The 57671-nt window shown below is 55.9% G+C and carries 52 protein-coding genes, 1 tRNA gene and 1 riboswitch (2 of these 54 cut by a window edge); of the genes, 15 read left to right on the plus strand and 38 right to left on the minus strand.

The window, feature by feature from the left end:
• Both ABJN86_RS05555 and ABJN86_RS05560 read right to left on the minus strand, forming a co-directional pair.
• A protein-coding gene (locus ABJN86_RS05555) for a CRTAC1 family protein (protein WP_348365489.1) crosses the window boundary here: on the minus strand, window positions 1-396 show its start. 1020 nt of this gene lie to the left of the window's left edge; the window shows 396 of its 1416 coding nt (coding positions 1-396); the start codon lies at window positions 394-396; its stop codon lies off the left edge, out of view.
• A 65-nt stretch (window positions 397-461) separates the two neighbouring features.
• A complete protein-coding gene (locus tag ABJN86_RS05560) occupies window positions 462-1733 on the minus strand; it encodes an ROK family protein (RefSeq protein WP_348365354.1) in 1272 nt (423 codons plus the stop codon).
• A 202-nt stretch (window positions 1734-1935) separates the two neighbouring features.
• Here ABJN86_RS05560 and xylF point away from each other — a divergent pair, with 202 nt between their 5' ends.
• The 5 genes from xylF to xylA all read left to right on the plus strand — a co-directional run bounded on the left by xylF (window position 1936) and on the right by xylA (window position 7897).
• Window positions 1936-2964, plus strand: a complete 1029-nt coding sequence (gene xylF, locus ABJN86_RS05565; RefSeq protein WP_348365355.1) for a D-xylose ABC transporter substrate-binding protein — start codon at window positions 1936-1938, stop codon at window positions 2962-2964.
• Between the two features lie 158 nt (window positions 2965-3122).
• Complete coding sequence (locus ABJN86_RS05570) at window positions 3123-4412, plus strand: sugar ABC transporter permease (RefSeq protein WP_348365357.1); 1290 nt, start codon at window positions 3123-3125, stop codon at window positions 4410-4412.
• Window positions 4409-5158 carry an ATP-binding cassette domain-containing protein gene (locus ABJN86_RS05575; protein ID WP_348365360.1) on the plus strand — a complete coding sequence of 250 codons (750 nt, stop codon included), beginning with the start codon at window positions 4409-4411 and terminating at the stop codon, window positions 5156-5158. Before ABJN86_RS05570 ends, ABJN86_RS05575 begins: the two co-directional genes overlap by 4 nt.
• Entirely contained in the window at window positions 5155-6594 is a 1440-nt protein-coding gene (gene xylB, locus ABJN86_RS05580; RefSeq protein ID WP_348365361.1) for a xylulokinase, read from the plus strand. The genes ABJN86_RS05575 and xylB overlap by 4 nt, the downstream gene beginning before the upstream one ends.
• A gap of 1 nt (window position 6595) precedes the next feature.
• Complete coding sequence (gene xylA / locus ABJN86_RS05585) at window positions 6596-7897, plus strand: xylose isomerase (protein ID WP_348365364.1); 1302 nt, start codon at window positions 6596-6598, stop codon at window positions 7895-7897.
• A 63-nt stretch (window positions 7898-7960) separates the two neighbouring features.
• On the opposite strand, the gene ABJN86_RS05590 is transcribed toward xylA, so the two are convergent.
• Window positions 7961-8344, minus strand: coding sequence for a nuclear transport factor 2 family protein (locus tag ABJN86_RS05590; RefSeq protein ID WP_348365366.1), 384 nt, complete (start codon window positions 8342-8344; stop codon window positions 7961-7963).
• A 98-nt stretch (window positions 8345-8442) separates the two neighbouring features.
• Between ABJN86_RS05590 and ftrA the strand changes: the two genes are divergently transcribed.
• Complete coding sequence (ftrA, locus tag ABJN86_RS05595) at window positions 8443-9420, plus strand: transcriptional regulator FtrA (protein ID WP_348365369.1); 978 nt, start codon at window positions 8443-8445, stop codon at window positions 9418-9420.
• A gap of 160 nt (window positions 9421-9580) precedes the next feature.
• Here ftrA and ABJN86_RS05600 read toward each other — a convergent pair whose 3' ends face one another.
• The 3 genes from ABJN86_RS05600 to ABJN86_RS05610 form a co-directional block, all read right to left on the minus strand.
• Window positions 9581-10252, minus strand: a complete 672-nt coding sequence (locus ABJN86_RS05600; protein ID WP_348365371.1) for an HAD family phosphatase — start codon at window positions 10250-10252, stop codon at window positions 9581-9583.
• A gap of 211 nt (window positions 10253-10463) precedes the next feature.
• Window positions 10464-10539, minus strand: a tRNA-Ala gene (locus tag ABJN86_RS05605).
• An 84-nt stretch (window positions 10540-10623) separates the two neighbouring features.
• Entirely contained in the window at window positions 10624-10959 is a 336-nt protein-coding gene (locus tag ABJN86_RS05610) for a TIGR02300 family protein (protein ID WP_348365373.1), read from the minus strand.
• Window positions 10960-11136: 177 nt separating this feature from the next.
• Between ABJN86_RS05610 and ABJN86_RS05615 the strand changes: the two genes are divergently transcribed.
• A complete protein-coding gene (locus tag ABJN86_RS05615; RefSeq protein WP_348365375.1) occupies window positions 11137-11823 on the plus strand; it encodes a SprT family zinc-dependent metalloprotease in 687 nt (228 codons plus the stop codon).
• A gap of 319 nt (window positions 11824-12142) precedes the next feature.
• Here ABJN86_RS05615 and ABJN86_RS05620 read toward each other — a convergent pair whose 3' ends face one another.
• The 3 genes from ABJN86_RS05620 to ABJN86_RS05630 are packed head-to-tail and all read right to left on the minus strand — an operon-like array spanning window position 12143 to window position 17034.
• Entirely contained in the window at window positions 12143-14281 is a 2139-nt protein-coding gene (locus ABJN86_RS05620; RefSeq protein WP_348365377.1) for a hypothetical protein, read from the minus strand.
• A gap of 1 nt (window position 14282) precedes the next feature.
• Window positions 14283-15377, minus strand: a complete 1095-nt coding sequence (locus ABJN86_RS05625) for a phosphatase PAP2 family protein (RefSeq protein ID WP_348365380.1) — start codon at window positions 15375-15377, stop codon at window positions 14283-14285.
• A gap of 10 nt (window positions 15378-15387) precedes the next feature.
• Window positions 15388-17034 (minus strand): hypothetical protein, encoded by a 1647-nt coding sequence (locus ABJN86_RS05630; protein WP_348365381.1) that lies wholly within the window; start codon window positions 17032-17034, stop codon window positions 15388-15390.
• Between the two features lie 144 nt (window positions 17035-17178).
• Between ABJN86_RS05630 and ABJN86_RS05635 the strand changes: the two genes are divergently transcribed.
• Window positions 17179-17364, plus strand: a complete 186-nt coding sequence (locus ABJN86_RS05635; protein WP_348365382.1) for a hypothetical protein — start codon at window positions 17179-17181, stop codon at window positions 17362-17364.
• A 27-nt stretch (window positions 17365-17391) separates the two neighbouring features.
• On the opposite strand, the gene ABJN86_RS05640 is transcribed toward ABJN86_RS05635, so the two are convergent.
• Genes ABJN86_RS05640 through ABJN86_RS05650 form a run of 3 tightly spaced genes read right to left on the minus strand, consistent with a single transcriptional unit; the run spans window position 17392 to window position 19230 of the window.
• The gene (locus ABJN86_RS05640; protein WP_348365385.1) at window positions 17392-17724 is read right to left on the minus strand and encodes a carboxymuconolactone decarboxylase family protein; all 333 of its coding nucleotides are present in this window, start codon (window positions 17722-17724) and stop codon (window positions 17392-17394) included.
• A 5-nt stretch (window positions 17725-17729) separates the two neighbouring features.
• Window positions 17730-18488, minus strand: coding sequence for an amino acid ABC transporter permease (locus ABJN86_RS05645; protein ID WP_348365386.1), 759 nt, complete (start codon window positions 18486-18488; stop codon window positions 17730-17732).
• A 1-nt stretch (window position 18489) separates the two neighbouring features.
• Window positions 18490-19230, minus strand: coding sequence for an amino acid ABC transporter ATP-binding protein (locus tag ABJN86_RS05650; RefSeq protein WP_348365388.1), 741 nt, complete (start codon window positions 19228-19230; stop codon window positions 18490-18492).
• A 135-nt stretch (window positions 19231-19365) separates the two neighbouring features.
• Between ABJN86_RS05650 and ABJN86_RS05655 the strand changes: the two genes are divergently transcribed.
• The gene (locus tag ABJN86_RS05655; RefSeq protein ID WP_348365389.1) at window positions 19366-20136 is read left to right on the plus strand and encodes a transporter substrate-binding domain-containing protein; all 771 of its coding nucleotides are present in this window, start codon (window positions 19366-19368) and stop codon (window positions 20134-20136) included.
• Between the two features lie 77 nt (window positions 20137-20213).
• Here ABJN86_RS05655 and gph read toward each other — a convergent pair whose 3' ends face one another.
• The 5 genes from gph to ABJN86_RS05680 form a co-directional block, all read right to left on the minus strand.
• Window positions 20214-20852, minus strand: a complete 639-nt coding sequence (gene gph, locus ABJN86_RS05660) for a phosphoglycolate phosphatase (protein WP_348365390.1) — start codon at window positions 20850-20852, stop codon at window positions 20214-20216.
• Window positions 20849-21880, minus strand: a complete 1032-nt coding sequence (locus ABJN86_RS05665; RefSeq protein WP_348365392.1) for an L-idonate 5-dehydrogenase — start codon at window positions 21878-21880, stop codon at window positions 20849-20851. The genes gph and ABJN86_RS05665 overlap by 4 nt, the downstream gene beginning before the upstream one ends.
• A 66-nt stretch (window positions 21881-21946) precedes the next feature.
• Entirely contained in the window at window positions 21947-23323 is a 1377-nt protein-coding gene (locus tag ABJN86_RS05670; protein ID WP_348365394.1) for a TRAP transporter large permease, read from the minus strand.
• A gap of 3 nt (window positions 23324-23326) precedes the next feature.
• Window positions 23327-24004 carry a TRAP transporter small permease gene (locus ABJN86_RS05675; RefSeq protein WP_348365395.1) on the minus strand — a complete coding sequence of 226 codons (678 nt, stop codon included), beginning with the start codon at window positions 24002-24004 and terminating at the stop codon, window positions 23327-23329.
• A 79-nt stretch (window positions 24005-24083) separates the two neighbouring features.
• Entirely contained in the window at window positions 24084-25085 is a 1002-nt protein-coding gene (locus ABJN86_RS05680; RefSeq protein WP_348365397.1) for a DctP family TRAP transporter solute-binding subunit, read from the minus strand.
• A gap of 245 nt (window positions 25086-25330) precedes the next feature.
• Between ABJN86_RS05680 and ABJN86_RS05685 the strand changes: the two genes are divergently transcribed.
• Both ABJN86_RS05685 and ABJN86_RS05690 read left to right on the plus strand, forming a co-directional pair.
• The gene (locus ABJN86_RS05685) at window positions 25331-27085 is read left to right on the plus strand and encodes an ATP-binding protein (RefSeq protein ID WP_348365398.1); all 1755 of its coding nucleotides are present in this window, start codon (window positions 25331-25333) and stop codon (window positions 27083-27085) included.
• Complete coding sequence (locus ABJN86_RS05690) at window positions 27082-28320, plus strand: response regulator (protein WP_348365400.1); 1239 nt, start codon at window positions 27082-27084, stop codon at window positions 28318-28320. The genes ABJN86_RS05685 and ABJN86_RS05690 overlap by 4 nt, the downstream gene beginning before the upstream one ends.
• A gap of 4 nt (window positions 28321-28324) precedes the next feature.
• Here ABJN86_RS05690 and ABJN86_RS05695 read toward each other — a convergent pair whose 3' ends face one another.
• The 11 genes from ABJN86_RS05695 to iolD form a co-directional block, all read right to left on the minus strand.
• Window positions 28325-28870, minus strand: a complete 546-nt coding sequence (locus ABJN86_RS05695) for an NAD(P)H-dependent oxidoreductase (RefSeq protein WP_348365402.1) — start codon at window positions 28868-28870, stop codon at window positions 28325-28327.
• A gap of 112 nt (window positions 28871-28982) precedes the next feature.
• Complete coding sequence (gene kduD, locus ABJN86_RS05700; RefSeq protein WP_348365404.1) at window positions 28983-29714, minus strand: 2-dehydro-3-deoxy-D-gluconate 5-dehydrogenase KduD; 732 nt, start codon at window positions 29712-29714, stop codon at window positions 28983-28985.
• Between the two features lie 117 nt (window positions 29715-29831).
• The gene (locus ABJN86_RS05705; RefSeq protein WP_348365406.1) at window positions 29832-31877 is read right to left on the minus strand and encodes an NADH:flavin oxidoreductase; all 2046 of its coding nucleotides are present in this window, start codon (window positions 31875-31877) and stop codon (window positions 29832-29834) included.
• 128 nt (window positions 31878-32005) lie between these two features.
• The gene (gcvP, locus tag ABJN86_RS05710; RefSeq protein ID WP_348365408.1) at window positions 32006-34840 is read right to left on the minus strand and encodes an aminomethyl-transferring glycine dehydrogenase; all 2835 of its coding nucleotides are present in this window, start codon (window positions 34838-34840) and stop codon (window positions 32006-32008) included.
• A gap of 13 nt (window positions 34841-34853) precedes the next feature.
• Window positions 34854-35213: a glycine cleavage system protein GcvH gene (gene gcvH / locus ABJN86_RS05715; RefSeq protein WP_348365410.1), complete on the minus strand. Its 360-nt coding sequence runs from the start codon at window positions 35211-35213 to the stop codon at window positions 34854-34856.
• A gap of 17 nt (window positions 35214-35230) precedes the next feature.
• Window positions 35231-36346: a glycine cleavage system aminomethyltransferase GcvT gene (gcvT, locus tag ABJN86_RS05720; RefSeq protein WP_348365412.1), complete on the minus strand. Its 1116-nt coding sequence runs from the start codon at window positions 36344-36346 to the stop codon at window positions 35231-35233.
• Between the two features lie 156 nt (window positions 36347-36502).
• A riboswitch (glycine riboswitch) is annotated at window positions 36503-36589 on the minus strand.
• A 71-nt stretch (window positions 36590-36660) separates the two neighbouring features.
• On the minus strand, window positions 36661-37653 hold the full coding sequence (iolG, locus tag ABJN86_RS05725; RefSeq protein WP_348365413.1) for an inositol 2-dehydrogenase: 993 nt from the start codon (window positions 37651-37653) through the stop codon (window positions 36661-36663).
• 3 nt (window positions 37654-37656) lie between these two features.
• The gene (locus tag ABJN86_RS05730) at window positions 37657-38484 is read right to left on the minus strand and encodes a class II fructose-bisphosphate aldolase (RefSeq protein ID WP_348365415.1); all 828 of its coding nucleotides are present in this window, start codon (window positions 38482-38484) and stop codon (window positions 37657-37659) included.
• Window positions 38481-39323 carry a 5-deoxy-glucuronate isomerase gene (locus tag ABJN86_RS05735; RefSeq protein WP_348365417.1) on the minus strand — a complete coding sequence of 281 codons (843 nt, stop codon included), beginning with the start codon at window positions 39321-39323 and terminating at the stop codon, window positions 38481-38483. The genes ABJN86_RS05730 and ABJN86_RS05735 overlap by 4 nt, the downstream gene beginning before the upstream one ends.
• A 12-nt stretch (window positions 39324-39335) precedes the next feature.
• Window positions 39336-40319, minus strand: a complete 984-nt coding sequence (gene iolC / locus ABJN86_RS05740) for a 5-dehydro-2-deoxygluconokinase (RefSeq protein WP_348365418.1) — start codon at window positions 40317-40319, stop codon at window positions 39336-39338.
• 9 nt (window positions 40320-40328) lie between these two features.
• Window positions 40329-42200, minus strand: coding sequence for a 3D-(3,5/4)-trihydroxycyclohexane-1,2-dione acylhydrolase (decyclizing) (iolD, locus tag ABJN86_RS05745; protein WP_348365419.1), 1872 nt, complete (start codon window positions 42198-42200; stop codon window positions 40329-40331).
• Between the two features lie 120 nt (window positions 42201-42320).
• Here iolD and ABJN86_RS05750 point away from each other — a divergent pair, with 120 nt between their 5' ends.
• From ABJN86_RS05750 to ABJN86_RS05760, 3 genes are read left to right on the plus strand one after another with little or no spacing between them, the layout of a single operon-like run.
• Window positions 42321-43424, plus strand: a complete 1104-nt coding sequence (locus ABJN86_RS05750) for a Gfo/Idh/MocA family oxidoreductase (protein ID WP_348365421.1) — start codon at window positions 42321-42323, stop codon at window positions 43422-43424.
• A 17-nt stretch (window positions 43425-43441) separates the two neighbouring features.
• Window positions 43442-44338 carry a TIM barrel protein gene (locus tag ABJN86_RS05755; RefSeq protein WP_348365422.1) on the plus strand — a complete coding sequence of 299 codons (897 nt, stop codon included), beginning with the start codon at window positions 43442-43444 and terminating at the stop codon, window positions 44336-44338.
• A gap of 2 nt (window positions 44339-44340) precedes the next feature.
• Window positions 44341-45498, plus strand: coding sequence for a Gfo/Idh/MocA family oxidoreductase (locus ABJN86_RS05760; protein WP_348365423.1), 1158 nt, complete (start codon window positions 44341-44343; stop codon window positions 45496-45498).
• Here the strand turns inward: ABJN86_RS05760 and ABJN86_RS05765 are convergent, their stop codons facing one another.
• From ABJN86_RS05765 to ABJN86_RS05805, 9 genes are all read right to left on the minus strand, one after another.
• The gene (locus ABJN86_RS05765; protein ID WP_348365425.1) at window positions 45499-46500 is read right to left on the minus strand and encodes a LacI family DNA-binding transcriptional regulator; all 1002 of its coding nucleotides are present in this window, start codon (window positions 46498-46500) and stop codon (window positions 45499-45501) included.
• A 227-nt stretch (window positions 46501-46727) separates the two neighbouring features.
• The gene (locus ABJN86_RS05770; RefSeq protein WP_348365426.1) at window positions 46728-47501 is read right to left on the minus strand and encodes an ATP-binding cassette domain-containing protein; all 774 of its coding nucleotides are present in this window, start codon (window positions 47499-47501) and stop codon (window positions 46728-46730) included.
• A gap of 14 nt (window positions 47502-47515) precedes the next feature.
• Complete coding sequence (locus tag ABJN86_RS05775; RefSeq protein WP_348365428.1) at window positions 47516-48589, minus strand: ABC transporter permease; 1074 nt, start codon at window positions 48587-48589, stop codon at window positions 47516-47518.
• 83 nt (window positions 48590-48672) lie between these two features.
• Window positions 48673-49611, minus strand: a complete 939-nt coding sequence (locus ABJN86_RS05780) for a substrate-binding domain-containing protein (RefSeq protein WP_348365429.1) — start codon at window positions 49609-49611, stop codon at window positions 48673-48675.
• Window positions 49612-49696: 85 nt separating this feature from the next.
• The gene (locus ABJN86_RS05785) at window positions 49697-50491 is read right to left on the minus strand and encodes a TIM barrel protein (protein WP_348365431.1); all 795 of its coding nucleotides are present in this window, start codon (window positions 50489-50491) and stop codon (window positions 49697-49699) included.
• Window positions 50492-50771: 280 nt separating this feature from the next.
• Window positions 50772-51824: a glycosyltransferase family 4 protein gene (locus ABJN86_RS05790; RefSeq protein WP_348365433.1), complete on the minus strand. Its 1053-nt coding sequence runs from the start codon at window positions 51822-51824 to the stop codon at window positions 50772-50774.
• A gap of 2 nt (window positions 51825-51826) precedes the next feature.
• Window positions 51827-52828 (minus strand): glycosyltransferase family A protein, encoded by a 1002-nt coding sequence (locus ABJN86_RS05795; RefSeq protein WP_348365435.1) that lies wholly within the window; start codon window positions 52826-52828, stop codon window positions 51827-51829.
• Between the two features lie 24 nt (window positions 52829-52852).
• Window positions 52853-53773, minus strand: coding sequence for a glycosyltransferase family 2 protein (locus ABJN86_RS05800; RefSeq protein WP_348365437.1), 921 nt, complete (start codon window positions 53771-53773; stop codon window positions 52853-52855).
• 1 nt (window position 53774) lies between these two features.
• Window positions 53775-55007 carry an oligosaccharide flippase family protein gene (locus tag ABJN86_RS05805; RefSeq protein ID WP_348365439.1) on the minus strand — a complete coding sequence of 411 codons (1233 nt, stop codon included), beginning with the start codon at window positions 55005-55007 and terminating at the stop codon, window positions 53775-53777.
• A 202-nt stretch (window positions 55008-55209) separates the two neighbouring features.
• Here ABJN86_RS05805 and ABJN86_RS05810 point away from each other — a divergent pair, with 202 nt between their 5' ends.
• Window positions 55210-56439, plus strand: a complete 1230-nt coding sequence (locus ABJN86_RS05810; RefSeq protein ID WP_348365441.1) for a polysaccharide biosynthesis/export family protein — start codon at window positions 55210-55212, stop codon at window positions 56437-56439.
• Between the two features lie 3 nt (window positions 56440-56442).
• Here the strand turns inward: ABJN86_RS05810 and ABJN86_RS05815 are convergent, their stop codons facing one another.
• On the minus strand, window positions 56443-57671 hold the 3' end of the coding sequence (locus ABJN86_RS05815) for an ATP-binding protein (protein ID WP_348377740.1). The gene runs 1288 nt beyond the window's last position; only the last 1229 of its 2517 coding nucleotides appear in the window; the start codon falls outside the window, past its right edge; its stop codon occupies window positions 56443-56445.

Below are 57671 nucleotides of genomic sequence, written 5' to 3' on the forward strand. Positions count from 1 at the left end.
CGTGGGGCGTTGATGACCCTCCTCCCACCACGCCGTGAAGGCCGTGGACCAGCGATCATTTTCGGGCAGTCCAAAGGCGCTTGTCTTGTCATCAAATTTGCAGCCGCCCCCCCCCTTAAGGATACGATTGTCTCCGACACGCAGCACGAATAAATCCAAATGCCCATCGCCGTCCAAATCAATAGGGTAAGCACCTGTCGCACCTTCAATTTGAGGCACATCAACAGGTGAGAATTCAAAACCCCCGTCGTTGCGAAGCATACTGGACGGGTTCGCGCCACCTGCCGCGAAGATATCCGGCAAGTCGTCGCCATTGCAGTCAAACACCGCGACCCCGCCACCGACGAAGTGTTCCCACCCGCCGGAATAGACGTGTTTGGGCAATCGGTCAGACATATCGACAAAGCGCGGCTCCGCAATCACAGGCTGCCCCAACGCCGCGATTATGAAGGCAACAATTCTCACAGGTTTTGGGCTTCCAACCCGCCGACCATCACATCCGTTAATGCTGACAAGGCAGGGGCTGTTGCCCCACGCGCCCAGACGAAATCATCCCATGGGTGGATCGCAACTTTGCAAGGCTGACGCCCGTCAGAAAGGGTCAAGTTATGCATTTCGGCGAAGATTTCAGAGGCGTGGAGATAGTCATTTTGCATCCTGTCACCAGACAAGATTATCAACGGTGGGTCGAACAGCTGGATGACATTTGACAATCCAACAGACAAGAACCGCCCTGCCCGTTTGAATATCGACAACGCGGCTGAATTTCCCGCCTTCGCTTCACTGAACAACAACTCCAGCAACTCCTCAGGAGTTTTCGGCTCATTTCCAATGTGGTCCAGCGCAATAGCGGCTTCGCGGGTCAGCGCATAATCCGCAATGTAGGCCTCTAAACATCCGCGCTGACCGCACCCGCACAACGCGCCATCTAACTGCACCTTTGTGTGGCCGAGTTCCAACCCCATACCATGGGTCCCGCGATATAGGCTGTTGTTTACGACCAACCCCATGCCGACGCCATTCTCGATGGTAACCACGGCAAAATCTGTCATGTCGCGCCCGACGCCAAACCACAGCTCTGCCAAGGTCAACATATTGGTGTCATTATCGAGGAACAGCGGCATATCAAGCCGCTGCGCGAATAAGGTTCTTAAGTCTTCGTTTGGATCTTTCAGCAGGGATGACCAGATAATTGTTCCGGTTGTGATGTCCACAATTCCCGGCAACCCAACGCCGACGGCCTTGATGTCTTTGAAGGTTTTGCCACCATTTTTAGTGACCAAACTGATTAAATCCTCGACCTCATCAAGTAATTCAACGCCCGACCCGCGCTTGCCTGTTGAAGGCATTTCGGCCGTCGCAACAACATCACCGGCAAAGTCCGACAGCACCGCCGTATGTTTCTTGAAGGATAGCTTGATGCCGATAACATAGGCCGCGTTCGGCACGATCTCCAGTGCCACGCGAGGCCTGCCGCGACCTATGTCGCGCGCTTGGCCATCGACCTCACGCATCAATCCCGAGGCAATCAGATCGGCGGTCAAGGTTGTGGCGCTTCCGGCACTGATATCGAGCGCGCGCGCCAAATCAGCCCGTGCTGTTCGACCTAACGCACGTACATGCTGGAATATTTGTTGGCGCAACGGCAACTCGCGGCCTCGATCACGATGCAGTAAAGGCCCACATCCCGCAGGGTTTTCAGCTATGATATTATCCGCCTCACTATTATTCATTCAGCAAACTTAATCCTCAAAATATTCCAAACCCACCACGGTTTTTACCGAACTAATCGCAGCTAGGAAGGGCTGAGTAACATATCTGATGCAATTTATGAATTTATTATTTTGCAAACTGAATTAAATAGATGCAATCTACTCAACGAGTCGCACGACTCACCCCTGATCACGTCAGGGAAAGACATTTGGGAGGAATAAGATGAACAAGTATATTATAGCGGCAGCCGTCGCAGCTGCAGGCTTCGGAACAACAGCATTCGCAGATGGCCACGCCGTCACCGTGGGCGTCAGCTGGTCCAATTTCCAAGAAGAGCGCTGGAAAACAGACGAAGCAGCGATCAAGTCGGCATTGGAAGCGGCAGGTGCCACATATGTATCCGCTGATGCGCAATCGTCTTCCGCCAAGCAGCTCTCCGACGTTGAAAGCCTGATTGCACAAGGCGTTGATGCCTTGATCATTCTCGCTCAAGACTCCGCAGCTATCGGCCCTGCAGTTGATGCAGCTGACGCGGAAGGCATTCCAGTTGTCGCCTATGATCGCCTGATCGAGGACAGCCGTGCATTCTATCTGACATTCGACAACGTCGAAGTTGGCCGCATGCAGGCACGCGCGGTATTCGCTGCCCAGCCAACTGGCAACTACGTCATGATCAAAGGCTCTCCAACTGACCCGAACGCTGACTTCCTGCGTGGCGGGCAGCAAGAGATCCTGCAAGCAGCAATCGACAGCGGCGCGATTACTATTGTTGACGAGGCCTATACCGATGGCTGGCTGCCAGCGAATGCTCAGCGCAACATGGAGCAAATCCTGACAGCAAACGACAACAAGGTAGATGCAGTTGTGGCCTCCAACGACGGCACGGCAGGCGGTGTTGTTGCAGCGCTGACCGCCCAAGGCCTGGAAGGCCTGCCAGTGTCCGGCCAAGATGGCGACCACGCCGCATTGAACCGCGTTGCACTGGGCACGCAAACCGTGTCGGTCTGGAAGGATGCACGCGAGCTGGGCAAAGCCGCCGGCACAATCGCAGCAACTCTTGCTGGTGATGCGGCTGCATCCGTGGACGGCGCTGTTGATTGGACATCCCCATCAGGCACTGACATCAAGTCCATCTTCCTAGCACCGGTTCCGGTCACAGCCGAAAATCTGTCGGTCGTAACGGACGCGGGCTGGATCACAGTGGAATCCCTATGTCAGGGTGTCAGCAACGGTCCCGCACCTTGTAACTAAATTGCCGCGGCTTTCCAGCCGTGCGACTTCGGGCCTGCCCTTCTCCAAATGTTGGGCAGGCCCATCTTAGAAATTTCACCACATCCCTACACCATAGCCACCGACAAGCCCGTCGGCGTATGGTGGGATATCGCATACGCTTTCGATGGAGACGGAACATGTCAGAGCAACCCGCGCCACAGCCCAAGCGCAGCTTCTTGCAATCATTGGAGGTCGATACCCGCTTGCTAGGCATGCTTGGCGCCTTCTTGATCGTTTGCATCGTATTTAACGTGCTCACAGAGGGGCGCTTCTTGACGCCGCGTAACATCTTCAACCTGACAATCCAAACTGTATCGGTCGCCATCATGGCCACTGGCATGGTGTTCGTCATCGTTACCCGCCACATCGATCTTTCAGTCGGCGCATTGCTAGCGACCTGCACCGCCGTGATGGGGATGACACAAACCCAATGGCTCCCACAAATCATGGGCCTTGAGCTGGGACATCCACTGATCCCATGGATCACAATCGCCGTAGGCCTGCTGACAGGAGCTGCAATTGGTGCGGCGCAAGGTTGGCTGATTGGCTATCAAGCGATCCCAGCGTTTATCGTAACCCTCGGCGGCCTGCTTGTGTGGCGCAACGTGGGGTGGTGGTTGACCGATGGGGCCACCATTGGCCCATTGGATCAGACGTTCATTCTATTTGGCGGCATCAGCGGAACGCTTGGCGCAACTTGGAGTTGGATTGTTGGCATCATCGGCGCGGCCGTGTCATTGGCCGCCATCTGGTCAGCACGCCGCACGAAGATGGGGCACGGCTTCCCTGTCAAACCTATGTGGGCAGAGGTCTCGATCATGGCGGTCATCGCTGGCGCCATCTTGGGCTTTGTCGCCATTCTGAATGCATACTCGGTCCCAGAGCGTGTCATAGCACGCGACCCAAGCCTTTATGGATGTGATACTGCCGAGAGCTGCGTCGCGGCTTACGGCCTTCCCTACTCCGTTCTGGTTTTGATCACAGTTGCAATCGTCATGACCGTGATCGCGCTACGCACACGTTTGGGCCGCTACATCTTCGCAACCGGTGGCAACCCTGACGCGGCAGAGTTATCAGGCATCAACACGCGGCTGCTGACGGTCAAAATCTTCGCGATGGTCGGTGTCCTGTCTGCACTGGCGGGTATCGTCGCTTCCGCGCGCTTAGGCTACCATACAAACGATATCGGAACATTGGACGAGCTGCGCGTTATCGCCGCCGCCGTCATTGGTGGCACAGCATTGTCAGGCGGTGTCGGCACCATCTACGGTGCAATCATCGGGGCGCTTATCATGCAGTCCTTGCAATCAGGCATGGCCATGGTCGGCGTTGACGCCCCCTACCAAAACATCGTGGTGGGCGCGGTCCTTGTTGCTGCCGTTTGGGTCGACATTCAATACCGCAAGCGGATGGGAGCAAAAGCATGACATCTCCATTGGTTGAAATGAAAAACGTCTCCATCGCATTTGGCGGGGTCAGGGCGGTTGATGATGTCAGCATTGATCTACATGCGGGCGAGGTTGTCGGCCTTTTGGGGCACAACGGTGCAGGCAAATCTACACTGATCAAGATGCTGTCGGGGGCCTATAAGATGGACTCCGGTGAGATCTGGATCGAAGGCGAGCAGGCCACGATCAACTCACCCCGCGACAGCCGTGACTACAATATTGAGACGATCTACCAGACCCTGGCGCTCGCCGATAATCTTGATGCGGCGTCCAACCTGTTTTTGGGGCGCGAGCTGACCACCCCCCTCGGCTTCGTTGACGACAGCACGATGGAGGCTGAGACGCGCAAGATCATGGCCCGCCTCAACCCGAACTTTAAGAAATTGAAAGAACCGGTATCCGCCCTGTCGGGAGGCCAACGCCAATCGGTCGCCATTGCCCGTGCGGTCTACTTCAACGCCAAGATCCTGATCATGGATGAACCAACTGCCGCTCTAGGGGTGCATGAAACCGCCATGGTTGCGGAGCTTATCGGCGAGTTGAAGAAGCAAGGGCTTGGCATCTTTCTGATCAGCCACGACACCCGCGAGATGATGGATCTATGCGACCGCGTATCCGTCATGAAGAACGGCCAAATGGTTGGAACCGAGCGCGTTGAGGACGTCACCGAGGATGACATCTTGTCGATGATCATCTTGGGCAAAAACCCGAAAGCCGCCGCGTGACCTACATCGGGCTTGATCTAGGCACGTCATCCTTGAAAGCCATCCTTATCGATGATGATCAGCGGGTTTTGGCAGAGCATTCGGTGGCCCTGTCCGTGTCGCGACCACATGATGGATGGTCCGAGCAAGACCCAAAGGATTGGGCGGATGCGACACAAACCGCCATCCGCGCACTCGGTGTCGCGTCCGACCTATCGGACGTAGCTGGCATAGGCATTTCGGGGCATATGCATGGCGCAACCTTGTTGGATGCCTCCGATACGGTTTTGCGCCCGTGTATCTTATGGAACGACACGCGCTCCGCCATTGAGGCCGCAGAGTTGGACGCCAATCCGCAATTTCGCGACCTCACCGGCAATATCGTCTTCGCGGGTTTCACTGCCCCCAAGGTTGCGTGGGTCCGCAACAATGAGCCCGACCTATTTGACAGGCTTGCGAAGGTTCTGCTGCCCAAAGATTATCTGCGCCTTGCCCTGACTGGCGAGCAGGTGGCCGAGATGTCAGATGCCGCAGGAACAAGTTGGCTGGATGTGCAGAAGCGCGACTGGTCGGATGATCTGCTGGCCGCGACAGGGCTAGATCGCAGCCACATGCCGAACCTTGTTGAAGGCTCGGACATCTCGGGCACCCTGCGCGACACATTGGCTGACGATTGGGGCCTGCCTCACGGCGTGGTCATAGCTGGCGGAGGTGGCGACAACGCCGCCAGCGCGATTGGGGCTGGGGTTGTGGCGAAAGGCGATGCCTTCGTATCGCTTGGAACTTCGGGTGTGCTTTTTGCGGCCTCCGACGCCTATCAACCTGATGCGGCCAGCGCCGTGCACACGTTTTGCCATGCCCTGCCTGACACATGGCACCAAATGGGCGTCATCCTTGCCGCCACCGACGCGCTGCAATGGCTGTCCCGCCTGACGGGCCAAAGTGCGGCTGAACTCACGCAGGACTTAGGTGCATTACAAGCTCCATCACGCACCTTGTTCCTGCCGTATCTGGGAGGCGAGCGCACACCTCACAACAACGCGGATATGCGCGGGCAGTTCCTGCATCTCGACCATGCTACGGATGCAAAGCAAGCTGCGCGATCCGTGTTGGAAGGTGTAGCCTTTGCCTTCGCAGACTGTCAGGTCGCGTTGCGCTCCACCGGCACAACAATTGAATCCGCACTCGCATTGGGCGGCGGGGCAAAATCCGACTATTGGCTTGAAACCATCGCGACCACCTTGGACATTCCATTGATGCTGCCGGCGGCTGGCGACTTTGGCGCAGCCTTGGGTGCTGCCCGCCTTGGCATGATGGCGGCGAGCGGCGCGGGCAGCGAAGTCGCAACCATGCCCAAGATTGAAAAGACCGTGGCCCCCGACCCTTCCCTTACCTCTGCCTTTGCCGAGACCCACGCGCGATACCGCGAAGCCTACTCCGTTCTAAAGGACATCTAACATGACCGATTTCTTCAAAGGCATTCCTGCCATTAAATTTGAAGGCGTAGATAGCGACAATGATTTCGCCTTCCGCCATTACGACGCCAATGAACTGGTCATGGGAAAACCAATGAAGGATCATCTGCGCTTCGCGGCGGCCTATTGGCATTCCTTCGCCTGGCCCGGCGGTGATCCTTTTGGTGGGCAGACGTTTGATCGACCATGGTTTGGCGACACAATGGAGTTGGCCAAACTAAAGGCCGATGTAGCGTTCGAGATGTTTCAAATTTTGAACGTGCCCTACTTTTGTTTTCACGATGCGGATGTGCGCCCCGAGGGGGCAAACTTCGCCGAAAACACACGCAACCTAGAGGAGATCGTCGACTACTTTGGCGAAAAGATGGACGCCACAGGCACCAAGCTTCTTTGGGGAACGGCGAACCTATTTTCGCACAGCCGCTTCATGTCTGGTGCCGCGACGAACCCCGACCCAGACGTGTTCGCATTCTCTGCCGCGACGATCAAAACCTGCTTGGATGCCACCATCAAACTGGGCGGCGAGAATTACGTCCTTTGGGGCGGGCGTGAAGGGTATGAGACCTTGCTAAACACCGACATGGGACGCGAGCGCCAGCAGGCGGGCCGCATGTTGCAAATGGTCGTCGATTACAAACACAAGATGGGCTTCAAAGGCGCGATCTTGATTGAACCCAAACCGCAAGAACCGACCAAGCACCAATACGACTACGACGTGGCCACCGTGTACGGATTCCTTAAGGACTTCGGACTTGAGGGCGAGGTTCAAGTCAATATTGAGCAAGGCCATGCGATCTTGGCGGGCCATTCATTTGAGCACGAACTCGCACTTGCCCGCGAGTTGGGCATCTTCGGCTCCATCGACATGAACCGGAACGACTACCAGTCAGGCTGGGACACAGATCAGTTCCCCAACAATGTGCCTGAAATGACATTGGCCTACTACGAAGTATTGCGCGCAGGTGGGTTCACAACGGGTGGGACAAATTTTGATGCCAAATTACGCCGCCAGTCTTTGGATCCCGAAGACTTAATCCTGGCCCATGTCGGCGGCATGGACGCCTGTGCTGCCGGATTAAAGGCTGCGGCGGCGATGCTAGAGAGCGGCAAGCTGGAGGCGGCCAGAGAGGCCCGTTACGCGGGCTGGGGCACAACTGAGGGTCAAGCACTGCTATCGAGCGATCTTGGAGCCGTGCACGACCGTGTTGTCGCCGAAGGCATCAACCCCAAACCCCGCTCAGGCCGACAAGAACGCCTAGAGAACTTGGTGAACCGGTTTCTTTAAGACTTCGCCATAAGGGGACCACAACAATTCCCCCTTATGGCGATGTTCACCAAGCGGCATAATTTACACGCCTTCTGGGATCGTGCTTTCGAGATGCCAGATCTTCGACACGATCTGCCATCCGTCTGCACCAAGCACGAAACCCAGATGGTCAACGAACACGCTTTGATGGGCGCGAATCCGGATTTTGACCGTCGCACTTATCGGGGACAGAAAGTCGACCATCAGAACTTCGGCCTCGCGGTCCTGTCCCTTGCTTGCAGGCGACACGCGCCCCGCCACATCACGGCTAAAGCTATCAATAGGCTCCACAAAAACTACCCCATTGTCTGCATCAAATAAACTGGATTGCGGGTGGAACACGGCGTTCAGCTTTTCAGTATCGCAATCGTGGATCGCGTCAAAGTAAGTCTCAATTGCGCCCAACAGGTCAGCTTGGATAGTCATCGTTATATCTCCGTTTCAATGTGATGCCCAAGACTTGCCATCTGCTGGGAATTCGCGATACTGGCAAAATTGACAACATGCGGTCGGATTTTGCCAAGATGCCAAAAATAGCCCCCTCTTCCCAGAAGAACCCCTTGGTTTGCGCCATCGCCTATGACGGGTTGTGCACATTTGAGTTCGGAATTGCCGTGGAGCTGTTCGCCTTGCCTCGACCCGAATTTGAGAACTGGTACCGCTTCGCGACTGTGAAGGCCGAAGCTGGTCCAATTCGTGCCGTCGGGGGCATCACCGTAGATGCGCAGGAGAACCTCGACCTGCTACAAGAGGCCAGCCTGATTATCGTCCCAGGTTGGCGCGGCGCTGACACTCCTGTCCCTGATGAGCTGTGCTCGGCCCTGCGAGCCGCTTATGACAACGGCGCGCGGATTGCTTCCATCTGTTCCGGCGTGTTTGTTCTGGCTGCCGCCGGCTTACTGGATGGGAAAAACGCGACAACACATTGGCGCTACACTGAAGCACTTGCGCAGCGGTATCCAGACGTGACCGTAGATCCGGACGTGCTTTTTGTAGAGGGCGAGCGCGTGTACACCTCTGCAGGATCGGCTGCGGGGCTAGACCTTGGGCTGCACATCATCCGGCAAGACTTCGGCGCGCAGGTGGCAGCGACTGTTGCGCGCCGGCTGGTGTTGCCCGCGCAACGAGATGGCGGTCAACGGCAGTTCGTACCACGACCACAACCAAAAGCACGGGTTGGATCGGGACTGGCCGCACTGCAAGACCGCATACGCGCATCAATTGACGAGGACTGGCCGATGGAACGCATGGCAAAAGCCGCCGCCACGAGCGGACGGACATTGGCACGGCGTTTCCACGAGGAAGCCGGAACGACCCCGCTAAACTGGCTCAAGATGGAACGCGTGTCTCGCGCTGCTGAGCTGCTGGAAAACAGCACAATTCCGTTGTCAGATGTCTGGGACGTTTGCGGATTTGGCTCAGCAGAAACGTTCCGCCGCGAGTTTCGAAAAACGATGGGGGTGCCGCCCCTTCGGTACCGCGAACGCTTAGGAGCGGTCTAAACCTAATTGAAGGTGATCAGGAACGCATAATTGTTCCTTCTTGGCAGCATAAACACTCCGTCAAACGCCAATGAAAAAGCCGCCATCCGTCATGTGATGCTCAGCTGGCCACTAAGCGGGCGAAGCTGCCGTTCGCCTTCAATTCATCAATGTCAGTTTCCTAATCCTGATCTACCATTAGCCCAACTTTGCGCGCTCCGGTGATGATGTCACTGGCGATATAGTGCCCGAGCGCCCGCAGCTCGGAATCGGGAGCGACAATATCAGGGACCTGAACTGTAATGAGGCCTGCCGCATGTGCCGCGCGGACGCCGTTTGGTGAATCTTCGAATGCGACGCAGGTTGTAGGATCCTGACCTAAACGTGCAGTCGCGTGCAGGTAAATATCTGGCGCAGGCTTGCTGGCCGCGACCTGATCACCACCAACTATGTCTTGAAAAAGAGCACTGAGGCCTGCCCGTTCGAGATGGAGATGCGCTTTTTCCGTCTGGGTACTGGTGGCTATAATGTAGGGGATATCCCGTTCGCGCAGGTATTCTGCAATCGCGGGCGCACCAGGTTTGACAGGGATGCAATCTGCGAGCCGTAGCGTAATTTCATCGTCCCAGACGGCATTAAATTTTTCAAGTGTGACGCGTCCCGAAAGCCCCTCGGTCAATAGCTGATGTCCAAGCAAAAGGTTCGTACCAACTAGCCGCCGGAATAAGTTGTCGTCCTGCGGTAATCCGATAGCGGCAAGCGCGGCGCGGAAGCTCTCGAAGTACACCCGTTCTGTATCAAGCAGCAGGCCGTCCATGTCGAACACAACGCCTTTGGGAGAGATAAACTGCATGAGGGGTGCTTCCTATTGCTTTGTTGATTGGTAACATCGGTTGTATCGTATCGAAACCGACCTTCATACAGACTGCAACATCCGTCACATCGGGCTCTTTGGACACCTTCGCCGCGTGGTGGATGAAAATCCGCCAATGGGTCAAGCAGGGTGAATGGAAAAGCTATGCTTCCAAAAAGGAACTATTAGGGGGTGCTGATTAGAAGGTGTTTGGTGGAGCCTAGCGGGATCGAACCGCTGACCTCCTGCATGCCATGCAGGCGCTCTCCCAGCTGAGCTAAGGCCCCAAACTGCAACCCGTAGGTTGCGAGGTGGTATCTAGAAGGGCGCGGGGATCAGTTCAAGCGAAAAATCCAACCGCGCCCGACTATTTAGCTTTCGTCGTCGTCAGCGGCCACATCGGCCAACTCATCGAGGCTTACTGTATCGTCATCATCGTCGTCTTCGAGAACGTCGTCGCCAAGATCAGCGTCGTTTTCATCCTCGTCGTCGTCGAGGATCACTTCCTCTGCGTCGTCGACTGCATTGTCTTTGTTCTGCGCATCAGGTTTATCGGCCTGCATGGTGCGGGACTTGTTACCTGTCAGGCTCTCAAGCGAGAATTCGTGATCGCAAGCGGGGCAAGTCAGCGGATCTTTCTGAAGATCGTAGAAACGAGTCTGGCAGTTTGGGCAAACGCGCTTAACGCCCCATTCTTCCTTAGGCATAATCGTCCTCTTTCGTCGGTGCGACTGTTAACGCGCACATGCAGTTGAATATCTGAATTGCAGCCAGTTGCCACATGGGGAAAGGCGTGTCAAAGGCTTTCCCCCCATTGTTACTTTTCAAGGGCCATTGACCGCGCTACCTTTGGTCATAAGCAGCAAATTGCAGGCATTCAAGCGATGGTCGACACGATTCAACTGGGGGAGCCCCCGATTGACGTCTTACTGAAGCACTCCGCGCGCGCGAGACGGCTGTCTCTGCGCGTGTCGGGCATTGATGGGCGTGTGTCACTGACCCTGCCCCGCCGCGCCTCCATGGGTGAGGCGCAGGATTTCTTACGCGCCAAAGAAGACTGGATCCGCAAACATCTTAGCAAACAACCCGATGCCACGCTAATTGCCCCGGGCGCGCAAATTCCAGTTGAAGGGCGCCCACGCTTGATCGCAGAAACACGCACCCGCACCGTCAAACTAATGGACGATCACATATTGATCCCACCGGGCGAAGACAAAGCAGGCGCCAGAGTGCGAGCCTTCTTAAAGACAATGGCTCGTGATCGCTTGGTGCAAGCCAGCGAAAAATACTCGACCAATCTAGGGCGCCCATTTGGAAAGATCAGCATACGCGACACACGCTCGCGTTGGGGGTCGTGCACTTCGGAGGGGAACTTGATGTACTCTTGGCGCCTTATCCTCGCGCCAGCCCATGTGCTGGATTACGTCGCTGCCCACGAAGTGGCGCATTTGGCCGAGATGAACCACAGCGCAGCCTTTTGGAACGAGGTAGCGCAGCTTATGCCGGATTATGAAGCCCCGCGCCGCTGGCTTCGGACACATGGCGGCGGGCTGCATCACTACAAGTTCTAAAAGCGGATCAACTGTACACATACCCATGGCGAAATCATCTTTGCCGCGACCTCAGCAACTCACAAGAAAGCTACTATCCTAGGATGATCAGAAAAGAGCGCTCTGTTCACTATTCGACCGCGTTATCTAGGATCCCGCAGCAGCTGTGACCAAGTTGCGCGTCCTTTATGGGCCTGGCCACAAAATTCACACAGCTCTTTAAGCGTCGCACCGCAAGCAGATCTTCGCTGCGCAGTGCACTGAGGCCCGTCTACCATCCCAGCTCAGTAGATGACATGAAGGTCAAAGGTATCTGCCATTCGCCCCTCTCATCTTACCTTTATCCTCTCCAAGGCCCTCGCGCTTTGTAGTCGCCAATTCGCGCACGAAGCTGCACGTTTTCAACTGGGTTCTTGGAATCATAAACCTGCACCTGCATCCCTGACACCGGATCAAGTCCATTCGCCAACGACCTCACGATATAGCGCGCGACCTGCGGGCTAGCCCCGCTGGTTCCGACAAGAATGGATCGTGCCCCAGAGAGCACGCCACCTGCTACGGTTCCGGGCAATGCGGAACTTCGGTCAGAAACGCCGCTCATGGCGACGTGTTTCCCCCAAGTAGACGGTGCTGCGCCGCTGGTATTCAGCAATCCGCCTGCAGAGGAGTAGTGCGCAGGGTTCCCGTTGCTTTGCACATAGCCCCCAACCCGCGTAACCAATTCGGCATTGGCCACCCCGTTCATACTGCCAAACCCACGAATTTCGCTCAATGGCTGCGCGTATTCCGGCAAAGCAGGTTTGATGCGCGGAACCCTATCGGGATTGACCAAATAGCATTGGCGGCCTCCGGTTCTAAGCTCCGACGGGTCATCGTCACGTTGCGCCCAAATGTTGATGTATTCGCTTGCCCCAAGCCGTGCGGAATTTTGTTTCCGTTTCAAGGTAAGGGTCCAACGCCCTGATGATGCCCATCTTGCTGGCTCACCCTGCGGCATGGTTACCGGTACGCTAGGCGCAAGGGCCACCATCGCGCGCCAACGGGTGCCACGGTTGTAATCCACAGAAAGTTGCCCCACGACCGCACCGCCCGCGTGAATATCCACAAAATTGCGAGGATCTCCACGCGGGAAGCGCGGGTCACCCCGCAAAGCCAGGGAAGGTGTCGCGTCCAAAGAGACGCCACGTGGCGGGGTAATCTCGAAAGTGTAGCCTGATGTGTCCAGCCCCTTAGGGAGCCACATCTCTACATAGCTTGACGTGCGATCATCGGGTTGGACCTGCCAGCCAATGCTTATCTCATTGTCTACGAATGCATCCTCTTGGAAGTTCGCGTGCATCTCGTCTTCGAAGGTGTTTCCACTGGGCATGATCAAATAAGTCGGTGCGAGTTTGCGCCTAGACTTCAGCAGCTCCTGAATGGCGGCGTCCATTTCAGAATCCCCATCATGGCGACCCGCAGACCACCCGTAGGAGAAATTGATTACCAATGGCAACTCGTCCACGCCGTGAGCCTGCGCAATGCGCTTTCCCCGCTCAAAGATGTAGTGAAGAGCCGAGAGCATATACATCTCTTTGCCAAAACCGGAGGTGTCCCAAGAAATGGAATTTGGTAACTGCACTGCGATGATCTCCAGATCATCTTGCGACGGTTGCTCGGTGGCGGTAAAGGGCTGGCTTGCGGCCATCGACATTGTATGTGCCCCATGGGTCGTTTGGCGAAGCAAATAGTTGCCGACTTCCGGCAAATCCGGGTCGATGGCACCGGCAGATGTATACATAGCCCGCTCGTCGCGACCGTATTCGGCACGTAAGGCGTCGATATTGCCGTTGCTCAACTCGCGCCCAAACGGCACCGCAGACGGCCCATCGCTGCGCGCAGCTTGCAACCAGCAATGGCTGACGCGGGTATCCCCTTTCCGGTCGAGATATGCTCGGTTGACGAAAGGGATGCCGTCATCAATCACCGCGATAATGGCTTTGGGTGCATTGGCCTTCTTGATGAAGCCGTCCACAGCCCGCGCCGCATCATAGTCTTGTGACCAAGACTTGGCGTTTATTGGAAAATTGACGCGGTAACGTGGGCGAATCTGCCGCCCTGTGACCTCGTCAATGTCATCAGGCATATCGAACAGAGTGTCCAAACTCTCCAGCAACTGATCAATCCAGTCGCCCATACCCTCGATCTCGGGGTCTTCTGTATCTACCGGATCGTAAAAGCAAAACGGTCGGACAGCTAACCCCTCTGCGTTGTTCCAAAGTGGTGGATAGCGAACGTCGACGCGCTGCACTTGGTCCCCCGGCTCGGAGCGAAACTTGACCTTCTTCACATCCGGCAAAGGCACAGAGCTGTCCATTAGCGCCGCAAAATACCGCGAATTCCAATCCCGAATTCCAGGGAAGCTAAACGGGCGGCCAAGGTCCTTGCCAAAAACCCAACGCTCATACGGCCCTGTGTACTGCCGAACGCGCTGTGCCATATTAAGCTATCACCCCGTTCGTATCACCTGTGTGGGCCTCCTTAAGGGCCTTTTTCCAGAGCCAGTTAAACAGAGGGGAGACCGTGGATTGCACAGGTGCCCCGAACTGCACACCGTAATCAGTTGGCACAGAGTCACCGGCCAAGAGTTTCTCAAAGTCGGTACCAAAGAAATCTGTGTTTTTCGGAGTGTAGGTCGCAGCTTTGGCAGTTTGCGGAGCCCCACAACGCCCAAGGATAGCCCCACCGACGGCTTGCCCCAAAGACGCGCCAGCCCAAGTGTCCATTGGATAATGCACCCCGGCCACAGTGCGGTTCACAGCAATGCGGCTGGCCAGTTGCTTAACCAACTCGCGGCGATCGGGGCTGTCAGCATAGCTTTGCCACGCATCCAACAGGCCCAACATCACCGTGGCGACCCCGTAAGCTTCGGTCGCGTGCGCGGATGGGAAACTGCCATGCCCCGGCGTCGCAATCATGGGCATGATACGCGTATCGACCTGATCGGGCCGCCGAATGGCGAGGGAGTATTTCGCCATCATGGCCAGATGTGAACACATCAACTGGGTAACGGTGATCAGCTCAAGGGTATAACGGTTATGCGCGGGGTGCAGCGCCAGTATCATGGCGAAATACTCGGTTGGGAAGCCAAGTTGGCTCGTGATCTCCGCCGCGCGGTCAGCCCTAAGGTCTGAATAGTCGCGCACAAATTTTGATTGCTCTGACAAAAGCGAAGCGGACGGGCGATGTACCGATAACAGGTTTTGGTTCTCAAAACTCAGCGACACTTCCTCGCCCACGACGGAGGAGCCAACGTCTTTAATGAAATCTGTTAGGTACAGTGAGCCGCGCACCCAATCGGCGGAGCGGTCGAGGTTTGCCGTTGAATTCTCGGGAAGCTGCGTGGGGACCGGTGCGGGTCCATCACCCGTAGCAAATACAATAGCCTCAGCGGTTGTTTGCAAGCCAGCGGTTAGAATTGGATTATTTCCCTGAGCGGCTCCGGCGCCTAGGAAGTCGCCCATGCCACCCATTCCGCCCATGCCGCCCATTCCACCCATGCCGCCCATTCCACCCATTCCACCATTCCTTGCCATGATTACTATCTCACTCCATTGGGATCCCGGAGGCCACAAAAGCCTCCATTGCACGCTTGCCTATCTCCGCAGACGCAGAGGGGTGGGCTTTTGAATAATCTTTCACCCTAAATTCAGGTTGCCGACGCAATAACTTTTTGGCGGCCGCCCTTGCGTCCTCTCCTCGATCAAGAAAATGTAGGGCGATGATCTGCGTTCTGATTGAGGACAAGTGCCGGTCATTCGCAGCCAAAGAACGGTTTATCAACTCCAGCGCCTGTTCATATTCTTCCGCGGCAAGATGCGCGGTGCTCGACAGGCAATCATAGAAATAACCAAACGGATCGATTGGAGACAGGCTACAAGCTCGCTCCGAGGCCTCAATAGCCTCACTGCCCGCGTCCTGAAACGCATGTAGCGCCCCCTTGAGCAGCCAAGACAGGCTTTCATTTGGGTTGATATCTATCGCAGCATCATATCGCTGACTGGCCACATCCATTCTTTGCAAAAGGTTGTTATGGGCAAAGCCGTCAATCACCATGGAGAACGAACTGTCGGGATTGATATCCAAGGCCCGAGACGATGAATCTAGCGCACGTTGAGTGTCACCTTCGCGATCAGTCGTCCAACCGTTGAACACGCTCAGCACATACCACTTTGCCAACCATGCATGAGTTTCAGCCACCATAGGAGCGCGAGACACAGCCTCTTCAAGCAAGGTCCGCGACTTTGCAAAATCTCGGAACTTCGGTCGGTGCATCAATGATACACCCCCAATGATTAAGTGGTGGTCGTCAAGTGCCGGAATTGGTCGGTCACGCATATAGGCAATGGTCTCATCCGCGATGGTGCGTCCAATGGCGCGGACGGTTCCATTCAAGCTTTCGGAGATATTGTCCCAAAAATTGTTCTCAGCAGCCGCTATTTGCCGTGTCCAAAGGATGCTCCCGTCACGTGCATCCACGAAGTCCATATCGACAATGATCCGGCCTCCCATTTCGCGGATTGATCCGGTGACGAAATAGTCCACATCGAGCTCTTTACGAACATCGACTATGTCTGTCGTCCGTTTGGCAAGCGCCCTACTGGAGAGGTGCGAAATTACAGACATCAAGTTGGATCGCGACAGCGACCGGCACACCTCTTCCGCCAACCAGTCACCCAAAACGCGAAGATTATCTCCGCCCATGACCCGTTGAAATGGCAGGGCAGTAATACGTGGAAGCGGGCGTCCAAGTTCTGTGCGTGGGGAGGTTCTGTACAAGGCCGCAATCTGGCTAGCGTCAGCGCGCATGGCCGCAACCCATTCAGCGAACCCTTGATCGCGAATGCCTATCCCCTCCAAAAACGACCCCGCACCGGGCGCCCCCAGAAAGTTGACCAAGGACAGGTCCAGCTCAACATCACTATTGGTGCAGGTAACAAAGCAGTCAAAATCTTCGCCCAAGATACTTCGAAGATCAGACAACGCGCGACGTAAGTTTTGTCGGCCTCCATCATAGCAAGAGGATCCCCACAATGTGCGCTGAAGGTAGGATCTGGTGCGTCGTCCCAGCGGAGCGGTCGCAAGAAGTGCGAACAAAGCTCGATGCTTTGCCCCCTTCACTTCAGCCCCGCCCTTGCCATTCACGCGCACGACACAAGAACCAAACAAAGATATGTCAAGTTTGTTAGTCACGGTAATAAACTGCCTTCCCTAGAAATAAGATTAACAACGTAACGTAACTTGCACCAAGACCTTCACACTTTTTTCACATGTGGCCCTTCGTATGCATTGATACTTTAGTTTTACTTTAAATATTCTTTTCCGGAGCCACACCTGATGCCACTTCAAAAGGGGCCTGAACCAATCACCGACCTGTTAGACTTCTACGACCGCTGGCCAAGGTTACGTGGCTCGATGCAAGCATTAAGTGAGGGCGGACCCCTTAATGAAAAAGAGCGCGAAACGCTCTCTTGGCTTATCCTTCTAGCGGACCGCGTGGGCCCCGCAGATATTGGCGATTAATTTCGTTCTCTGGTCCCTAGCGGGTGTTCACGAGAACTCTTCGTACGCTTTCAGAGCCTTCGCCGAATACGCATACGACGGCCCGCCACCCATGTAAGTGGCCATAGCCAAGGCTTCGACCAGTTCCTCGCGGGTAATACCTAGGCGAATGAGCGATTTCACATGAAACCCAATGCAGCTATCGCACCGCGTCGCGATAGCAATGCCGAGCGCCATAATCTCTTTGGTCTTCTCATCCAACGCACCAGAGGTTTTCGCGATGCCGCCCATAGTATTAAAGGCCCTTGCAAGGTCCGGCATTTCTTTCGACAACACCGTGATATTGTCGACGGTCTCGCCCATAAATTTAGTCCAATCCATCTCGCTCATCCTCTCTCGTCCGATCCCATTTTACGTTCTAACCAACGCACACCAGCGCTAATAATCAATACCAACACCAAGTACTCCACAATCAATAACGAATAAATTTCCAGCGGCCTGTACTCTGTCACAACCAGCTCGTTTGCCCGTCGCGTCAATTCTTGCATGCCGATCACGGAGGCAAAGGCCGACATCTTCACGATGTAGATAAACTGGTTCGCCAGAGGTGGTAAAATACGTCGTATGGCTTGCGGCAAAATCACGTAACGCATGGTTTGAATGTAGTTCAATCCAACCGTTTTGGCCGCCTCTGCCTGGCCCTTCGCGATGCTCTGAATGCCCGCGCGGTAGATCTCGGCCGTGAACGCGCTGTCGGATAACGCCAAGGTTATGATCGCCCCCCAGAACGGGTCGATTTGGATACTTAGCCCCATGGACTTGAAGACAATTGGCAACCCGTAGAACACCCAAAACAGCATGGGCAGCAGAGGAATGGCACGTACGATTTCCACATAGACACGGTTAATGGCGCGGATGCCACGGCGCTCCGACAAGCCCGGCAACGCGATCAACAACCCCAACACTATCGAAATGGATGCCGCAATTACCGACAGCAATATCGTGGCCCCCATCCCGTTCACCAAGAACTTGATGTTGATCCAGCCGGAAGCCGTCATCGGGTTGATGACGTACCACCCCCAGATGTCAGACGAGCCGCACCCCGACAAAAATAGAAGCCCACATAGGGAAAGAAAAACCCGCATATCAGTGCTGCAATATCTGTTGAAGGAACGCCTGTGTGCGTTCGGATTTTGGCGCGCTAAAGAAGTCGTCCGCGGTACCGGTTTCTACGATCTCGCCGGCGTCCATAAACACCATTTGGTCCGCTACCTTGCGTGCAAACCCCATCTCATGGGTCACCACGACCATGGTCATGCCTTCCTCAGCTAACTCCACAATAACCTCGAGCACTTCCGCGATCATCTCTGGGTCCAGCGCCGATGTCGGCTCATCGAACAGCATCACTTTCGGCTCCATGCACAGGCTGCGCGCGATGGCGACCCGTTGCTGTTGCCCTCCTGACAGCTGACTGGGGCGTTTATGGGCTTGCTCCGGAATACGGACCCGCTCCAAGTACTCCATAGCCCGCTCTTCGGCGTCTTTGCGCGACAATCCACGCGCCTTCATCGGGCCAAGAACAAGGTTCTCCATGACGGATAAATGCGGGAATAAGTTGAACTGTTGGAAGACCATGCCAACCTCGGACCTGATGGCATCCAGCGCGTCCGTACTGCCATCTTGCACCACGCCGCCAATCTTGATCACGCCTTTTTGATGAGCCTCAAGCCGATTAATGCAACGCACCACGGTAGATTTGCCCGATCCCGACGGCCCGCAAATCACAACCCGATCACCAGGCTTCACGTTAAGATTAATGCCTTTAAGGACCTGAAAGTCGCCAAACCACTTATCTACACCGATCATCTCGATCGCATTTTGTGCCACTACTGCGCCCTTCCGGCCAATACATCTATTCCCTTGAGGTTATGTGCCAAGTGACCGAAACTTCAAGCCACTATCACCAACGGGCCTACAGATGTATAGTAAGGCCCTTATTCAACACCGGAGAAGTTCCAAGACATGAAACAATTTGCAAACGCCCTAGCGGCGCTCGCCTTTGGCGCTGTGATGAGCACAGCTGCCGTGGCACAATCTGCCCTGAACGACATCCTAGATGGCGGCGTACTAAAAGTCGGCACCACAGGCGACTGGAACCCAATGACAGTTCGCGACCCCGCCACCAACAGCTACAAAGGTTACGACATCGACATCATGACCGAGCTGGCAAACGACTTAGGCGTTGAAGTTGAATTTGTCCCTACAGACTGGAAAACTTTGGTAAACGGCGTAACCGCTGGCAGCTACCACATGACTGGTTCCGCCTCGATTTCCCCCGCTCGGATGAAAGTTGCTGGCTTCTCTGAAAGCTACACAGCCGTTGAAATTTACCCCTTCACCCTGAAGGAAAACGCCGGAAAATTTGATGGCTATGACAGCATCAACCAGCCCGAAGTAACCGTAGCAACCACACTGGGCACAACATTCGAGAGCTTGGCAAAAGAGTGGTTCCCGAACGCCACGATCAAAGTAGTTGAAGCCCCTGCACGTGGCTACCAAGAGGTTATTGCCGGCCGTGCAGATGTGTTTATCACGTCGAACATCGAAGGTGCTACTTTGGATGACAAGTTCCCGATCGTACGCGTGAACGGCGCAGAAGCCCGCGCCCCATCGCCTATCGCGATGCTGCTGCCACAAGCCGATCAGGTTTGGATCAATTACGTGAACAACTGGGTCGAAGTGAAGAAAGCTCGTGGCTTCTTTGACGCGACCGCCGACAAATGGGGTCTGTAAGCTCCACCGCATAATTCATGAAAGGTCGCGCATTGAGCGCGGCCTTTTTTATTGCCCGCTAAGGCCGCAAGGTCGCATCAGTGAAACCTTGCAAGGTTAAGCCCTACCCAGTTGTCGAAGCACTCCTCGGGTCTCAAACCCTCGACAGGTGAAGGTTGGTAGCCGCCTGTGAAGAATGCAAACCTCATGCCGGCCGCGCGGGCCGTTCGGAAATCTGTCACACTATCCCCAACGTACAGGCAGTCCTCAACACGTAGACCCAAAGTCTCAACCGTGTGCAACAGAGGCAAAGGGTTGGGCTTGTTCGCCGATGTCGTGTCACCGCCTGTAATCACTGAAAAATAGCGGCTGATATCAAGTTGGTCGCACATTTCGCGCGCCGGAGATTCCGGTTTGTTAGTGCAGATTGCCATAGGAACATCAGATGTCTCCAATACATCACGCACCCCGTCAAAGAGGCGAGTGAGCGTCGTCAAATCCTCCGCATATGCGCGGTGCATCTGCGTTAAATGTTGAGCCATATCATCAGGGACGCCGCCCGTTGCATGCAAACAGCGCTCCACCAGTTTCTCAATCCCGTTGCCGATGAAGCCAATCACCTGCTCCAACGTCACGGCATCGCGCCCCGCATGTGCCAGCATCACATTTGCAGCGGCGTGAATATCTGGCGCGGAATGAACAAGTGTTCCGTCCAGATCGAAGATGATTGCCCTCATGCGAAGTCTATTTGTGTTTTCATGGCTCGGGACCTGTCTGCTGCAAGCTCAAACGCTTCGACCGCGTCGCTCATCGGGAAGGTTTTGGTGATATAGGGCGCCACGTCGATCAACCCTTTTTGCATCAATGACACGCCGGTCGCGAACTCGTCATGGAAGCGGAAAGAGCCTTTCAAATTCAGCTCCTTCGCCGTGATCGCCATCATCGGCAGGGACATGTCCCCGCTCAAGCCAAGTTGCACGATAGTCCCACCGGGGCGCATCGCGTGAATGCCCGCCGTCAATGCCGATACTGCGCCCGAGCATTCGAACTGCACATCAAACGCGCCCTTGTCGGCCATATAGGGCTGCAATGGCGTGTCGACCTTGGAGACATTGAAGGTGACATCCGCACCAGCTTCCCGTGCTTTTTGCAATGTGAAGTCTGACATGTCCGTAGCGACGATGTGATCCGCGCCCGCACGCCGCGCGGCCAAAATAGTGAGCACCCCAATTGGGCCACACCCCGTCACAAGCACGGTCTTACCAAGCAGCAATCCCGCTTGCGCGACTGCGTGAAGGCAAACCGCCAAGGGTTCGGCCATCGCGGCCTCCCCCGCAGTCAAACCGTCGGCCACGACGCATTGCGACGCCTCCGCGTTCAGCACTTGGCGAAACGCGCCTTGGATATGCGGAAAGGGCATGGCCGAGCCGTAGAAGCGCATATTCAAGCAATGGTTGGGCTGTCCCGCGAGGCAGAACTTGCAGTTCGCGCAGGGGCGCGAAGGGGACACAGCCACCAGCTGCCCCACGTCCAACCCTGAGACACCCTCACCCAAAGCAGTGATATGGCCAGAGACCTCATGCCCTAGCACCATCGGCTCGCGCAGTTTGATCGCGCCAAAGCCGCCGTGTTGGTAGTAATGCAGATCGGACCCGCAGATGCCGCCTGCCGCCATTGCGACCTGCACCTCGCCTGCAGCGGGCGGCGAGATGGGCCGCTCCTCAATGCGCAGATCACGCGGGGCGTGGATGACAACTGACTTCATAGCTTGCGCCCTTCCGAAGATGGATATGTCAGCGCAGGCTATGCTCGTTTCAGGCGTCCCGCCAGTCTAATTCGTGATCAGTTCTGGCCCCATCACCAAGGTCGGCAACCAAGTCGAGATCGCAGGGATGTAGGTCACCATGATCAAGAACACGACGAGGATCATCAAGAATGGCAACGCCGCGCGAACAACCGCCATCATCGGCATACCTGCGACGCCAGAGGTCACAAACAGGTTCAGGCCAACTGGCGGGGTGATCATCCCGATCTCCATATTGACCACCATGATGATGCCCAAGTGGATCGGATCAATGCCCAACTCAATCGCAATCGGGAACACCAATGGTGCCACGATAACCAACAAGCCCGACGGCTCCATGAACTGCCCACCGATCAACAAGATGATGTTCACGATAACCAAGAACATGACCGGCCCAAAGCCCGCGTCCAGCATCGCTGCCGTAATTTGCTGCGGTATTTGCTCGTCGGTTAGAACGTGCTTCAGGATCAGCGCATTGGCGATCACGAACATCAATGTGACGGTCAGCTTGCCTGCATCGAACAAGGTCTGTTGCGTGTCTTTGTGGAAGAAGGCGGTCACCAAGGCTTGTGGCTTGGCGAAAAGAGAGATGTTCTTCTCGCCTTCCTCCGTCGCCAATGGCCCCATGTCACGGTAAACGAAACAGGCAATGATCCAAGCATATACAGCGGCCACTGCTGCAGCCTCGGTTGGGGTGAAGGCCCCACCATAGATGCCGCCCAAGATGATGACGATTAGGAACAAGCCCCAGCCCGCCTCTTTGCCGGTCTCCATGATACGCGCCCAACCTGCCCATTCCCCCTTGGGCAGGTTCTTAATGCGCGCGATCACATAGATGCCAAGCATCAACATGAAGCCCGCCAATAGGCCCGGGATCACACCCGCCAAGAACATGCGACCAACCGACACTTCCACGGCGGCGGCATAGACCACCATCACGATGGAAGGCGGGATCAAGATGCCTAGCGTCCCTGCGTTACAAATCACGCCAGCGGCGAATTCTTTGGTGTAGCCAACCTGACGCATCGCCGCGATCACGATGGACCCGATGGCCACCACGGTTGCGGGCGACGAGCCTGACAAAGCCGCAAACATCATGCACGCAAAGACCGACGCAATCGCCATGCCGCCGCGCAAATGTCCCACACAGGCAATCGAGAAATTAATGATCCGCCGCGCAACACCGCCCGTCGACATGAAGCTCGACGCGAGAATGAAGAACGGGATCGCCAGCAAGGTGTAATGGCCCGCGAAGGCTTCAAACAACGTGCCCGCCACTGAGGCCAAGGAGGCGTCCGAGAACCACAGCAAGAACAGCACCGACGAGAAGCCAAGGGAGACAGCAATCGGCACACCGATCAACATAAGGCCAATGACCATTCCGAACAGAAGGATAATTTCCATGATTTAAACGTCCTTCAATTCAGTCGCGAGGCGCTCGGCGGCCTCTTCTACATCGTCTTCTGCCTCGTGGCTGACGATAAGCATGTCGATTTTTCCAGTGATGATCGCGAAGAAAGCCTGCACAGATCGCAGCAGGAAGAGCGCCATCGAGATGGGCAAGACCACATAGGGGATCAGGCGCGGTAATTTTTCGTATTCGTCGCCATCGTTGAACAGATCTTCAATAAAGTTCAACACGGCGGGCACGGGAATGTCGTTGGTCTCATACCAGCCCTTGCCACGAAATTTCTCTTCGAACCCTAAGGGGAACCAGCGCCCCTCGGTGGCGGGAAGGTTCGCGAAGTTGGCCCAGTAGTCCCACGCCCCCTTGAGAAGCAAAAACGCAAATGAAATGCAGACCAACGCCGCAATGACCCCAAGCGCACGTTTCAAGCTTGGCGACACCACGTTCACGATGGCATCAACACCTAGGTGTGCGCCTTTCTTAACCGCATAAGATGCGCCCAACAGGACCAACCATGCGAACATGAAAACGGTTAATTCCAACGCCCAAAGGATGTTGGCGTTGAAGACATAGCGGGCAATTACGTTTGCAAACGTGAGAAGCGTCATCAGCCCCAATAGGACGGCGATGAATGTCTCTTCGATACTATCAATGAATGAACGCGCGGCATGTGCCATCTGCATCCCCTCCCCAAGTCGCAGAAATAAAGTGGTGCGGCGACACTCAGGACGCCGCACCGTGTTTCAAAAGGCCCGTTTAGGAACCCGCGTTGAATTCCTGAGCAGCCGCAATGTTCTCTGCGCCTACGTCGCCTTCAAACTGCGCCCAAACCGGCTTCATTGCATCAACCCAAGCTTGACGCTGAGCCGCATCCAACTGGCGGATTTCGCCACCAGCGGCGATGATGTTGGCTTTGGCAGTCTCGTTGGTTGCAAAAGCTTCGCCGTTGCGCGCCTCGGTTACCTCGGCAAGGATGGTCGTAAGCTGGTCGCGAACGTCCGCGTCCAACCCGTCCAGCCAATCCACGGATGCCACTACTAAGTAGTCGATGATGCCGTGGTTGGTTTCGGTAACGCCGTCTTGGACTTCGAAGAACTTCTTGCCAAAGATGTTGGACCAAGTGTTTTCCTGACCATCAACAACACCTTGCTGCAACGCGCCGTAAACCTCGGAGAACGCCATCTTCTGGGGCGAACCACCGATAGCTTCCATCTGTGCGACCAGCACGTCGGAAGGTTGTACGCGGAACTTCAAACCGTTCGCATCAGTTGGCGAAATCAGCGGCTTGTTCGCGGACATTTGCTTCATGCCGTTGTGCCAGAATGACAGACCTTGCAGGCCACGCTTTTGCATGGAGTCTTTCATTGCCTGACCGGTTTCAGAGTTTTGGAACCCGTCAACAGCGTTGATGTCTTTGAACATGAACGGAAGGTCAAACAGGCGGAACTGCTTGGTGAAGGTCTCGAACTTCGACAAGGAAGGCGCTGCCAATTGTACGTCGCCTTGCAGCATCGCTTCCAGAACTTTGTCATCGTTATAGAGCGTGGAATTGCCGAACACTTCCATGCAGGCTTTGCCGTTCATCTCATCGTTGACGCGCTGCGCCAGCAAGGAGGCGGCGACGCCTTTAGGGTGCTTGTCGGTGTTGGTAACGTGGCTGAACTTGATGACCACTTCGCCTTCGTCACAAGCAGCAGCTGCAACGGACGGAACAAGGGCAACAGAGGCGACGCAAGCCGCTTTCAATAGTGTTTTCATGGTTTCCTCCCAATGGAATATCAATCGAGCGGGTTTACCCGCCGGATGTTGGAAAGCTTGCAAGAAGGGCATAGCCCGTGCAAGCGTCTCGAAGGAAATTGGTGAAAACCATTTTAGTTCAATAACATAGACTGCAATCAACGCACTCCTTCGTGCAAAAAATGTGAAATTTCGCACTTTTCCTACATGCATCGCGCAGAATGTTGCGATATTCCGCACAAACTGAATCACCGAATCGAGACCTCATGCACGCCCCTTCGCGCCGAAAAACGATATGGCTTTTCGCGACCGTATATCTGGTCCTGTCGGCGCTTGCAGTCGTTGCGTCTTATCAATTCAGTCTTCGCACGGGACTTGATCGCCTTGCCCAATCGGGCGGTGTCGTAGTTGAGCAATCCTCCGACCGCCTGATTGCGCAACTGGAAAGCTACCGCGAATTAACGGATGTTTTGGCACGACACCCGAGCGTGTCAGCGCTTATTTCCAACCGTGGCTCATCAGAGCAAACATCGGAATTTCTGCTACGAACCGCCCTTACAACCGGTGCCAAAGAAATCCACGCACTGGATGCAGCCGGACAAGTTATGGCATCATCCTCCCTCGATGACGTGCCCCAGATAATCGGCGCAGATTGGTCTAAGCGTCCCGATGTCATCGCCGCCCAAACGCGTCGCATGGGTATCTTCCACTCAATAGACGCCAGCGGCGCACGAGGATATTATTTCGCGCGCAACGTCCTACGGGGCGACGGCAGTACTCACGGGTACGTTGTGGTTAAAGTCAACATGGAGGAGTTGGAGGCCGAGTGGCGGATCGACGAAACCGTTGTCACGTTCTTTGACGCCGCAGGCGTTAGCTTTGTATCAAACCGGTTGGGGCTTACACTTCGCCGCGACCCGTTATTGGAACGTGTCCCACCCTCCAGCTTTGACTATGACAACAGGCAGCTTCGCCCCCTGCCGGAACACGAAGTTGCCAACACCGCGGGCCACATGCTTTGGAGCTTCAAAGATGGCAGCGCAATGCCTGATAAGGCGTTGGTGGTCTCACGAAATGTGCCTCTAATTGAGATGACCGCGCGCGCCTTCAATGATGCGCAACCGGCATTTAGCGAGGCACGATTGGTCGGAGCTCTCACAGCGGCGGTTTTGTCACTGTTCGGTCTGGGGTTTGCGTTTTTCATGCAAAGCCGTGCGCGCCTGTCCGACCAACTTCGGTTGGAAGCCAAGGCTAACGCGCAACTCGAGGCCCGCGTGGCCAAACGAAATGCCCAACTACAGCAAGCCCAAGACAATCTTATCCAAGCGAGTAAACTCACCGCATTGGGGCAGATGTCTGCGGGCATCAGTCACGAGTTGAACCAACCCATAGCGGCCATCCAAAACTACGCCGCCAATACGGACAAATTGATTGAACGTGGGCGCGAACCGGAAGCTCGCGAGAACCTGACATTGATAACTGAGCAAACCCAACGAATGGGGCGCATCATTCATAATTTGCGCGGCTTTGCCCGCAAGGAAACCGAGCCGCTGGAAAAGGTGAACGTGGCCGATGTCGTTACCGCCTCCATCAACTTGGCTGAACAACGGGCAAAAACCGAAGGGGTGGACTTACTTGTCGATAGCATCCCGAATGCGTGGGTAGATGCCGGACACGTTCGCTTGCAGCAAGTGATTGTGAACCTTCTGTCCAATGCGATGGACGCCATGTCAGAAACTCCCACAAAACAAATCTCAGTGTCTTTGAGCCAGCACCGCGAGCAAGTTCAACTTGTGGTCGCCGACACCGGACCGGGCTTGTCAGATGTAGAGCGCGTGTTCGAACCTTTCTACACCACCAAGGAAATCGGCGCTTCCAAGGGATTGGGGCTGGGGCTATCCATATCATACGGGATCATCGGCAGTTTCAACGGGTTGCTTAGTGTTGAAAACCTTGCGGATGGCGGGGCCGCATTCACCATCACACTCCCCGCGATTACCAGACAGGAGGCAGCCATATGACCCTTACTCTTTTGTTGATTGAAGACGACGCCGCCCTGCGCCGCTCCCTCGCGCAAAGCTTTGAGTTGGAGGACATCACGGTCATCGCGGCCTCCAGCTTTGTTATGGCGAAATCTCATATTACCCGCGACTTCGAAGGGGTCATTCTATCCGACATTCGCATGCCCGGAAAAGACGGGTTCGATGTTTTGTCCTACGCTCGTGAGGTCGACACAGACTTACCCGTGGTCTTGCTGACAGGTCAGGCGGACGTGCCTATGGCCGTTCGCGCAATGGCGGAAGGGGCGTATGATTTCCGCCAAAAGCCCTGCTCACCCGAGCAATTGCTGGAAGCCATCAACCGCGCGATGGAGCACCGCCATTTAGTGTTAAAATCCCGCAAGATGGAGCGTCAGCTACTTGCAGGCGATGCTGCTGCCACCAATTTCCCCGGAAGCTCCGCACCGGTGGAGCGACTGCGCAAAGCCCTAAGGCAGGCCGCCACATTACCAGTACATATCTACCTTCACGGCCCCGCGGGGGCAGGTAAACGGCTTGCGGCACATACGACACATGCCTTAGCCACCGACCGGTCGCGCTTCATATCGATGTCTTTGCGTGACACTTCCGTGCAGATGATTCAGGACCTAGAGTTGACCAGTCAACCTACGGATTTATCGGTCAAATCCCTCAACCTTGCGACATCGGCGCAACAGGCGGCACTGCTATCGCTTATGGAGCAATTTGCGAACCTGCGCGTGATCGCCTCATCGCCTTATTCGTTGGAAAAACTAAGGGCAAACGGCTTACGGGACGATCTGTTTTATGCATTGGACATGATGCAGATCGAGGTTCCATCCTTGGCGCAAAGACGAAAAGATCTCGCAGTCACTTTTGAAGCACTTGTCCGTCAAACAGTACGCTCCATGAATGGTGAATTGCGCGAAATCCCCGAAAGCCTTTATGCGCAAGTGATCGCTCGTGAATGGCCTGACAACCTGCCAGAACTGCGTAATTTTGCCCGCAGCTTCGTACTTGGCCTGAATGTGAAATCTGACGCGACCAAGCACGCGGAGCTGAGCTTGATCGAGCAGATGAATGCGTTTGAGAAGCTGGTCCTAACCGACACCCTCAAGCGGTTTGGCGGCAAATCAGCAACCGTCGCAGAAGCCTTGGGTTTGCCGCGAAAAACGCTCTACGACAAGCTTGCCAAACACGACTTGCGCGCCAAGGATTTCCGAAGCGCGCAAGCCTAGATTGCTACGCGTCTTTTAGCCCCATCAGCATCTGCTTCAAATCAGCCGACAGCTCTGCGTCGCTCAATACACCAGACACCGTGTCAAATTTCTCGCCGAATGGTCCAACCGACAAACTGCCCTTGATGTTGGCGCCGAAATAACCTGCGGAAGACACCGCTGCCTCTAGAACCGTTGCCCCGCCTCGGCCACCCGGAGAAGCCGCCATTGCGATCATTGGGGTATCTTGAAACACCTTCATGCCGAGGCGTGACATCCAATCAAAGGTGTTCTTCCATGCTGCTGTGTAGTGGCCGTTGTGCTCCGCAAAAGAGATCAGCAACGCGTCCGCTTCGCCAATTTTATCAAAGAGATGTTGCGCCAATTCGGGGATGCCCGAGGCCGCTTCGCGGTCGCTGCTATATATCGGCATCTCGTAATCATTCAGGTCGATAACCTGCACAGTCGCCTCCGGTGCGACCTCCTTTTGAAAAACCTCAGCGGCATGGGTGACAAGGCGTTTGTTGATCGAAGAGCTGCTGGTCGATGCGGCAAATGCAAGTAGTTTCATGGATGAGTTCTCCAATATGTGACGGATTACCCGTTGTAGTGGCAATAGCGGAATTCACGCAACACGGCCCTACGCGCAGTTTATGTGCGTTGGCGCGTCACAAACGGCAGCTTCACCGCGCCAGCCACCCACCATCGACGTTCAACACGGTTCCATGGATGTAATCTGCTGCCGGACTAGATAGAAAAACTGCCGCCCCCGCGATGTCGGATGCTTTACCCCATGATCCAGCCGGAATGCGGTCCAGAATGGCTTTGTTGCGCTCAGGGTCAGCGCGCAAGGCGTCTGTGTTGTTCGTCTCAATGTACCCCGGGGCCAAGGCGTTCACGTTGATGCCGTTCGCCGCCCACTCATTGGCCATGAGCTTGGTCAACCCCGCCACGCCATGTTTAGACGCTGTGTATGATGGCACGCGGATGCCGCCCTGAAACGACAAAAGCGAGGCGATGTTTACGATCCGCCCGCGCCCTTGCCGCGCCAAGATTGCACGTGCAAAGGACTGGCTGGTAAAGAACACGGCCTTCAAGTTGACGTCCATCACGTCGTCCCAATCGGCCTCGGAAAACTCGGTGCAATCATCGCGCCGGATAATGCCCGCGTTGTTGATCAGGATGTCGATATGTTGAGCCTCAAACACGTCTTTGGCCGCCATCGGGTCGGAGAAGTCCAAAGACAGCGCCGTGCTGTTGGGGGCCAGTGCCAAGGTCTCCTCCATCGAAGAGCGCCCAGCACAAATGACGTCCGCACCAGCCTTGCCAAGCGCAACAGCTATGGCTTGCCCGATCCCTGTATTTGCTCCCGTAACCAATGCTCGTTGACCGTCTAGGCGGAATGGATCGTTCATCGCACGCCCCCCATTACACCCACATTGTTGATCGGATTTACGGAACGGTGGTATTCGGCTCGCGGCATGCTGCCCTCCCTTTGGCTGTCATTCTGATATGCCAGTGATGGGTGGCGGTCAAACTGCCCGCACCAACCTCAACGCATCATATATCGCCGCATGGGTGTTGCGCGCCGATACTGCGTCACCAATCCGGAACAGCTGAAAGGTGCCCTCGGGGTTTCGGTTGATGGTTTGTGGCTCGCAGGCAATGAACGCCTCATGGTCCAACGCCCCTTGATTGGAACTCTGTGGGCGCAGCTCGTGGTACAGATCGTCCATCGGCAGCGTTCCGTAATTCACAACCACTTGGTCATAATGTGCCGTGCGGGTGTGGTCGCTGTAGTCGGTGCCGATCGTAGCCGCCAGCGTGTTCCCCGCCTTCGCGACGCCCAACAGGCGGCGTGTCACCGTGAAGGTGACATCCTTGTCCTGCAAGGACCGCATATAGGGCACTAAGTTCATCGCCATGATATCCGGAGAGAACACGCGGTCAGGCGTCATGACCTCCACCTTCGCGCCCGCATTTGCCGCCACCTCTGCGGCTTGAAGTGCAGGATGATCGCCGCTTTCGTCATAGATCAGGACATTGTCCGCAGGCTTCACGTCACCAGATATAATATCCCAAGCAGTAACCACATGCGCCGCGTCTTGGCCGCTTTCATATAGCTCGATATTCGGTACGCCACCTGTCGCGATAACAACCACATCGGGATTTAGGCCTTCAACGTCGCGGGCCTCGGCCCAAGTGTTGAAATGGAAACTCACATCGCGCGCGGCACATTGGGCCATTCGCCAATCGATGATCGACATCATCTCCTTGCGGCGCGGGTTTTGGGCGGTCAGGCGAATTTGCCCGCCGGGGTGCGGCTGCGCCTCTAGGACCGTAACCTCATGCCCACGCTCCGCTGCGACGCGCGCGGCTTCCAATCCGCCGGGGCCTGCACCAACCACAACCACCTTGCGCCGCTCCTTCGAGGCGGCAATAGCGTGAGGCATGGTCAGCTCGCGCCCCGTCGAGGGGTTATGGATGCACAAGGCCTCCCCCGCTTGATAGATACGGTCAAGGCAGTAAGTCGCGCCTACGCAAGGGCGGATGTCATCCTCGCGCCCCTCCACGATCTTCTGAACGATATGCGGGTCCGCCATATGCGCCCGCGTCATGCCAACCATATCAATCAACCCTGCCGACACCGCATGCCGCGCGGTTGCGACGTCAGGTATGCGCGCCGCGTGAAATGTCGGCATTCCGGTTGCTTTGCGTACCTCGCCCGCGAAATCCAAATGCGGGGCGCTTTTCATCCCCTGCACGGGAATAACGTCCGTCATCGCAGGGTCGGAATGAACCCGCCCACGGATCACATTGAGGAAGTCCAACTGGCCACAAGCGGCCAGCTTTTTGGAAATCTCAATCCCTTCATCATGGGTGATGCCGCCTTTCTGTGCCTCATCGGCGGTGTATCGGAACCCCACAATGAACTCGCTGCCCACGCGTTTGCGCACGGCGGCCAACACATCCAGCGGGAACCTCATGCGGTTCTCCATCGTGTCCGCGCCGTAAGGGCCGGTCAGGTCGTTGGTCAGCGGCGACCAGAACTGGTCCAGAAGATGCCCGTAAACTTCCAATTCAATGCCATCCATCCCGCCTGCCTTCATGCGCTCGGCGGCGTCGGCGAAGTCGGAAATGATGCGCTCAATATCCCAGTCTTCGGCCAATTTGGGGAATGCACGATGGGCAGGCTCGCGGTGCTTGGACGAGGAGACCGTAGGCAACCAATCCCCCTTATTCCACGCTGAGCGCCGCCCCAAATGCGTCAGCTGTATCATCGCGGCACAACCATGCTCATGACAGCTATCGGTGAGATCTTTGATCCACGGCACAACCTCATCTTTATAGGCAAGGATGTTGTTAAACACTGGAGGGCTGTCTTTGGATACGGCTGCGGAACCCGCCGTCATAGCCAAGGCCACCCCCGCTTTGGCGCGCTCTTCGTGGTAAGCGCGGTACCGCTCCTTAGGCATCCCATCAACAGGATAGGCCGGCTCATGACTGGTGGTCATAATCCGGTTTTTCAGCGTCAAATGTTTCAGTTGGTAGGGTTGCAGCAGAGGGTCTTGATACATGACGCGGTCCTTTACTCAAAGGTCGGGATGCCCCCCAATGTGGGGCATCCCTTAGAGCAAAGGCTGGTCATATTGAGACTTGCTGTCAATTCTCAACACCGACAGCAAAGAGTTCAACGCCGACGCCCTTAAGTGTAGCTGTCCATTGGCGGGCAGGTGCAAGTCAGGTTGCGGTCCCCCCAAACGTTGTCGACGCGGTTGACCGGAGGCCAGTATTTGTCGACGCGGAAAGCACCCGGAGGGAAGCAACCGGTTTCGCGCGAATACGGGCGATCCCAATCTTTCACCAAGTCTTCCATCGTGTGCGGCGCATTCTTCAACGCGTTGTTCTCCGCATCCATTTCGCCGTTTTCAATCGCGGCAATCTCGGCGCGAATTGCGAGCATGGCGTCGCAGAAGCGGTCCAACTCGGCCTTGGTTTCAGATTCCGTCGGCTCGATCATCAAGGTACCAGCCACCGGCCAGCTCATGGTCGGTGCGTGGAAGCCGCAATCGACCAATCGTTTGGCGATGTCGTCCACGGTTACATTGGCGCTATCGGCAAATGGACGGGTGTCGATGATGCATTCGTGTGCAACACGACCCGTTGGCCCGCGGTATAGCACCTCGAACGCCCCTTCCAGCCGCTTGGCAATGTAGTTGGCATTCAAAATCGCGACGCGCGTGGCTTGCGTCAGCCCCTCGCCCCCCATCATCAAACAGTAGGCCCATGAAATCGGCAGCAAGGACGGCGACCCGAAGGCTGCGGCAGAGACCGCACCCTCTTCACCGCTGGTCGGATCGGATGGCAGATGCTTGATCAGGTGATCCTTCACACCAATCGGACCCATACCCGGCCCACCGCCACCATGTGGAATGCAGAAGGTCTTGTGCAGGTTCAAGTGGCTGACATCCCCCCCCAAATCACCGGGGCGCGACAAGCCTACCATGGCGTTCATGTTGGCGCCGTCAATATAGACCTGCCCACCGTGATCATGGGTGATCTGGCAGATGTCGATCACAGTTTCCTCGAACACCCCGTGGGTAGATGGGTAGGTGATCATGCAGCCCGCTAGATTGTCGGAGTGCTTTTCAACCTTTTCGCGGAAGTCATCGAGATCGATATCGCCATTCTCGGCTGTTTTGACAGCGACGACTTTCCAGCCCGCCATTTGTGCAGAGGCAGGGTTCGTGCCGTGCGCCGACATTGGGATCAAGCAAATGTTGCGATGCCCCTGCCCGTTCGCGCGGTGGTAGCTGGCGATTGTCAAAAGCCCCGCCAATTCGCCCTGCGCGCCAGAGTTTGGTTGCATGGAAATCGCATCATAGCCCGTGATGTCACACAGTTTTTCGGACAAATCACCGATCATCTCGTGATACCCAGCGGCTTGATCCGCAGGCACATACGGGTGCAACAACGAGAACTCATCCCACGTCACCGGCATCATTTCCGCAGCGGAGTTCAGCTTCATGGTGCATGACCCCAGCGGGATCATAGCGCGATCCAATGCAAGGTCGCGATCCGCCAAACGCCGCATGTAGCGCATCATTTCTGTCTCGGCGCGGTTCATGTGGAAGACTGGGTGGGTCAGGTATTCCGTGGTGCGTAGCAACGCCTCTGGGACGCGGTATTCAGCATCCAGCCCCGTGTCGCGATCATTGATACCAAAGGCGCGCCAAACCGCACGGATGGTGGCTGGACGTGTGCGCTCATCTAGTGTGATGCCGATACGGGTCTCACCAACGCGGCGCAGGTTGATGCCCTCATCGACTGCCGATTTCATAACCGCTTCTTGCAACGAGCCCACCTCCACGGTGATCGTGTCAAAGAAGGCTTCAGGCTCAATTTTGAAGCCTTTTTCCTCTAGACCACGCGCCAAGCGCGCCGTTTTGCGGTGGATGCGTTGCGCGATTGCCTTCAGTCCTTCGGGGCCGTGGAAAACCGCATAGAATCCGGCCATCACCGCCAACAACGCCTGAGCAGTACAAACATTCGACGTCGCCTTCTCGCGGCGAATATGTTGCTCACGCGTTTGCAGCGACAAACGGTAGGCGCGGTTGCCATGGCTGTCGATTGACACGCCAATGATCCGGCCAGGCATTGCACGCACGAGCTTTTGTGTGGTCGCCATATAGGCCGCATGCGGGCCACCAAATCCAACTGGCACACCAAAGCGTTGCGTGCTGCCAACAGCAATATCTGCCCCCATCGCCCCCGGCTCTTTCAGCAAGGTCAGGGACAGCGGATCCGCCGCAATGACACCGATGCCCGCATTCTCGTGCAGGGCGGCAATCTCACTGGTAAAGTCGCGCAAATGACCGTGCGTGCCCGGGTACTGGAATATCGCGCCGTAGACTGCGCTGGCGTCCAGATCGTCAGGATTGCCGACGATGATTTCAATGTCCAATGGGGCCGCGCGGGTTTTCATAACCGCGATATTTTGCGGGTGGCAGTTCTCATCGATGAAGAAAGTTTTGGACTTCGACTTGGCGACACGTTGCGCCATGGTCATCGCCTCGGCGCAGGCCGTTGCCTCATCCAGCAAGGACGCGTTTGCCATCTCCAGACCGGTCAAATCCGTGATCATGGTTTGGAAATTTAGCAGAGCTTCCAAGCGCCCCTGAGAAATCTCAGGCTGATACGGGGTATAGGCCGTGTACCAAGCTGGGTTTTCCAAGATGTTGCGCTGGATTGCTGGAGGCGTCACCGTGCCGTGGTACCCTTGCCCGATCAACGAGGTCAGCACCTTGTTCTTTGATGCAACGACCTTCATGTGGTGCAGCAACTCGCGCTCGGACTTTGGCTTACCAAACTCCAACGGCGCGTCTTGGCGGATCTCGGCAGGGAGCGTGTCATCAATCAACACGTCGAGGTCTTTCGCCCCCACAACCTGCAACATCTGCTCCATCTCGGTCGGAGAAGGACCGATATGGCGGCGGTTTGCGAAGTCATAGGGCAGGTAATCGGTGGGGGTGAAAGTCATGTCAGCGCTCCGCTTATTCGATCATTGCTTTGTAGGCAGCTTCGTCCATGTAGTCGTCCATCTGAGACGCATCTGATGGCTTGATCTTGAAGAACCAGCCGTCACCAATTGCGTCGTCGTTGACCATGCTTGGAGTATCTGCCAATGCCTCGTTCACTTCGACGATTTCGCCGTCGATGGGGGCCAAAATATCGGACGCTGCTTTGACGGATTCAATCACCACAACCTCGTCATCCTTGCTGACGGTGCCGCCTGCTTCGGGCAGCTCCACAAATACGATGTCGCCCAGCTGGGTTGTTGCGTGCTCTGTGATTCCGACAACAACGACATCGCCCTCGACGCGCAGCCATTCGTGCTCTTCTGTATATTTCATAATATGTCTCCCTAGATTTAGCGTTTAAAGTTGGCCGGTGTGAACGGCATCTTGGTTACGGTCAGCGGCAAGCGTTTGCCGCGCAACTCACCATAAATTTTGGTATCGGGTTTCGCCAGATCAACCGACACATAACCCATCGCGACCGGCCCTTCGACCGTGGGGCCGAAACCGCCGGAAGTGATAACCCCGATTTGCTCCCCACCCTCGGTGGCGGCAAACAATGGCACACCTTCGCGCATTGGCGCGCGGCCTTCTGGTCGCAGTCCTACGCGTTTGCGCAGGGCTCCGGCTTCCAGTTCCGCAAAGATCACGTCCGCACCAGGGAAGCCCCCTGCTCGTTCGCCACCTGCGCGGCGGACCTTCTGAATGGCCCAAAGCAACGCCGCTTGAACGGGCGTGGTGTCCGTGTCGATGTCGTGGCCGTACAAACAAAGGCCGCCCTCCAAGCGCAGCGAGTCCCGCGCACCTAGGCCGATAGGTTCCACATCATCATGCGCAAGCAACGCCTTGGCCAAGCCTTCGGCCTCAGCATTGGGCACTGAAATTTCATAGCCATCCTCGCCCGTGTAACCTGACCGAGACACCCAGCATTCAGCGCCATTCAAGGACAAAGTCGCCACATCCATAAAGTTCATTTCACCGGCCGCGGGGTTGAGCGAACTTAGCACTGCCTCCGACGCGGGGCCTTGTAAGGCCAGCAGGGCACGGTCAGCAATTGGGGTAACTTGCACATCCGGCTCAAGGTGGGCCTTCATATGCGCGATGTCAGCATCTTTGCAGGCCGCATTCACAACCACAAAGATATGATCCCCACGGTTGGCCAGCATCAGGTCATCCATGATACCGCCAGCGTCATTGGTGAAGAACCCGTAGCGTTGGCGGTTCTCGGGAAGCCCTGCGATATCGACTGGGATCAACGTCTCGAGCGCAAGTGCTGGCTCCGCACCTGTCACCTTCACCTGCCCCATGTGGCTGACATCAAACAGGCCCGCCTTCGTGCGTGTGTGGATATGCTCCTTCATCACGCCAAGCCCGTATTGCACTGGCATGGAGTACCCTGCAAAGGGCACCATCTTCGCGCCAAGGCTTACATGCAAATCGTGAAGCGGGGTTTGCAACAGGTCAGACATCAATACGGCCCTTCTCAAGCGAGCCGTCATACCTGTTGGGTAATTTCCGGCATCAGTTCACGCACGGTTACCCGCACGAATGATGCCCACTCTGTCCTTTTGCCTGAGATCGCTATCCCTTCGGCGGGTGATTTAACACCTCTCTCCAGATCGTTATCAGCTTGGTCGGTCCATGTGGCCTGAGAGTTTCCGGGGCGGTTGCTCCTTCGGCACCAGCGAGGCTGGTTCTCCCGACTAAACTGCACCTAACCAGCGCTTACTTGCGCTGATCAAGCACGGCCAAGTGACAGAGCGACAGGCCATCTGTCAAGTGATTAGAGCTGCAAAGTTTTCACAAGTCCGTCTGCACATGACTCTGCCGCAGCGTCCGCAAGCATCTGCGCCTTCAAGCCATCGTTGCCGTCAGGTTGCGGGGTTGAGCCTGCCTTTAGAGCCGCTACAAAATGCGCCAGCTCATTGGCATAGGCGGCTTCATACCGCTCTAGGAAAAAATTCAACGGTGGGGCGCGACGGAAGCCATCTTCAGTGGCCACTTCAACAGAAGATTCGAGGATATTATCAGCCCTTATCATACCCTTAGACCCATGAACCTCGATCCTCTGATCATATCCATAAGACGCGCGGCGTGAGTTGCTGATCTGACATATCTTGCCACTAGCCGTACGCAAAGTCACCGCAGCGGTGTCAAAATCACCGGCCTCGCCAATCGCCGGATCGACCAAGCAAGAGCCTGTCGCGTGCAAAGAAACGGGCTCCTCTCCCAGCAAAAATCGAGCCATATCCAGATCGTGAATCATCATATCGCGGAAAATTCCGCCCGATGATTTTATGTATTCAATCGGTGGCGCAGACGGATCGCGAGACAAAATTGTGACCAACTCCACGTCGCCGACCTCGCCCGCTGCAATGCGAGACTGCATCCCCGCGAAGTTCGGGTCGAATCGACGATTGAATGCCACCATGAAAGCGACGCCAGCTGTCTCCACGGCTTTCAAGCAGTCGCGAATGCGGTCGGCGCTCAGGTCGACCGGTTTCTCGCAAAAGATCGCCTTGCCCGCTGCGGCGGCTTGATGGATCAAGTCGTAGTGGGTGGTCGTCGGCGTGCCGATAATCACCGCGTCAATGGAGGCATCCGCGATAATCGCTTCCGATGTCATCGCCACACCGCCCGTCTTTAATGCCAAAGCATCAGCAGCCGCCGGTAAAAAGTCGCTCACGGCCGCAACGCGTGCATCAAGGGACGCCATAATCGCGCGGGCGTGGACCTGTCCAATGCGCCCGCTGCCAAGGATACCAATATTTAACATGAGTTAGCCCTTCATCGTTGCCAGCACCGTGCGTGCGGCCTGTTCAATTGGGTCGTGCACATCCTTGAGGATGGACACGCGATCAAAACGCGCCGCGTCTTTGGATATCGCTGTCCGCAACGCGTCGCCGAACACCATGCGCAACTCTGTCCCGATGTTGAATTTGCATATGTTGGTCGATTGCGCCAACTTCTTGCGTTGCGCCACTGGCACGCCAGAGCCGCCATGGATAACCAACGGGACGTCAGTCACCGCCTGAATGGCAGCAATCCGCGCCTCATCCAAACCGCCCTCTTTGTCTTGTTGCAGGTGGACGTTTCCAACAGAGATCGCCATGGCGTCGACGTCCGTCTCACGCGCGAAAATCGCCGCTTCCTCGGGGTCGGTACCTGCGGAACTCTCACCGTCTGCATAGCCTACAAAGCCGATCTCTCCCTCGCAGGAGATCCCTGCAGCATGCGCCAAATCTGCGATCTTTCGGGTCTGCGCGATGTTGTCACGCAGTGGGCTGCGCGAGCCGTCGAACATCAAGGATGTGAAACCGCTGTCTAACGCTTCCGAGCATTCGTCATAAGTGTAGCCGTGATCCAAATGCGCGACCACAGGTACACTTGCAGCCTCCGCAAGATGGCGGAACATCTTCCCCAGAACAGGCAGGGGCGTATGTTCGCGACAGCTTGGACCTGCTTGCAAAATCACAGCGCAATTCTCGGCCTCAGCCGCCGCCACATAGGCCCGCATATCTTCCCATCCAAGCGTCACCAATCCGGCCACAGCGTAACCACCCGCCTTGGCGGGAAGCAATACGTCGGACAATGTCGCTAAGCTCATTTGAACTTCGCGATCATATCTTTAATGCCGGGGATCGTCTCAATTTGGTGCGCATGGCTAGGCTGGAAATACTGCACAAGGCTGCGTTGCGACAAGCCGCCCAGAATAGTGAAGTAGTACATCTGATACCCTGGCAGAACCGCGCAAGGGTGATAGCCGCTATCCAGACAAATCGTCGAGCCATCAACAAGGTGATACGCGTCCCCCGCCTTACCGTCTTCGCGCTGAAGCATTTGAACGCCGGAGCCATGGTTCGGCTTGAAACGGAAGTTGTAAGTCTCGTCGTGGCGGGTCTCGATTGGCAGACGGTCAGTGTCATGCTTGTGCGATGGGAAGCCGGACCAGCCGCCTTCGCCCACGGTGAACAGCTCCGACACCAACAAGCGCCCAACCTTGTCGTGGTATTTGGTGCCAAGGATGTGTTTGATCTTACGGTGAGTTTTCGTATCGTCGGAACCGTATTGCACAAGGTCCAACTCGTCCGAGCGCACGGCAAATGCATCCAGCGTTTTCTCGTACAAAGCGCCCGCTACGAAAATTTCGGCTTCGTCGCTGGTACAAACAAACTCGGCTTTGGCTGCCGTTGGAACGTACACCCCTTCAGGCTCACCGCCCCAAACATCTTCGACGCGACCGCCCAGATCATCAGCTTTGAAACCCTCGACATTCACATCAATGGATCCCGTTGCAGGCACGATGCAGGTTTCATAGCGCGGAATGGTGTATTCAAACGCCTCGCCCTTCTTGAGTTTGACGATGTTGAAGTAGTTCAGCGGAACGGTTTCGTCATCCACGTCGACAATGGGTGCGTTCTGGTTGTCAAAGGGGGGGATGTGCATCTCATGTTCCTCTTAAGCGGTGGTCGGGCCGGGGTGTTCGGCCAAGAATTTTTCAAGTGTAGCTGTGTCGGGCATCGCAGGCGCGCAACCCGGTTTCGATACGGTCACAGACGCGCAGGCGGAGCCACGCAGGATCGCGGCTTCCAGTGGCATTTTTTGTGCGAGCCCAGTCATAAGGCCCGCCATGAAGCTGTCGCCTGCGCCTGTTGGTTTCAACGCATCGACGGGATAAATACCAGTGCGGATTTCTTGATCGCCCGCAAACGTGATCGCGCCCTTAGGCCCCATTTTGTACACCACGATAGTCGCAGTGCTGCGGGCCAATTCACGCGCTTTATCCAAGCCTTTCTCAATCCCGCCAGCCATGAAGCCAAACTCTTCGTCATTGCCAACGATCATGTCGGATAGCACGGCGGCGCGGCTCAGAACATCTGCCGCGACATCAGCGGAAGGCCATGAATACGGGCGGTAATCCACGTCAAAGATGATCGGCAGGCCCGCCTGCTTCGCCAAGGCAAACGAACGGAAGGCGGCGGTGCGCGAAGGCTCTGCAGCGAAAACTGTGCCCGCTGTGATCAAGGCACCGTATTGGCTGTAATTAACAGCCTCGACATCCGCGTTGTCCATCTGGAAGTCTGCGGCCCCATTGCGGTAAATCACCGATTGATGGTCCTCGATCCGGCTCTCGTAGACGGCCAAGGAGTTGCGATACTCGCCACCAACAGGTGTCACATGCATGGCGTCGACACCGTAATGGTTCAGCTGATTGACCGCATACCGCCCAATGCTGTCGTCCGATACCCGCGTGACCAAAGCCGACTTACCGCCAAGCTTGCAAATACCAGCTGCGGTATTGGCTGCACTGCCGCCCAAGCTGGAGTGAAACACAGACGCGTCCTCGGTTTTGGTGCCCGCTGGATCGGGAAAAAAGTCCATCCCAGCCCGCCCTACGATGACGAAGTTGTTTTGCTCGATGCTACTTAGAAGATTGCTCATGAGGATTGCTCAAACCCCCTTGCGCTGTTTGCTACGCGCGCTTTCAACTTCGGCGTGGGCGGCATTGATCTTGGCCTTGCCGGACACATGCGGCGTACCGACCTCCCACCACGTATGGCCTTCTTTGGTCCAGCCTTCATAAGGGTCCACCTTCATCGATATGACGTAGGTTTGATCTGCGGCTTTGGCGCGAGCAAAGGCCTCGCCTAATTCCGAAGGGGAGCTGACCGTTTCGGCGAGCGCGCCCATCGCGCGAGCGTGCGCTTCGAAGTCGATACCAACTTGATGCGTTGCAGTAGGTGTATCAGCAATCAGGTTATTGAAGCTTTCGCCACCCATGTTGTTTTGCAGCTTATTGATCACCGCAAAGCCGCCGTTATCCAGCACCAATATGATCATCTTCTTCTGCGTAAGAACCGACGAATAGATATCCGAGTTCATCAGCATATACGACCCGTCACCGGTAAATACGATGGTATCTTGTTCTGGCTCTTTCTCGGATTGCGCGATCCGCGCACCCCATCCGCCTGCAATCTCATACCCCATGCAAGAGAAACCAAACTCGACGTCCACGGTGCCAATATCAAGCGTGCGCCAGTTCGCCGTGACCTCCGCAGGAAGTCCGCCCGCCGCCGCTACAACGCGGTCGCGCGGGTCGCACATTGCATTCACAATGCCAATGGCTTGCGCATAAGACGACGGACCATTGCCGAGGCGGGTGTTATCCTCGACGTAAGACACCCATTTTGCGCGTTCTGATTGCGCCTCTTTGGTCCAAACATCGGGTGACGTGTATTCACCCAACGCGCCTTGCAAGGCGCTCAGCCCTAGCTTCGCATCCCCAACGATTGTCGCGGACATATGTTTGGCTGCGTCATGACGTGCAGCGTTCAAGCCAATGATCTTGGCGTCCTGCGAGAAGGCCGTCCAGCTTCCGGTGGTGAAGTCTTGCAAGCGGCTGCCCACCGACAAAATCACATCGGCTTTCTCGGCGATGGCGTTGGCGGAATTTGAGCCAGTAACTCCAAGTGGCCCGATGTTAAGCGGATGGGTATCAAGCAAGTTGGCTCGGCCTGCGATGGTCTCCACCACGGGGATTCCCGTTGCTTCGGCAAAGGCAGTCAGCTCAGCCACGGCACCGGAGTATTGCACCCCGCCGCCTGCAATAATCATTGGACGCTTGGCCCCCGCCAACACCGCAGCAGCTTCCGTGATCTCTTCGACGTCGGCACTTTGGCGCCTGATGCGGTGCGTACGCTCCTCAAAAAAGCTCAACGGGTAATCATATGTCCAGCCCTGCACATCTTGCGGCAAGCCTAGGAATGCGGGACCGCAATCCGCGGGGTCAAGCATGGTGTTGATTGCCGCAGGCAAGGATTGGATAATCTGTGCGGGATGCGTGATGCGGTCCCAAAAGCGGGTCACCGCCTTGAAGGCGTCATTCACACCGAAAGTCGGGTCGCCGAAGTGTTCCAACTGTTGCAGCACCGGATCAGGCAACCGCGTAATGAAGGTGTCTCCACACAACATGAGCATCGGCAAGCGGTTCGCATGTGCCAAAGCCGAGGCCGTCAACAGGTTCGCAGTGCCTGGCCCGGCAGAAGCCGAGCAGAACATAAACCGGCGACGCAGTTGCGCCTTGGCATAAGCCGCCGCCGCAAAGCCCATGCCTTGCTCGTTCTGACCTCGATAGAGCGGAAGCTCATCTTGGTAATCATAGAACGCCTCACCTAGGCAGGTCACATTGCCATGGCCAAAGATGCCGAAACCACCGCCACACAGGCGCGCCTTCTCACCGTCAATCTCAATGAATTGCGCAGAAAGGTAGCGCACAATTGCCTGTGCTGTCGTCAATGTAATGGTGTCGCTATTTGATGCCACGCCACATCCCCCAAGATCGTCGAAATTACCATGTAGCGAGATTGCATATTGACCCGCTGCCCAAATCCAAGATAACCATTTTGCAACCGGTTGCAATTGCTTTCTTGAAAGGACCTCACAATGAACCAAATCGGCATCGGCATTATTGGCGGGGGCTATATGGGAAAGGCACATGCGGTCGCATTTTCCTGTGTTTCCGCATTATTTGGAACCGAACTGAAACCGAGATTGGAAGTGGTTTGCGCCTCAACACCTGAGTCGGCGGAGCGTTACCGCAGCGCTTACGGATTCTCCCGCGGCACCGATGACTGGCGTGCCCTCGTGAACGATCCCGAAGTGCAAGCAATCGTGATTGCGTCACCACAAGAGACTCACCGCGAAATCGCCATCACAGCCCTTGAGTTGGGCAAGCATGTCATGTGCGAGAAACCCCTCGGTGGGTCGCTCGATGACAGTCGCGCAATGCTAGCGGCCGCAGAAAAATCTGAAGCGGTTCATATGGTTGGCTTCAACTACATCGGGACGCCTGCCTCCCAGTACGCATACGAGTTGATCCAAAGCGGGCGACTTGGCGACATCACCTATTTTCGCGGCGAACACACCGAAGATTTCTACGCCGACCCCGACGCCCCCGCCACTTGGCGCACGACCGGAATGGCCAATGGGACCATGGGCGATCTTGCCCCTCACATGATCAACGGTGCGCGGCGCTTGATGGGTCCCATCAGATCCCTGAGCGCCGTGGTTGAGACGGTCCATTCACAACGCGGCGGAGTGCCCGTCACCAATGACGACCAAGCGCAGTTGATGGTAAAATTCGAGACCGGCGTAAGTGGCCATATCCACGTCAGTCGGATCGCGACGGGTCGCAAGATGGGCTACGCCTACGAGGTGCACGGCACGAAAGGTACTATCCGTTTTGACGGTGAAGACCAAAACGCGCTTCATTTGTATCTACGCGAAGGCCCCGAGGCTGAGCAAGGATTTCGCAAGATTCTAACCGGCCCTGCTCACCCCGATTACCTGCCGTTTTGTCAGGGACCGGGCCACGGCACCGGTTACCAAGATCAAATCACCATTGAGGCCAGTCATTTCCTCAATGCGATTGCATCGAAAACACCCCAATGGCCGACCTTTGCGGAAGGCATGGAAGTAAACCGTGTGGTTGCAGCAGCAATTGATTCCAGCGCCAAAGGCGCTTGGGTCAATGTGGCGGACTACTAAAGATAAAGGCGAACAAAATGATCAAAATTGGCAATGCTCCGTGTAGCTGGGGCGTCGAATGGGCGGATGATCCGCGCAACCCCAACTGGCGCAAAGTCCTGCAAGAAAACGCAGACGCGGGCTACACGGGGATCGAACTGGGCCCCGTTGGCTTCATGCCCGAAGACCCGACCATGTTGGGCGAGGCGTTGGAAGAACACGGGCAAGAGCTCATCGGCGGCGTTGTCTTCCGTCCGTTCCACGACACGGCCCAATGGGATGATGTCATGGACGGCTCCGTGCGCACCTGCAAGGCGCTCAGCGCGCATGGCGCTAAACACCTCGTGCTGATCGATTCCATCGCGGAGCGTCGCGCCCCAACCGCCGGTCGCGCCTCCGAGGCCGAGCAGATGGACAAAGCCGAGTGGACCGCATTTCGCGACCGCATCGCCACCATCGCGAAAATGGGCACCGAGGAATACGGCCTGACAGTCGGCATTCACGCGCATGCAGGCGGCTTTATGGACTTCGAGCCAGAGCTGGAGCGCCTGCTCAGCGAAGTCGACGAAAGCATCCTCAAGATTTGCTTTGACACCGGCCACCATTCCTACGCGGGCTTTGATCCTGTGGCCTTCATGGACCGCTACATTGAGCGCATCAGTTACATGCACTTCAAAGACATCGATCCTGTTGTGAAGGCAGACGTGGTGAAGAACCGCACCAACTTCTACGAGGCATGCGGCCAAGGCATCTTCTGCAACTTGGGCGACGGCGACGTGGACTTCCCTGCCGTGCGTGCAAAACTAGAGGCCGCAGGCTTCGATGGCTGGTGCACGGTTGAACAAGATTGCGACCCAGAGGGCGACACCTCCCCTATCGCGGACGCGAAATTGAACCGCATCTACCTGCAATCTATCGGCTTCACAGGAGCATAACTATGGCACGACTTAACTGGGGCATGATTGGCGGCGGCAAAGGCAGCCAAATCGGTCCGGCACACCGCTTGGGCTCCGGCCTTGATGGCGACTTCACTTTTGCCGCAGGCGCGTTGGATCACGACGCCGAAGCGGGCCGCGCCTATGCGCAAGAACTGGGCATTGCCGCTGATCGCGCTTACGGCGACTGGCGCGAAATGTTGGCCGGTGAAATGGCCCGCCAAGACCGCGTTGATCTGGTCACCGTGGCGACGCCAAACTCCACACACTTCGAGATCACCAAGGAATTCTTGGAGGGCGGCTTTCACGTCCTTTGCGAAAAGCCGATGACTATGACCGTTGAGGAAGGCGAAGAAATCGTCAAAATCAGCCGCAAAACCGGCAAGCTTTGTGCGGTGAACTATGGCTACACTGGCTATTCATTGGTGCGTCACATGCGTGCGATGATTGCTCGTGGTGATTTGGGCAAGGTCCGTGTGGTCGTCTCCGAGTTCTCGCACGGACACCACGCCGATGCGGCGCAGGCCGACAACCCGCGCATTCGCTGGCGCTATGATCCGGCACAAATGGGGGCCTCCGCGCAGTTTGCAGATTGCGGTATCCACGCCATGCATATGGCCAGCTTTGTCACCAGCCAAGAGGTGGACACTCTGTCCGCCGACTTCGCCTCCACCATTTCCAGCCGCGAGTTGGAGGATGATGCAATGGTCAACTTCCGCATGAGCGGTGGGGCTGTTGGGCGTCTGTGGACGTCTGCGGTTGCTGTGGGTCGCATGCACGGGCTGACCATTCAGGTGTTTGGCGAAAAAGGCGGCTTACGTTGGGCGCAAGAGCAACCAAACCAGCTGTATTTCACCCCCACCAATGGCCGCGTCCAGGTGATCGAGCGTGGCGAGGCGGACCTGTCTCCAGAAGCCGACCGTGCCACCCGCGTCACCATCGGTCACGCTGAAGGGATGCCTCTAGCGTTTGCCAACATTTACTCCGATCTGGCCGCTGTGATCCGTGCCGAGAAGGCCGGTGTTGCGGTCGACAAAGCTGCGGATTTATACCCGCGTGCAGAGGACGGCTTACGTTCTATGGCGGCGGTCTATGCTTGCGTGAAATCCGCCAAAGACGGCGGCAAATGGGTGGACGCTGTGCCGCCACTTCTGAAGTAATTACTTCAAAGGACGAAGCGTGCCGCGTTCAACAACGTGGCACGCAAACAAACGGGCCTCGGGAAAGCGATCATCATCCTTGAGCATGGCCGAAACCAACTCCACCGAGGACGCGATGATCTGCTTGATAGGGTTGTGGATGGTGGTCAGGTTGATGTTTTCCCACCCAGCCATCTCCATATCGTTCAAGCCCAGAATGCCGATGTCATCAGGAGCAGAAAGACCTGCCGCTTGAATCGCCGAGAGCACCCCGATCGACAAGACATCATCCCCGCAAAAGTAAGCCTCGGCTGTGCCGCCCTCAGCCAAGACGCGCTGCATCTCCGTGCGCCCCGCTTCGAAGGAATAGGCGTCAGCGAAACTAGTGGTCATCGTCACGTCGGGATGCAGGTTCACCTCTTCTGTGAACCCTCGGTGACGGTCTTGTGTCGACGTCGCAGACTCAGGCCCACCCAAAAATGCCACGCGATTATATCCACGTGCGATCAAGGTTTGCGCGGCCATCCGGCCCGCCTCAATGTTGTTGATCCCCAGCACATTCACCTTAGGGCTGGCCACATGCCGGCCAAAGGAATGCACTACTGGCACTCCCGCCTCGCGGAACCCTTCGGCAAAGCTTTCGGGTAATGTGGACGAGGCGACGATCACCGCATCCACCGAATAGGCGCGCAACATCCGCACCGAATTTTCTGGGTCCACTTCATCGGTCAAATTTACCAACAACGGACGCAAGCCACGTTCTTGCAGACCCTTCGTGAACAAGTCGAATACTTCTAGAAAAATCGGGTTGTGAAAGTTGTTCGACACGAGGCCGATTAACTTGGTGCGACCTGTGGTCAAGGATGAGGCCAAGGCGTTCGGGCTATAACCCAATTCATCCGCAGCTTTCTCTACCTTGCGGCGGGTCTGCTTGGAGACGGAGGCCCCTTCGGTATAGGTGCGCGACACAGCAGAGCGGGAAACTCCTGCGCGTTCCGCTACGTCCTTCAGTGTCACCGCCACAATCAACGCCCCCAGCTACGTGTCTTCATCTTCCTGCAAGACAGCCTCCCAGTCGGCTGTCGCAAATTTCCACGCAGCTATAGAGCCCATTCCGAGGAAAATAACCCCCCAGAATACTTCGCCAGTAGATAGTTCGAATAAACCCCATAAAACCGCAACAGTGACGGCGCTTACGCGCCGCCACACTGGGAGGAAAAATGGAATAGCAAGGTTGAACATATTCGACCCTACGCCACGCCCTCAAATTCAGCACCTGTTTTGGCACCTGTGATGTAGGCCACCACATCCTGGCCGTCAGTGTCTTCCTTGCGCAGGTTCGCGCAAATACGACCACGCCGGAACACAATGATACGGTCCACCAGATCAAACACCTGACGCATATTGTGGCTAACAAGGATCAGACTTTCGCCCTGATCCTTCAGCGTGCGAATGATGTTTTCCACCTGTTCGGTTTCTTGCACGCCCAAGGCCGCCGTTGGCTCGTCCATGATGGTGAGCTTTGACGCAAAGGTTGCAGTACGCGCGATGGCAACACATTGGCGTTGACCACCGGACATGTTGGCGATGCTGTTTTTGATGTTAGGAATTTTCACCCCTGTGCGCACCAAACCGGCCATCGTGTCATCCCGCATCGATTTGTAGTCCAGCAAACGGAACGGACCGAGCCAATTGAACTTGGTGCGCTCACGCCCCAAGAACAAGTTGTCAGGGACATTCAGATGATCCGCCAAAGCAAGCGTTTGAAACACCGTCTCGATGCCCGCTTCCCGCGCATCCAATGGCCCTGCGAAGTTGACCTCCTCGCCGTCAAAGATGACGTCGCCACGGGTGCGTTGCTCCACACCCGTGATCTGGCGCACGAAGGTAGATTTGCCTGCACCGTTATCGCCCATAATGGCGACATGCTCGCCGCGCTTCAGGACAAAATCAGCATCTTCCAGCGCGTGTACACCGCCGTAGTGCTTGGTGAGACCCTTGGTTTCGAGAATAGTATCAGTCATTGCGAAACCCTCCCTTATGCCCGCGCCGCGGCGCGTTTTTGTTGCCATTGATCAAGTGCAACCGCACCGACAATAATCGCGCCCAGCACCATCTCTTGATAGAAGGCACCCAGTCGCAGGAAGGTAAACCCCGAGGTGATAACCCCGATAATCAGCGCCCCGATCACGGTGCCAACGATGGACCCGCGTCCACCAAAGAGCGACACGCCACCGATAACAGCCATGGCAATCGCTTCCAGCTCGTAGGACAAGCCCATGCCGGATTGCGCGGTGAGGTTCTTGGAGGTCAGGATAACCGCTGCAAGGCCTGCCAACATGCCAGCAATCACATAGACCAGCAACAAGTGGCGTGGCACATTAATGCCAGACATCCGCGCCGCCGCCTCATTGGAGCCGATAGCGTAAGTGTGCTTGCCGTAGACGGTGTAGTTCATGATCAGGTGGAACAGCACCGCTAGACCCAAGAAGATGATCACAGGGTTCATGCCAGAGCCGATCACTGCGTAAGCTTCCGTCGGGAAGGAGACCGGGTTGCCCAGCGACCACCACTGCGCCACACCGCGCGCAAACAGCATCATACCGAGCGTCGCAATGAAGGGTGGAATGCGGGCATAGGCCACAAGTGTACCATTGATCAGCCCCGCGATCATCCCGACACCTAACCCGACCACAATCGGGATAACCACTGGCAGATCTAGAAAGCTTGGGCCGAAAATCGCTTTAGGGTTCGCGCCGCCATTGACCATGGCAACTTGCGCGAAACTCATGGCGATCATGGCCGTTGCACCCACCACTGAGCCGGACGACAGATCGATCCCAGCCGTGATGATCACTTGCGTCACACCAAGGGCGATAATGCCGATGATGGCCACCTGAATAATGATGATGCGCAGACGCGCTTCATTGAAGATGCTGTCGAAGCGGTCTCTGGTGTCAAATAGCAGGCTTTGCTGCATAAAAATGGCACCAAGAATTTCAAAGATAATGATGATCAGGATTAACGCAGCAAGGACGTTTAGCTCGTTCGGCCATTGCCGTTTGGATTTATCGAAAGTGAGGCCACCTGTGCCTTCGCTAGTATCGGACATGTTCTGCGCTTTCCCTGATACGATAGTAGAAGTGAACTGGGGCGCATACATTGCGCGCCCCAGCAGGTCTCAAACGAAACTGCTTACTGCAGGAAATCGCCGATGTTTTCTGGAGTTACCAGTTTGAACGGGATGAAGACTGTTTTGTCGACTTCTTCGCCGTTGATCAGCGCAATCGCTGTGTCGATGGAGCCAGCACCCTGACCCGCGAGGTCTTGGAATACGGTTACGTCCATCTCACCCGCTTGCATGGATAGCAGCGCGTCGGAAGTCGCGTCAACGCCACCTACAACCACGTCATCCATGGAAATGCCCGCGGCTTTCAAAGCTTGGATTGCACCCAGTGCCATTTCGTCGTTGTTGCCGAAGACCGCGTCAAATGGCTCACCGGAGGAAATCCAGTTGGTCATCAGATCGTTCGCTTCATCGCGAGACCAGTTAGCAGTTTGCTTGTCGATCAACGTGATGAAGTTACACATGTCCATGCCGATCACGTCTTCGAAGTCTTTCGAGCGTTGAACAGCAGCTTGGTTGGACAGTTGACCCATCAGCATGTAGGCAGTGGCCCCGCCAGATTTACCCTGTGCACGAAGGTCTTGGCACATGCGGAATGCAGCCAATGTGCCGGACTCGATCTCATTGGAAGCCACGAAAGCCTGACCATCTGGCAGCGTGTCCATGTTAACCGGCTGGCGGTTCACGTAAACCAATGGAACTTTCGCCGCAGCAGCAGCGTTCGACATGGCTTCAGTTGCGTTTGTATCAACCGCGTTCACGATGATCGCATCAACACCGGACGCGATAAAGTTGTTGATTTGGTCAAGCTGCTTGGCCACGTCATCTGTCGCGTCTTCGACCTGCAGGCTAACACCATCCAAGGTTTTCTCATGCGCGGCCATGCCGTTGCGCATCACTGTCAGGCCGTTGTCGTCAAAGCGGGCAACCGACACACCGATTTGCTGTGCCATTGCGGATGTGCCCATCAAGACCGTCAGGCCTGCTGTAAGTAGTAGCTTCTTCATCTGTTCCTCCCAAGAACCGCGCCCGGCGCGCGAAATTGTTGATGCCGGGAACCCATTTACGGGCGATTAATCCATCTAGAACCCGTCATGCCGCATGCGCCATGACTGAGTTTTCGATGAAGCGAATAGACCGCGAAAGCGCTGCCTTCGGGTCGTCTAGAGCATGGACGTCTGGCGAGAATGCCTCGAACGAAAATGGGCCTGAGTAGCCCCCACGCATAAGTTCTGAAATTTGTTTGACATTACCAAGCCGGTCACCGGCCTCAACCAAGGCGCGGTCCTCATCACCCATGGACGTAAATGCCATCTTTGCGTTCATCACGCCGGATATATGCACCAACTTAGTATGTTTCGGAAAAACTTCGCCCTCTCCCGACAAGGCATGATGAAAGGTGTCATGGATAAGCCCAAACTGCCCGCCGATGTCCAACTCATTGATTAAGTTCACAACTTCAGCCTTGAAGCGCAAGCTACTACTGGCAAAACCGATAGGTTCGATCAAACCGATTAATCCGCGCATCTCGAGCTCTGGTGCGAGGCCCGTCAGCGCCGCCCGCAAATCGGTTTCTGCGACCGGCGACCCGCCAACTTTGGGGATCAGGGCGATAGCTGGCGCTCCAGCCTCCACTGCCAGATCCATCAATGCGGTCGCAGCATTTAAGGTATCTCTTGAAAAATCGTTGAAGGCTTTCACCTCGGCCAATGCCAAAATCGGAATGTTCTGATTTGCGACCACGGCAGGTGTGGCTCCATCGAACATCGGATGAGCCAGATCATTGCGCAATTCGACGCCGACCAAACCCAACTCATCGGCAAGCGAGACGAGTTGTTCCATCGTAAGTGATGGTGTGGTCATATGGTTAAGTGCGAATTTCAACATACATCAGCCGCCCCTCCACAAGCGGGCCATTTAGTTAGACTAACGTGTAGAAACATTTTTGCAACCGGTTGCATTAATGAGCTGCAAACTTTCGTCAAAAGGGAGTTTTACGCATACTTTACAACGCATTAATTATTGCTTCCGATACCAAGTTTAAGGCATTTTTCAATCGCCGCTCGTTACGTACCACCATGAACCCCGGTGAATCACGCGACTCACTTTGCGACCCAATGAGTACTACAGACTAACTCAGTTGTGCTGCTCAAGCCCACCGAAGCATTCAGGCCCTACTCAGGCGCGTTGCTCTAGCTTGCCTCGAAACCGTTTCCAGGGTCGGCCGGCGAATTCCGCCCGTGTTTCGCCCCATCACGTTCATCCACGCTCGAACATAGGCGGCATCGGAAACGTCTATTGCACGTTCTAAGTTGGAAAATTCCCCCACTCCATCCGTCAGTATTCGCTCGAGCGTATTGGTCCATGCTTCCACGTCATTTCCATCCTGCGCAATGACGCTGCCACTGATTTGGTCGCGCAATCCGTCAACCCGCGCGACAAGGGCAGGTCTGCCCGCAGCGCGGGCCTCCGATGCAACAAGACCATATGCTTCCCAACGCGACGGTATCGCCACGATATCGACCTCACGGTAAGGAGCCGTTGGGTCTTGTTGGTGCCCGCGAAACTCGATGCGTTTGTCCCCCGCCGCCAGAGCTTCAAGATGGCCACGCTCGCGCCCCTCCCCAAAGATCAGCAACCGCGCATCCTTGTGTGAGCATGCACGGAACGCGTCGATTAGTACATCAAATCCCTTTTGCGGCACCAACCGTCCAATCGCGCCAATAACGCGGATACGGGAATTTGCGGGCGACACATTGGAAAATGCCTCAAGACCGACGCGAGGGTTGATCACAGTCAACCGCTCAACGGCTGTTAACGCACGCTCGGACAACCAATCGGCCTGATCTCGACTGACAGCGACCACGTGGTCAAACAATGAATACGCCACACGCAACATCGCGAAGAACCGCTTCTTGTGAGGGACATTCAACACGGTAAACGCCCGCGTGTAGCTATGCTCGATGTGAACAATTCGCGCCGTCGGTTTCATCGCACGAAGTGTCACAAGTGCTGGCAACCCGCGCCAACTCAATGTCAGATGGGAAACGATAATATCCGCCTCAATCGTTCCATGGGACAACGCATGGCGGTTCACCTTACGCACGCTTTGGCGCAGGTGACTATCTAAGCCAGAGGACTCAACAAGGTAATCCAGCATCCGCATAACGCCGCCAGCAGTATTGTCGTCTACGAGATGTACAACTTGGGGGAAATTCATTCTCAAATTCCTTTATATTGACGGGAGGCAAGGCGGGTCATGACACGGCTGACCCCTTGCACGGGAAAAGGGCCTGCCACGTGCAACACAAACGCGGCAGCAAGTGTGACGAGGGTTTTGACCGGCTCTTCACAAAGCGGCCGATGCGAAGAACTCAATGCACGTGCGGACAGCTCCCACGCGAGTGACCCGTCCAAATTGCTAACTGCACGACGGGCAAGGTAGCGAAGCTGGTATGCACGCGCCGCATCCTCATGTGTTGCGAAAAAATCAGGGGCCAATGGGCGTAACTTGGTGATCATCCGCTCCCATGCGCTCAATTGACGATCCAAGTCCGACGACAGCCCCGCATGATTGATACGGTAACCGGTCAGCAACCCGGGTATGCCTTCGATCTGCCAGTCAGTGCTGAGGGCGAAACGCATCCAGCACTCAATGTCCTCGGACTGCCGGAACGTCTCATCAAACACCCACGGTCGCTTGGTTTCAAAGTTCGGCCGGTACTCTAGATCGCGCAATGCCACGCGACGGATAACAGGTGCGGAGCCGTTACCGATTGGATTGCGCTTAAGAATACATGCCGCCGAGATGTCCTTGAGGCGTGGAGATTGACGCATGCCCGTAGGTTGTCCTTCATCGTCAATCAACCGTGAACCGGAAAAGCTAATTCCCACATCCGGCGATCTGTCTAGATGGTCGATATGCGATGATAGCTTCACAGGGGCCCAAATATCATCTGCATCGCAAAACCCAATGTAGTCGCCCCGCGACGCCGCAATTCCAGAATTTCGCGCCCCAGCCAATCCACGGTTGGCTTGTCGGACCAGCCGCACCCGCGGATCATGCAGATACCCTGCAACGACCTGCGCCGTGTCATCGGTGGAACCGTCATCGACTACGATAATTTCAAAGTCGCGCGCATCTTGCGCCAGTAGTGATGTCAGTGTTTCAGGCAAAGTTTTCGCGGCATTATAGGCAGGTACGACGATAGATGCTTTGATCATAAGAACGGTCCTTGAAATTACATTCTAGCGGGCGAACAAGTGACGACGGATCGGATGCGGGAGGACAATTGCCAAGGCGGCCGCCACCGCAGTGATCACCCCCCGCCGCACAGGAAACAAAAACCCTATGGGGCTGCGCCCCATGCCCGCCCACACGAACCCCCATGCGTCCGTTGGCGGGCTATCGAGCCGCAATGCGCGCCGCGCCAGATAACGCAAGTAAATCGCTTCGGCTCTTGGAGTAGGTTCGGCGCCGAACCGCGCTGCTGTTTCCACCGCCCGTGCACGTCCCGCTTGCATCGCGGTCAGGTCAGCGGACAATCCGGTTGGGCTGGTTCGGTACCAGACCTGTAGTTCGTCCACTCCGACGACACGCGCGCCGGTCCCAACGAGACGGATCAAAAACTCAAGATCCTCGTTATGGACCACCGTTTCATCCAAGCCCCCACACTGCATATAACCGCTACGTCGAACCGACAGGTTGGACATGGTGCAAACAGGATTTTCTGCCAATAAGGTTGGGATATTCAGAACCCCTGCCCCCACAGTTGATTGTGTCTTACAGTCCAAAGGTGTTTCAGAGAAAAAGCCGATCCGGCCAAATGCCCCATCAATCTGGCTGTCTTCAAAGCGCTTATCTAGCGCCGCGAGCTTGCCCGTTGCCCAAAGGTCATCAGCGTCGCAAAACGCCAGAACATCGCCACGCGCTAAACTTGCTGCGCGATTGCGGGCAGCGCTTGGTCCATGTCCGGGATTTTGTTGCAAACAAATTCGAGCATCTGTGACGGCAAAACCCTCAAGGATTTGCTCCGATGAATCGTTCGACCGATCATTGACGAAGATAGCTTCCCAATTTTGAAAACTCTGCGCCAGTAGGCTCTCCACCGTTTGCCCAATCGTGTTTTCGGCATTGTGGTAGGGAATAATTATTGAAAATCGGATCATGTCAGGCCCTCATTAGACTGCGGTCAGAAAAGCTTGGAAGGATGATGAAAGCGGCACCCAACATTGTGATGACTGAGACGGCCAAATACCCGATGGCAATTGCCGTCATCCCGAAAGGCGCACACACCACAACGTTCCCCACAAGTCCCGCTGCCAGAACCACGCTTACGACGAGTTCCTGCTGTGGCCGCCCCTCTGCCCGCAACCAGCCAGCGGTTGCCGACCACACGACATTTGGCAATGCAGCAAGGCACAAGATGGACACTACCAATGAGACGTCGGACCATTGTTGCCCAAGCAAGAGCGGCACATATACCGGCGCCATGACTGCCTGAAGAACAACCAACGGTGCCAGCACCAGAAGTGACACAGACACCCCATGCCTAAGTGCGCCCAAGCGATTGTTTGCAGCGCAAAGGTAGGGAAACAGCACGACAGAGAACGCTTGCGTGAAAGAGGTCGCCAACCCCAGACCAGCATTGAAGGCCATGAAATAGATGCCAAGGCTCTCCGCCCCCAACATAAGCCCCACAACCAGCTTGTCCGCCTGTAGCCGCAAAACTTTGACCACCTCGACCCCAAGCACAGCCCAGCCATATGCCCAAAATGGTTGTAACGGGACAAAGCCAGCAGCGTCTGTTCGCGACCATGGACGCAAGCGCCGCATCAGGATCAACCAGATCGGCGCAGACAACAATCGCGGCAACACCAGCGTTAGTGGCGAGGGCCAAAACACAGCTAAAATCACGGTCATCAGGTTCGCGCCGACAACCTGTCCGCCTGCAATGGCCGCTGTTTGGCGCAGCTTGCCTTCCCGCATGGCCAAAGCCGCCTGCACTAAGCCTGCGGGCATGAAGAGGTACTCCAACGCCAACACGGCCAGCAGTGCCGCCAACATTTGATTGCCCGTCCCCCACAAGGTCGCGGCTATTAGTAATTGCAGCCCACATAACCCCAAGCACCAGCCCCAGAAGATGCGGCGTGCGGTGTTGCACCGGCTCTCTAACTCCGCTTCAGGGGCGGAAATGATCCGTTGTCCTACACCGTTCTCGGTAAACGCCTTCAGGATATCGCCGGCAGCCAGTGCAGCGGCCGCGACGCCAATCGCCTCTGCATCCATCATGCGGGCCACGGCCACGACGACCAACAAACGTGACACCTTTGCCGCGGCCTCTGACGCCGCATAGGCGATGAGGTGGCTTGTGAAATTCGTCTTGGATACTGAATGTGGCATTGAAACTCTGTGATCAAGATGGGCTGTTGGCATTGGTTGTAATGCCGCCATATCCACCTGTCTCGCGCCCAACCGGACAGCCATGCCACACCAAAGGAGGGGGTCCTATCCATAAGGGCTGCCACCTCATCCCGATGGCAGACTTATGCGCAAATTCAACGCGGGCTATCCCTTTTGTAAGCGTAAAGGAGGAGTTCACTCAATGTCCCGTATTATCAAGTTAACCCTGTTGGCCGCCGCAAGTGCTGCCACACTTTCCGCCTGCAGCAGTATGCGAAAGCCCGCCAATCTAGAGCCAATAGCCCAAGGTGACGGCTATCAGGCACAGTACCGTGAACCTGCGCGGGCCAGCAAAACCGTAAACTTCCTCCAATCCGCCGAGATGAACCAAAACACCTGCCTCCCCGAAGTTGGCAGCGCCAAAGGTGAGGTTTGGGCAAAATGGTCCACACCAGCGCTGATCCCACTTCTAGGTGAGAAACTGTCTCGCAATGACCTTGTGCAGGTCACGATTGAGGGGGATGAAGTCCTAAGTGGTACGTTTGTCATTTCTCGCGACGGCGATTTGAAGCTACCCTATTTGGCACCTGTCCGCGCACAAGGGCGCTCCACTCAACAAATAGAAACCGACCTCAGCGCCGCGTTGATTTCTGCGCAGTATTACGACGCGGCACCAAGGCTCACTGTACGCATTAGCGACTTCGCCTCCGTCACTGTCGGCGTCAAAGGCGCCGTCTTCGAGCCCCACGCCGTGCAAGTCGGCGGCATGCGCGGCGACGAGATGGACCGCGGACGGCAAGGCGCGATGGGGGCTTCTACAGAGGCTCGAAACCTTTCCGCCGCATTGCGTGCAGCGGGCGGCATTCGCCCCGACGCTGATCTGTCCGCGGTCGAGTTACATCGCCAAGGCCAAGTGTACCGTATGGATTTACGCGGTGTTTTTGACGGAACCGATCCCACGGATATCATGATGCTGACCGGCGACGAGATCATTGTAAAAAGCCGCCAGTGTTTTCAAGATGATCTGATGCGCCCCAGCCCGATTAGCCCGCCTGGTGTATCTTTGTTTTTGTCCAACCTGACGCAACCCGCAACTGGTAACGCCATCTCGGCCATTGGTCGCGATGTACGTGAGGTGCCGTATGGTACGCGGTACATGCAGGCCGTGGTCGATACAAACTGTGTGGGTGGTGTCAAAACAACCAATGCAAATCGCAGTGCGATCTTGTTTTCTCGCAATCCGATCACAGGGGTTTCGTTGGTGATCGAGCGCAATATCGAAAAGCTACTGCGACGCGGAGATCGGGATGACTACGACCCTTATGTCCTGCCCGGCGACTCTATTGCTTGCTATGACAGCAAGGTCATAAGCGTTGCAGAAATTGGACGCGTGATGGGATTGGTCGGAACCGGACTATTGGTCAGCCGCTAACCGCTATTTAGGTTTGGGCAGATCCGCCTTGGTAGCTGCCCAAACCGTTTTCACACGTTGCATCATCGAATAGACATCCACCTGCCCGCCGTCATTGATCGTACTTTCGATGGCGATCAGGACGTCGTGCAAATCACGCGCCCCGAACATCGCAGCGCTCCCTGCAAGCTTGTGACATTCCAACGCCAATTGCGGATGCTCGGTCATTTCGACTGACGACGGCACGTAGTTGTCCACGAATGCGTCGGCTTCAATCACAAACCGCGCAAGGAGACGGTAAAACGCTGCCTCTCCTAGATTGGTGCGCAGTTCGTTTAGCTGGCTATTTTCAGGTGCCCGCGCGGAAATAGCATCTGGTGCTCCCGTTAAAGTCGACAGAGCTTTGCGCAGTTCATACTGCAAGATTGGCTTACCGATGAATGCATCCATACCCGCCTCTCGAAACCCCTCGACGGCTTGCGGCATAACGTTGGCAGAGACACCCAAAATCGGGACCCTAGCAGATGGTCCCTTACCACTGCGAATATGTCGTGTAGCTGTGGGCCCATCCATTTCAGGCATGCTGATGTCCATGAGGATAACATCGAACTTGAACTGAGAGGCTGCTTCTACCCCAGCAGCGCCATCCTTGGCCGTGGTAACTCTATGCCCATCGATTTCCAACATATTCTGGATCACTTCCAAATTGATGTCATTGTCCTCCACAACCAACAGATTCAGCGGAGAGATCGTGGTTTTCCTAGTCGCATCGTCCTTCGATATCAGACTCTCGTCCGCCGGCTTCATCGGTAGACACACCCAAAAGACGCTCCCTTCACCTAACGTGCTTTCAACACCAATTTCGCCTCCCATAGCTTCAGCAAAACGACGCGCGATGCCAAGCCCTAGGCCCGTCCCTCCCGATGTTCGACCTATTGAGGGATCTCGTGTCTGAAAGTCATCGAAAACCTTTTCAACTACATCCTCGGCGATGCCATAACCCGTATCGATTACGCGAAATTCATATTCTCTTTCAGCCATACCGGCTCGGATCGGGAGGACTTCTACTTCAATAGAAATACGGCCGTTTTGCGTGAATTTAACTGCATTGCCCACCAGATTGAGTAGTATCTGCCGCAATCGTTGGGCATCCGTCGAGACCACTGTGTCGTGAGGGCCTATCCACTGCCATTCGATAACGTTGGAGCGAGAAGCGGCATACCCGCTTTGACCATCCACAATGTCTTGCAGTA

Origin of the sequence: Litoreibacter sp., assembly GCF_039974535.1 — a bacterium.
Taxonomy (GTDB): Bacteria; Pseudomonadota; Alphaproteobacteria; order Rhodobacterales; family Rhodobacteraceae; genus Litoreibacter.

Bases quoted from the DNA above. Each gene is read 5' to 3' on its own strand.
- ABJN86_RS05560 (WP_348365354.1), bottom strand. From the start codon at position 1,733: ATGAATAATAGTGAGGCGGATAATATCATAGCTGAAAACCCTGCGGGA.
- xylF (WP_348365355.1), top strand. From the start codon at position 1,936: ATGAACAAGTATATTATAGCGGCAGCCGTCGCAGCTGCAGGCTTCGGA.
- ABJN86_RS05570 (WP_348365357.1), top strand. From the start codon at position 3,123: ATGTCAGAGCAACCCGCGCCACAGCCCAAGCGCAGCTTCTTGCAATCA.
- ABJN86_RS05575 (WP_348365360.1), top strand. From the start codon at position 4,409: ATGACATCTCCATTGGTTGAAATGAAAAACGTCTCCATCGCATTTGGC.
- xylA (WP_348365364.1), top strand. From the start codon at position 6,596: ATGACCGATTTCTTCAAAGGCATTCCTGCCATTAAATTTGAAGGCGTA.
- ABJN86_RS05590 (WP_348365366.1), bottom strand. From the start codon at position 8,344: ATGACTATCCAAGCTGACCTGTTGGGCGCAATTGAGACTTACTTTGAC.
- ftrA (WP_348365369.1), top strand. From the start codon at position 8,443: ATGCCAAAAATAGCCCCCTCTTCCCAGAAGAACCCCTTGGTTTGCGCC.
- ABJN86_RS05600 (WP_348365371.1), bottom strand. From the start codon at position 10,252: ATGCAGTTTATCTCTCCCAAAGGCGTTGTGTTCGACATGGACGGCCTG.
- ABJN86_RS05610 (WP_348365373.1), bottom strand. From the start codon at position 10,959: ATGCCTAAGGAAGAATGGGGCGTTAAGCGCGTTTGCCCAAACTGCCAG.
- ABJN86_RS05615 (WP_348365375.1), top strand. From the start codon at position 11,137: ATGGTCGACACGATTCAACTGGGGGAGCCCCCGATTGACGTCTTACTG.
- ABJN86_RS05620 (WP_348365377.1), bottom strand. From the start codon at position 14,281: ATGGCACAGCGCGTTCGGCAGTACACAGGGCCGTATGAGCGTTGGGTT.
- ABJN86_RS05625 (WP_348365380.1), bottom strand. From the start codon at position 15,377: ATGGCAAGGAATGGTGGAATGGGTGGAATGGGCGGCATGGGTGGAATG.
- ABJN86_RS05635 (WP_348365382.1), top strand. From the start codon at position 17,179: ATGCCACTTCAAAAGGGGCCTGAACCAATCACCGACCTGTTAGACTTC.
- ABJN86_RS05640 (WP_348365385.1), bottom strand. From the start codon at position 17,724: ATGGATTGGACTAAATTTATGGGCGAGACCGTCGACAATATCACGGTG.
- ABJN86_RS05645 (WP_348365386.1), bottom strand. From the start codon at position 18,488: ATGCGGGTTTTTCTTTCCCTATGTGGGCTTCTATTTTTGTCGGGGTGC.
- ABJN86_RS05655 (WP_348365389.1), top strand. From the start codon at position 19,366: ATGAAACAATTTGCAAACGCCCTAGCGGCGCTCGCCTTTGGCGCTGTG.
- gph (WP_348365390.1), bottom strand. From the start codon at position 20,852: ATGAGGGCAATCATCTTCGATCTGGACGGAACACTTGTTCATTCCGCG.
- ABJN86_RS05665 (WP_348365392.1), bottom strand. From the start codon at position 21,880: ATGAAGTCAGTTGTCATCCACGCCCCGCGTGATCTGCGCATTGAGGAG.
- ABJN86_RS05670 (WP_348365394.1), bottom strand. From the start codon at position 23,323: ATGGAAATTATCCTTCTGTTCGGAATGGTCATTGGCCTTATGTTGATC.
- ABJN86_RS05675 (WP_348365395.1), bottom strand. From the start codon at position 24,004: ATGGCACATGCCGCGCGTTCATTCATTGATAGTATCGAAGAGACATTC.
- ABJN86_RS05680 (WP_348365397.1), bottom strand. From the start codon at position 25,085: ATGAAAACACTATTGAAAGCGGCTTGCGTCGCCTCTGTTGCCCTTGTT.
- ABJN86_RS05685 (WP_348365398.1), top strand. From the start codon at position 25,331: ATGCACGCCCCTTCGCGCCGAAAAACGATATGGCTTTTCGCGACCGTA.
- ABJN86_RS05690 (WP_348365400.1), top strand. From the start codon at position 27,082: ATGACCCTTACTCTTTTGTTGATTGAAGACGACGCCGCCCTGCGCCGC.
- ABJN86_RS05695 (WP_348365402.1), bottom strand. From the start codon at position 28,870: ATGAAACTACTTGCATTTGCCGCATCGACCAGCAGCTCTTCGATCAAC.
- kduD (WP_348365404.1), bottom strand. From the start codon at position 29,714: ATGAACGATCCATTCCGCCTAGACGGTCAACGAGCATTGGTTACGGGA.
- ABJN86_RS05705 (WP_348365406.1), bottom strand. From the start codon at position 31,877: ATGTATCAAGACCCTCTGCTGCAACCCTACCAACTGAAACATTTGACG.
- gcvP (WP_348365408.1), bottom strand. From the start codon at position 34,840: ATGACTTTCACCCCCACCGATTACCTGCCCTATGACTTCGCAAACCGC.
- gcvH (WP_348365410.1), bottom strand. From the start codon at position 35,213: ATGAAATATACAGAAGAGCACGAATGGCTGCGCGTCGAGGGCGATGTC.
- gcvT (WP_348365412.1), bottom strand. From the start codon at position 36,346: ATGTCTGACCTGTTGCAAACCCCGCTTCACGATTTGCATGTAAGCCTT.
- iolG (WP_348365413.1), bottom strand. From the start codon at position 37,653: ATGTTAAATATTGGTATCCTTGGCAGCGGGCGCATTGGACAGGTCCAC.
- ABJN86_RS05730 (WP_348365415.1), bottom strand. From the start codon at position 38,484: ATGAGCTTAGCGACATTGTCCGACGTATTGCTTCCCGCCAAGGCGGGT.
- ABJN86_RS05735 (WP_348365417.1), bottom strand. From the start codon at position 39,323: ATGCACATCCCCCCCTTTGACAACCAGAACGCACCCATTGTCGACGTG.
- iolC (WP_348365418.1), bottom strand. From the start codon at position 40,319: ATGAGCAATCTTCTAAGTAGCATCGAGCAAAACAACTTCGTCATCGTA.
- ABJN86_RS05750 (WP_348365421.1), top strand. From the start codon at position 42,321: ATGAACCAAATCGGCATCGGCATTATTGGCGGGGGCTATATGGGAAAG.
- ABJN86_RS05755 (WP_348365422.1), top strand. From the start codon at position 43,442: ATGATCAAAATTGGCAATGCTCCGTGTAGCTGGGGCGTCGAATGGGCG.
- ABJN86_RS05760 (WP_348365423.1), top strand. From the start codon at position 44,341: ATGGCACGACTTAACTGGGGCATGATTGGCGGCGGCAAAGGCAGCCAA.
- ABJN86_RS05770 (WP_348365426.1), bottom strand. From the start codon at position 47,501: ATGACTGATACTATTCTCGAAACCAAGGGTCTCACCAAGCACTACGGC.
- ABJN86_RS05775 (WP_348365428.1), bottom strand. From the start codon at position 48,589: ATGTCCGATACTAGCGAAGGCACAGGTGGCCTCACTTTCGATAAATCC.
- ABJN86_RS05780 (WP_348365429.1), bottom strand. From the start codon at position 49,611: ATGAAGAAGCTACTACTTACAGCAGGCCTGACGGTCTTGATGGGCACA.
- ABJN86_RS05785 (WP_348365431.1), bottom strand. From the start codon at position 50,491: ATGTTGAAATTCGCACTTAACCATATGACCACACCATCACTTACGATG.
- ABJN86_RS05790 (WP_348365433.1), bottom strand. From the start codon at position 51,824: ATGAATTTCCCCCAAGTTGTACATCTCGTAGACGACAATACTGCTGGC.
- ABJN86_RS05795 (WP_348365435.1), bottom strand. From the start codon at position 52,828: ATGATCAAAGCATCTATCGTCGTACCTGCCTATAATGCCGCGAAAACT.
- ABJN86_RS05800 (WP_348365437.1), bottom strand. From the start codon at position 53,773: ATGATCCGATTTTCAATAATTATTCCCTACCACAATGCCGAAAACACG.
- ABJN86_RS05805 (WP_348365439.1), bottom strand. From the start codon at position 55,007: ATGCCACATTCAGTATCCAAGACGAATTTCACAAGCCACCTCATCGCC.
- ABJN86_RS05810 (WP_348365441.1), top strand. From the start codon at position 55,210: ATGTCCCGTATTATCAAGTTAACCCTGTTGGCCGCCGCAAGTGCTGCC.